Origin of the sequence: Streptomyces sp. NPDC088812, from assembly GCF_044750285.1 — a bacterium.
Lineage (GTDB): Bacteria > Actinomycetota > Actinomycetes > Streptomycetales > Streptomycetaceae > Streptomyces.
In genome coordinates this window covers 359818-417355 of the sequence record NZ_JBIVJP010000002.1, presented here as the reverse complement: position 1 = coordinate 417355, position 57538 = coordinate 359818, and the positions used below count along the sequence as shown (strand labels likewise).

General features: G+C 72.8%; 48 protein-coding genes and 3 pseudogenes (1 of these 51 cut by a window edge). 28 read left to right on the top strand and 23 right to left on the bottom strand.

Annotated elements, in window-relative coordinates; translation table 11 throughout:
• Window positions 1–42 precede the first annotated feature (42 nt).
• Window positions 43–597 (bottom strand): Pycsar system effector family protein, encoded by a 555-nt coding sequence (locus tag ACIP67_RS05645; protein WP_401687808.1) that lies wholly within the window; start codon window positions 595–597, stop codon window positions 43–45.
• 209 nt (window positions 598–806) lie between these two features.
• Here ACIP67_RS05645 and ACIP67_RS05640 point away from each other — a divergent pair, with 209 nt between their 5' ends.
• Window positions 807–1433, top strand: a complete 627-nt coding sequence (locus tag ACIP67_RS05640; protein WP_401687805.1) for a Crp/Fnr family transcriptional regulator — start codon at window positions 807–809, stop codon at window positions 1431–1433.
• A gap of 150 nt (window positions 1434–1583) precedes the next feature.
• Here ACIP67_RS05640 and ACIP67_RS05635 read toward each other — a convergent pair whose 3' ends face one another.
• A complete protein-coding gene (locus tag ACIP67_RS05635; RefSeq protein ID WP_401687802.1) occupies window positions 1584–2186 on the bottom strand; it encodes a hypothetical protein in 603 nt (200 codons plus the stop codon).
• Window positions 2187–2206: 20 nt separating this feature from the next.
• Entirely contained in the window at window positions 2207–2548 is a 342-nt protein-coding gene (locus ACIP67_RS05630) for a hypothetical protein (protein WP_401687799.1), read from the bottom strand.
• Between the two features lie 168 nt (window positions 2549–2716).
• Between ACIP67_RS05630 and ACIP67_RS05625 the strand changes: the two genes are divergently transcribed.
• From ACIP67_RS05625 to ACIP67_RS05605, 5 genes are all read left to right on the top strand, one after another.
• Window positions 2717–4894: a hypothetical protein gene (locus tag ACIP67_RS05625; protein ID WP_401687797.1), complete on the top strand. Its 2178-nt coding sequence runs from the start codon at window positions 2717–2719 to the stop codon at window positions 4892–4894.
• Window positions 4891–6237, top strand: a complete 1347-nt coding sequence (locus ACIP67_RS05620; protein ID WP_401687794.1) for a hypothetical protein — start codon at window positions 4891–4893, stop codon at window positions 6235–6237. The genes ACIP67_RS05625 and ACIP67_RS05620 overlap by 4 nt, the downstream gene beginning before the upstream one ends.
• A 170-nt stretch (window positions 6238–6407) precedes the next feature.
• Window positions 6408–8108: a protein phosphatase 2C domain-containing protein gene (locus ACIP67_RS05615; RefSeq protein WP_401687791.1), complete on the top strand. Its 1701-nt coding sequence runs from the start codon at window positions 6408–6410 to the stop codon at window positions 8106–8108.
• Complete coding sequence (locus tag ACIP67_RS05610; protein WP_401687788.1) at window positions 8108–9640, top strand: hypothetical protein; 1533 nt, start codon at window positions 8108–8110, stop codon at window positions 9638–9640. The genes ACIP67_RS05615 and ACIP67_RS05610 overlap by 1 nt, the downstream gene beginning before the upstream one ends.
• A 33-nt stretch (window positions 9641–9673) precedes the next feature.
• The gene (locus tag ACIP67_RS05605) at window positions 9674–10375 is read left to right on the top strand and encodes a VWA domain-containing protein (protein WP_401687785.1); all 702 of its coding nucleotides are present in this window, start codon (window positions 9674–9676) and stop codon (window positions 10373–10375) included.
• Window positions 10376–10431: 56 nt separating this feature from the next.
• On the opposite strand, the gene ACIP67_RS05600 is transcribed toward ACIP67_RS05605, so the two are convergent.
• On the bottom strand, window positions 10432–11907 hold the full coding sequence (locus tag ACIP67_RS05600) for a SulP family inorganic anion transporter (protein ID WP_401688127.1): 1476 nt from the start codon (window positions 11905–11907) through the stop codon (window positions 10432–10434).
• 389 nt (window positions 11908–12296) lie between these two features.
• Here ACIP67_RS05600 and ACIP67_RS05595 point away from each other — a divergent pair, with 389 nt between their 5' ends.
• Both ACIP67_RS05595 and ACIP67_RS05590 read left to right on the top strand, forming a co-directional pair.
• Entirely contained in the window at window positions 12297–12749 is a 453-nt protein-coding gene (locus ACIP67_RS05595; protein ID WP_401687783.1) for a MerR family transcriptional regulator, read from the top strand.
• Window positions 12750–12751: 2 nt separating this feature from the next.
• Window positions 12752–13147, top strand: a complete 396-nt coding sequence (locus tag ACIP67_RS05590) for a hypothetical protein (RefSeq protein WP_401687781.1) — start codon at window positions 12752–12754, stop codon at window positions 13145–13147.
• A 64-nt stretch (window positions 13148–13211) separates the two neighbouring features.
• On the opposite strand, the gene ACIP67_RS05585 is transcribed toward ACIP67_RS05590, so the two are convergent.
• Window positions 13212–13562, bottom strand: a complete 351-nt coding sequence (locus ACIP67_RS05585) for a MerR family transcriptional regulator (protein WP_401687778.1) — start codon at window positions 13560–13562, stop codon at window positions 13212–13214.
• Between the two features lie 258 nt (window positions 13563–13820).
• On the opposite strand from ACIP67_RS05585, the gene ACIP67_RS05580 reads away from it, so the two are divergent.
• A complete protein-coding gene (locus tag ACIP67_RS05580) occupies window positions 13821–14216 on the top strand; it encodes a hypothetical protein (protein ID WP_401687775.1) in 396 nt (131 codons plus the stop codon).
• A 93-nt stretch (window positions 14217–14309) separates the two neighbouring features.
• On the opposite strand, the gene ACIP67_RS05575 is transcribed toward ACIP67_RS05580, so the two are convergent.
• The 6 genes from ACIP67_RS05575 to ACIP67_RS05550 all read right to left on the bottom strand — a co-directional run bounded on the left by ACIP67_RS05575 (window position 14310) and on the right by ACIP67_RS05550 (window position 20508).
• Window positions 14310–14615, bottom strand: a complete 306-nt coding sequence (locus ACIP67_RS05575; RefSeq protein ID WP_401687773.1) for an SCO5918 family protein — start codon at window positions 14613–14615, stop codon at window positions 14310–14312.
• A gap of 137 nt (window positions 14616–14752) precedes the next feature.
• A complete protein-coding gene (locus ACIP67_RS05570; RefSeq protein ID WP_401687770.1) occupies window positions 14753–16249 on the bottom strand; it encodes a DEAD/DEAH box helicase in 1497 nt (498 codons plus the stop codon).
• Window positions 16250–16484: 235 nt separating this feature from the next.
• Complete coding sequence (locus ACIP67_RS05565) at window positions 16485–16688, bottom strand: cold-shock protein (RefSeq protein WP_401687767.1); 204 nt, start codon at window positions 16686–16688, stop codon at window positions 16485–16487.
• Between the two features lie 411 nt (window positions 16689–17099).
• The gene (locus tag ACIP67_RS05560; protein WP_401687764.1) at window positions 17100–18458 is read right to left on the bottom strand and encodes an MFS transporter; all 1359 of its coding nucleotides are present in this window, start codon (window positions 18456–18458) and stop codon (window positions 17100–17102) included.
• A gap of 80 nt (window positions 18459–18538) precedes the next feature.
• Window positions 18539–19477, bottom strand: coding sequence for an amidohydrolase family protein (locus ACIP67_RS05555; protein WP_401687761.1), 939 nt, complete (start codon window positions 19475–19477; stop codon window positions 18539–18541).
• A 5-nt stretch (window positions 19478–19482) separates the two neighbouring features.
• Entirely contained in the window at window positions 19483–20508 is a 1026-nt protein-coding gene (locus ACIP67_RS05550; RefSeq protein WP_401687758.1) for an amidohydrolase family protein, read from the bottom strand.
• Between the two features lie 165 nt (window positions 20509–20673).
• Between ACIP67_RS05550 and ACIP67_RS05545 the strand changes: the two genes are divergently transcribed.
• The 5 genes from ACIP67_RS05545 to ACIP67_RS05525 all read left to right on the top strand — a co-directional run bounded on the left by ACIP67_RS05545 (window position 20674) and on the right by ACIP67_RS05525 (window position 25401).
• Entirely contained in the window at window positions 20674–21366 is a 693-nt protein-coding gene (locus tag ACIP67_RS05545; protein WP_401687755.1) for a response regulator transcription factor, read from the top strand.
• Window positions 21367–21377: 11 nt separating this feature from the next.
• The gene (locus ACIP67_RS05540; RefSeq protein WP_401687752.1) at window positions 21378–22817 is read left to right on the top strand and encodes a sensor histidine kinase; all 1440 of its coding nucleotides are present in this window, start codon (window positions 21378–21380) and stop codon (window positions 22815–22817) included.
• A gap of 74 nt (window positions 22818–22891) precedes the next feature.
• Window positions 22892–23872 carry a TAXI family TRAP transporter solute-binding subunit gene (locus tag ACIP67_RS05535; RefSeq protein ID WP_401687749.1) on the top strand — a complete coding sequence of 327 codons (981 nt, stop codon included), beginning with the start codon at window positions 22892–22894 and terminating at the stop codon, window positions 23870–23872.
• Between the two features lie 107 nt (window positions 23873–23979).
• Entirely contained in the window at window positions 23980–24450 is a 471-nt protein-coding gene (locus ACIP67_RS05530) for a BlaI/MecI/CopY family transcriptional regulator (protein WP_401687746.1), read from the top strand.
• A gap of 6 nt (window positions 24451–24456) precedes the next feature.
• On the top strand, window positions 24457–25401 hold the full coding sequence (locus ACIP67_RS05525) for a M56 family metallopeptidase (protein WP_401687744.1): 945 nt from the start codon (window positions 24457–24459) through the stop codon (window positions 25399–25401).
• Window positions 25402–25450: 49 nt separating this feature from the next.
• On the opposite strand, the gene ACIP67_RS05520 is transcribed toward ACIP67_RS05525, so the two are convergent.
• From ACIP67_RS05520 to ACIP67_RS05495, 6 genes are all read right to left on the bottom strand, one after another.
• A complete protein-coding gene (locus tag ACIP67_RS05520) occupies window positions 25451–25906 on the bottom strand; it encodes a tellurite resistance TerB family protein (RefSeq protein WP_389519194.1) in 456 nt (151 codons plus the stop codon).
• Window positions 25907–26025: 119 nt separating this feature from the next.
• A complete protein-coding gene (locus ACIP67_RS05515; RefSeq protein WP_401687741.1) occupies window positions 26026–27024 on the bottom strand; it encodes a sporulation protein in 999 nt (332 codons plus the stop codon).
• 174 nt (window positions 27025–27198) lie between these two features.
• Window positions 27199–27519: a hypothetical protein gene (locus ACIP67_RS05510; protein ID WP_401687738.1), complete on the bottom strand. Its 321-nt coding sequence runs from the start codon at window positions 27517–27519 to the stop codon at window positions 27199–27201.
• 286 nt (window positions 27520–27805) lie between these two features.
• Window positions 27806–28057, bottom strand: a complete 252-nt coding sequence (locus ACIP67_RS05505) for a hypothetical protein (RefSeq protein WP_401687735.1) — start codon at window positions 28055–28057, stop codon at window positions 27806–27808.
• 52 nt (window positions 28058–28109) lie between these two features.
• Window positions 28110–28658: a GNAT family N-acetyltransferase gene (locus ACIP67_RS05500; RefSeq protein WP_401687732.1), complete on the bottom strand. Its 549-nt coding sequence runs from the start codon at window positions 28656–28658 to the stop codon at window positions 28110–28112.
• Window positions 28655–29938, bottom strand: a complete 1284-nt coding sequence (locus ACIP67_RS05495; protein WP_401687729.1) for an XRE family transcriptional regulator — start codon at window positions 29936–29938, stop codon at window positions 28655–28657. The genes ACIP67_RS05500 and ACIP67_RS05495 overlap by 4 nt, the downstream gene beginning before the upstream one ends.
• A gap of 241 nt (window positions 29939–30179) precedes the next feature.
• Here ACIP67_RS05495 and ACIP67_RS05490 point away from each other — a divergent pair, with 241 nt between their 5' ends.
• From ACIP67_RS05490 to ACIP67_RS05460, 7 genes are all read left to right on the top strand, one after another.
• Complete coding sequence (locus ACIP67_RS05490; RefSeq protein ID WP_401687726.1) at window positions 30180–30626, top strand: ATP-binding protein; 447 nt, start codon at window positions 30180–30182, stop codon at window positions 30624–30626.
• A 603-nt stretch (window positions 30627–31229) separates the two neighbouring features.
• Window positions 31230–31409: an FxLD family lanthipeptide gene (locus ACIP67_RS05485; protein ID WP_016825826.1), complete on the top strand. Its 180-nt coding sequence runs from the start codon at window positions 31230–31232 to the stop codon at window positions 31407–31409.
• A 216-nt stretch (window positions 31410–31625) separates the two neighbouring features.
• Window positions 31626–34580, top strand: coding sequence for a lantibiotic dehydratase (locus ACIP67_RS05480; RefSeq protein ID WP_401687724.1), 2955 nt, complete (start codon window positions 31626–31628; stop codon window positions 34578–34580).
• Complete coding sequence (locus tag ACIP67_RS05475; protein WP_401687721.1) at window positions 34577–35851, top strand: lanthionine synthetase C family protein; 1275 nt, start codon at window positions 34577–34579, stop codon at window positions 35849–35851. The genes ACIP67_RS05480 and ACIP67_RS05475 overlap by 4 nt, the downstream gene beginning before the upstream one ends.
• Before the next feature lie 21 nt (window positions 35852–35872).
• Window positions 35873–37954, top strand: a complete 2082-nt coding sequence (fxlM, locus tag ACIP67_RS05470; protein ID WP_401687718.1) for a methyltransferase, FxLD system — start codon at window positions 35873–35875, stop codon at window positions 37952–37954.
• A gap of 87 nt (window positions 37955–38041) precedes the next feature.
• A complete protein-coding gene (locus ACIP67_RS05465) occupies window positions 38042–39178 on the top strand; it encodes a hypothetical protein (RefSeq protein ID WP_401687715.1) in 1137 nt (378 codons plus the stop codon).
• A gap of 183 nt (window positions 39179–39361) precedes the next feature.
• Window positions 39362–39544: a hypothetical protein gene (locus ACIP67_RS05460; RefSeq protein ID WP_401687712.1), complete on the top strand. Its 183-nt coding sequence runs from the start codon at window positions 39362–39364 to the stop codon at window positions 39542–39544.
• Between the two features lie 205 nt (window positions 39545–39749).
• Here ACIP67_RS05460 and ACIP67_RS05455 read toward each other — a convergent pair whose 3' ends face one another.
• From ACIP67_RS05455 to ACIP67_RS05445, 3 genes are read right to left on the bottom strand one after another with little or no spacing between them, the layout of a single operon-like run.
• Complete coding sequence (locus ACIP67_RS05455; RefSeq protein WP_401687709.1) at window positions 39750–40673, bottom strand: hypothetical protein; 924 nt, start codon at window positions 40671–40673, stop codon at window positions 39750–39752.
• A gap of 2 nt (window positions 40674–40675) precedes the next feature.
• Window positions 40676–42454 carry a sulfite reductase subunit alpha gene (locus tag ACIP67_RS05450; protein ID WP_401688124.1) on the bottom strand — a complete coding sequence of 593 codons (1779 nt, stop codon included), beginning with the start codon at window positions 42452–42454 and terminating at the stop codon, window positions 40676–40678.
• Between the two features lie 5 nt (window positions 42455–42459).
• The gene (locus ACIP67_RS05445; RefSeq protein ID WP_401687706.1) at window positions 42460–48015 is read right to left on the bottom strand and encodes a glutamate synthase-related protein; all 5556 of its coding nucleotides are present in this window, start codon (window positions 48013–48015) and stop codon (window positions 42460–42462) included.
• A gap of 191 nt (window positions 48016–48206) precedes the next feature.
• Between ACIP67_RS05445 and ACIP67_RS05440 the strand changes: the two are divergent.
• Window positions 48207–48690: pseudogene (locus ACIP67_RS05440) on the top strand (alpha/beta fold hydrolase); the annotation flags it as partial.
• A 34-nt stretch (window positions 48691–48724) separates the two neighbouring features.
• Here ACIP67_RS05440 and ACIP67_RS05435 read toward each other — a convergent pair.
• Window positions 48725–49342 (bottom strand): TetR/AcrR family transcriptional regulator, encoded by a 618-nt coding sequence (locus ACIP67_RS05435; RefSeq protein ID WP_401687704.1) that lies wholly within the window; start codon window positions 49340–49342, stop codon window positions 48725–48727.
• A gap of 128 nt (window positions 49343–49470) precedes the next feature.
• Between ACIP67_RS05435 and ACIP67_RS05430 the strand changes: the two genes are divergently transcribed.
• From ACIP67_RS05430 to ACIP67_RS05420, 3 genes are all read left to right on the top strand, one after another.
• A complete protein-coding gene (locus ACIP67_RS05430; RefSeq protein ID WP_401687701.1) occupies window positions 49471–50241 on the top strand; it encodes an SDR family NAD(P)-dependent oxidoreductase in 771 nt (256 codons plus the stop codon).
• 435 nt (window positions 50242–50676) lie between these two features.
• Window positions 50677–51474 carry a hypothetical protein gene (locus ACIP67_RS05425; protein WP_401687698.1) on the top strand — a complete coding sequence of 266 codons (798 nt, stop codon included), beginning with the start codon at window positions 50677–50679 and terminating at the stop codon, window positions 51472–51474.
• Window positions 51438–53546 (top strand): hypothetical protein, encoded by a 2109-nt coding sequence (locus tag ACIP67_RS05420; RefSeq protein WP_401687695.1) that lies wholly within the window; start codon window positions 51438–51440, stop codon window positions 53544–53546. Before ACIP67_RS05425 ends, ACIP67_RS05420 begins: the two co-directional genes overlap by 37 nt.
• 223 nt (window positions 53547–53769) lie before the next feature.
• On the opposite strand, the gene ACIP67_RS05415 is transcribed toward ACIP67_RS05420, so the two are convergent.
• Complete coding sequence (locus ACIP67_RS05415) at window positions 53770–54654, bottom strand: class I SAM-dependent methyltransferase (protein ID WP_401687692.1); 885 nt, start codon at window positions 54652–54654, stop codon at window positions 53770–53772.
• Window positions 54655–54945: 291 nt separating this feature from the next.
• Here ACIP67_RS05415 and ACIP67_RS05410 point away from each other — a divergent pair, with 291 nt between their 5' ends.
• From ACIP67_RS05410 to ACIP67_RS05400, 3 genes and pseudogenes are all read left to right on the top strand, one after another.
• Window positions 54946–55641 carry a pentapeptide repeat-containing protein gene (locus ACIP67_RS05410; RefSeq protein ID WP_401687689.1) on the top strand — a complete coding sequence of 232 codons (696 nt, stop codon included), beginning with the start codon at window positions 54946–54948 and terminating at the stop codon, window positions 55639–55641.
• 395 nt (window positions 55642–56036) lie between these two features.
• A complete protein-coding gene (locus ACIP67_RS05405) occupies window positions 56037–56468 on the top strand; it encodes an NUDIX domain-containing protein (protein WP_401687686.1) in 432 nt (143 codons plus the stop codon).
• A gap of 115 nt (window positions 56469–56583) precedes the next feature.
• Window positions 56584–56804, top strand: a pseudogene (locus tag ACIP67_RS05400) (transcriptional regulator); the annotation flags it as partial.
• A gap of 256 nt (window positions 56805–57060) precedes the next feature.
• Here ACIP67_RS05400 and ACIP67_RS05395 read toward each other — a convergent pair.
• Window positions 57061–57538, bottom strand: a pseudogene (locus ACIP67_RS05395) (Uma2 family endonuclease); it runs 85 nt beyond the window's last position.

The following is a 57538-nucleotide window of genomic DNA, read 5'->3' as shown; positions in this document are numbered from 1 at the left end:
AGCCTGCGGTGCCGGTGGGGGCCCGCGGTGCCGGTGGGGCCGTCAGCCCGCCGCGGCCGCGGCCAGCGCCGCCGTCACCAGGCCGGCGGCGGCCAGGGCCAGGGACGCCTGGGTGCAGCGGTGCTTGCGCCAGGCGATCTTCGACATGATCACCAGTTGGCGGCTCAGCACGGGGAGGGGGTCCGTCGTGCGCAGGGTCTGCGCGAGCTCGTCGGGGGCCAGGCCGCGCAGGTCCCCGAAGTAGACGAAGCCCGGTCCGGACCGGGGGACCCCCTCGTCCCCCAGGCGGGGCACGACCGCCAGCACGGCCAGCAGGGCGGCGACCGTCAGCAGCCCCATGCCGACGGTCGCCAGCGCCGGGGCGGACAGGCCGTCGAGCCGCGGTGCCCCGCCGGGACCGGAGTGCGACGAGGAACGCAGCACGGCCGTGAGGGCGAGCGCCGCGGATTCGACGGTCAGTGCGAATGCCGCCTTCGTGTCCACCTTTCCCGTCCAGTCGGCGAGCGCCGTGTAAATGCGCCAGGCGGTTTCGACCGTGGACGCCTGTGCGAAAACCGGGGATGCGGTGGACGGCGAGTTTCCCGAAGAATCAGACACGTGTTCCTCCCTGCGTCCCTGCCGGTATGAACGGCCACTTCCACTTGTATCCCGACCGTGCTCATCGGTCTGCGTCATTCGGCGCACGCCAACTCCCTTTTTCCGTAAGCTGACGTCAACGCGGACAGGGTGGGGGAGGCCTTTTCGTGTCACAGGAAAGATCTTTTGCGGGCCGTCGGGCGAGCCATGAACCCTTCACTCCCGACGAATTGCTCCTCTTCCGCGCGGCCGGCCGGGTCCGCGGCTGGGACCGCGGCGAATCACTGATGCGGGCGGGCGGCCCGCCCGACTGCGTGGTGCTCGTGCTGAGCGGCCTCGCCAAGGTCACCGCCGAGTCCGACAACGGCTACACGAGCGTGCTCGCCCTGCGCGGTCCCGGCGAACTCGTCGGCGAACTCTCCTGTCTCGACGGCACCCGGCGCTCCGCGACCGTCACGGCGCTCGAGCCGCTCGAAGGCGTCAAGGTCGGCAGCGACGCGTTCCACCGGCTGCTGCGCAGCCACGCCTCGTTGACCCTGGCCGTGCTGCGCAGCGTCGTGGCGCGGCTGCGGGACTCCGACACCATGCGCACCGAGCAGGGCGCGCGGTCGTCCCGGTCGATGCTCGCCCGGGTCCTCCTGGACACCGCCGTACGGCACGGGGAGCCGGTCGACGATCCGCGCGGCGCGCTCGCGGTCCGCATGAACCAGCAGGAACTCGCGGGCGCCGCGGGCGTCTCCCGCGAGTCGGTGGTGCGCTCGCTGCGTGCCATGCAGGAGGCCGGCCTGGTCACCACCAGCCGCGGCCGGACGTGCGTTCTGGACCTCGCCGAAGTCCGGCGCTGGGCCGAGGAATGACCCGCGCCCGCGCGTGACCGGGGTGACTCCGGTGGCCGCCGTGACCGCTGTTGTGGATGCGGCATTCGATGATCCGGTGCTGTGCGTCATCTGACGCTGTGCGCGCAACGGGCCCCGGATATGCATGACGAGGGCACCGTGGGCCGCCGGTCACGGGGGTGGTGGTCCACGGTGTCGCATCTCTCGCAAGAAGGACGGATCATGAAACCCAAGGCTCAGGTCTACTCCATAGTCGTCGTCGACATCGAGAAATTCGGCCGGCGCGCCAATCCGGTCCAACTCTGGCTCAGGGAACGCCTGTACGAAATCGTCCGGAAGGCGTTCTCGGAATCGGGGATCGATGCCGAGAACGGACCGAAACCGTCCGACCGGGGAGACGGATTCTTCTGGCTGCTGTCCGGAGTCGACCGCACCGAACTCACCGGGCGGTTCGTCGACGTGCTCGACCAGAAGCTGCGCGCGCACGCCCGGACGAGCAACGAGCAGGGCGCACTGCGGCTGCGCGTGGCCCTCCACCAGGGCGATGTGACGGACGACGGGCCCGGCTGGGTCGGCGAGGAGCTGAACACCGCCTGCCGCCTGGTCGACATCGAACCGCTGCGCACGGCGCTGGCGTCCGGGACGCGGGCCGGACTCGCGCTCGCCGTCTCCGGCGAGTGGCACCGGCAGGTCGTCCGCCACGACGACGCGTCCGTCGCGGGCGACACCTTCCGGTGCGTCCCCTTCGACGCCAAGGAGATCCGGGGCGCGCACGCCTGGATCAGGGTCCCCGGCTACGACGCCCCGCCCGGCATCTCCGGAACCCGCACCGCGCCCGACACCCCGCCGCCCCACGGACCGGCACCGGGCGCCGCGCCCGCCGGAGGCGGGAGCGGGGGCACGGCCACCGGTGGCGGCGGCGGGTCCACGGGAGCCGGCGGCGGGTCGACGGCGGCCGGAGGTGCGGCCCCGGCCGGCCAGGGGCCCTTCGCGGGGGCCCACTTCGACCGCGTGAACCAGGTCTTCGGCGGGGACCAGATCGTCCACGGAGGACAGACGTTCTCGTGGGGCCCCGGCCAGGACGAGCCCGCCGCACGTGACAGCGAGGCACGCGACAGCACGGCGCGCGACAGCAAGGCGCGTGACAGCGAGGCACGCCACGGCGAGGCACGTGACAGCGAGGCACGTGACAGCGAGGCACGCCACAGCAAGGCGCGTCACGGCGAGGCACGTGACAGCGAGGCACGCCACAGCACGGCGCGTGACAGCCAGGCGCGTCACGGCGGAGACGGGAACGGTGCCTGATGGCCGACGCCGCACCCCCCGAAGCGCCGAAGCCCGAACCGACACCCTCCCCGCCCGGCACCCCCGACCCGCCGCAGGGCCTGCGCGAGGGCCTCACGGCGCTGCGCGGCACCCGCGGAGCCGCCGGAGAACGGCTCGACGCGGAACGCGACGCCGTCAACGGACTGCGCGTCTCGGCGGCCCAGGTCTTCGGCGGCGACAACTACGTCTTCCAGCTCGGCGGCACCGCCGCGAGCCCCCGCTCCTACCGGCTGACCGCCGAGAACCTGGACGAGACCCGCGAGGCGTTCGTCCCGCCGGACGGCTTCGACACGGTCGTCCGCGAGGTGACGGCCCGTGCCGTCACCGTCCTGCGGGGACCGGCCGGCACCGGCAAGGAGGCCCTGGCACGGGCCGTGCTCCAGCGGGCCGGACACCGCGTCCTGCACCTGCTCGAACCCACGACCGACCTCGCCCTCCTCGACGACAAGGCCCTCACCCCCGGCGTCGGCTACATCCTGCCCGACCTCCCGCAGCGGGGCGCCGACCAGCTGACCGGGTTCGAACTGCACCGGCTCGACGCCCTGCTGCGGCGCGCGGACTGCCGGCTCGTCCTCACCGCCCAGGCCGCCGTGCAGGTCACCGATCCGCGCGTACGGCCCGCCGTGACCGACGCGCCCGGCGCCCCGGACCCGTCCGCGATCGTCGCCCGGCAGCTGGGCTGGCGGCTGGGCGCGGCCGCCGCCGCCCGCGCCCGCCGCGTCCTCGCCCGCCCCGACGTCACCCGGCTGCTCCGCGACCAGCTCGCCGCCGGCGCGGACGCCCGGACCGCGGCCGACCTGGGCCGCGACCTGGCCGAGGCCGCGGCGGCCGGCGGCGACGACGAGATCGTCGCCCGGGTCCGGGCCCGCAAGGACCTCCACGACGAACGCGCGGTCGCCCACTGGCTGCACGACATGGCCGACCTCGCCGAACAGTGCCTCGCCATCGGCATCGCCGTGTTCGGCGGCGAGGCCTACGAGACGGTGGCCACCCTCTCGCGCGACCTGGAGGAACGGCTCCAGGTCGAGGAGAGCCCCGACAACCCCGTACGCCCCCGGGGCACCAAGCTCACCGGGACCCGCACCGCCCGGCTGGACGCCGTCCGTGCCGCGCTGGTGGACTCCGAGGTCGCGACCCGGCACGGCGGCGCCCGCGGCAAGGTCGTCCGCTTCCAGGACCCCGGTACCGCCCGACGGGTCCTCGACCACGTGTGGAGCGAGTACGACGAGATACGCGAGGCCCTGCCCGGCTGGCTGCGCGACGCGGCGGCCCGCGGCCTGCCCACCGTCGGCGTACGCGCCGCGGTCGGCGCCGGGACCCTCGCCCGGCACAGCTTCGAGACCGTACGGGCCCGCATCCTGCGGCCCTGGGCGGCCGACAAGGACGCCGAGCTGCGCGACGCCGCGGCCATCGCGCTCGGCGTCGCCGCCCGGGAGTCGGGCCACGCGCTCGCCGCGTACAACCTGGTCATGGCGTGGAGCGCGGACGACCACTCCCCGGAGCTGCGGGCCACCGCCGCCCGCGCCTGGCGCGTGGTCTTCGAACAGGACGGCGACGAGAACGCCTGGGGCTGGCTGCACCAGCTGGCCGGCACGCAGCACGTGGCCGTGATCGAGGCCCTGTGCCGCAGCCTCACCGAGTACATGGCCCTCGACGGCGGCCGGTACCGCTCCGACGCCCTCGACCTGCTCGACCAGTGGGCGGTCACCGGCCTGCACGACCCGCAGCGCAGGATCTTCGGCGAACTGGCCTTCCTCTACGCCGCGGCCGACCTGGTCGGCCCCCCGCCCCCGTCCCCCGCAGGCCGGCCCACGCCGCCCGGGGCACCGGTCTGGCCGGCGCTGCTCACCGCCACCGCACACGATCCGGTGCAGCGGGCGGACATCGCCGCCCTGTGGCGCCAGACGGTCAACTCGGCGCTCACGTACGGCATGGCCCACGACGTCCTCACCGACTGGGCCCGCCTGGTCGACCACGACCCGCGCGGGCGCGAGGCGCTCGCGGTCCTGCTGGCCGGCGTCGCCGCCGACCGGCGCACCCGGGTGATCCTCCGGCACCTGGCCGACGGCTGGGTCCGCGGCACCGCGGGACGCACCGCACCCCGTTCCGGCCACCGTCTACTCGCCCGTCTCGACGCAGGGAGCGGCACACCGTGACACCACAGGACGCAGCACAGCAACCCCTCTTCACCGGCCCGCTCCCCGTGAGCATGTCGGACCGGGGCGGCCCGGTCCGCCCGGGCCAGGCCCTCCTGTTCAGCAACGAGGAGGGCGATCTGACCGAACTGCCGCGCAAACCCACGGCGTTCGGCTCCCTGCGCTACCGCTTCCGGTACGAGGTGGACCTCTCCGACCACACGGTGAGCTGGTCGGAGCCACTCCAGAGCGGTACCGGTGGATTCGCCTTCCAGGCCGCGTTCGAGGCCCGCTGGAAGGTCTCCGGCCCGGCGGAGGTCGTCCGCCGCGGCATCCGGTCCGTGCGCGACGGGCAGGAGGCGGTGTGCGTGGCCGTGCGGGACCTGCTCTGGCCGCACGCCACGCGGTACGGGATCGAGCGGATGGAGGAGTTCGCCGCGTTCGTGCGCGGCTCACTGTGCAGCCGGCAGCACCGGCTGGCGACCGGCCTCACCGTGGACTCCCTGACCGTGCGGATCTACCTCGACGAGGCCGCGGCCGGGCACCTGCGGGCGCTCAAGCAGCGCGAGTTCGACAAGCAGCTCGCCGTCGCCGGGCACGACGTGGCGATGACCGAGCACTCCCTCGACCAGCGACTCCAGACCAAGCGCCGGGAAGCACTGCTCGCGGCGGCCCGCGGCGAGGGCGGCCTGCTGGTCGAGCTCATCGCCCAGGACCCGTCGAAACTCCACGAGATCATGCGGGAGCTGGGCCAGCGGCACGACGTGGCGGTGGAGCAGAAGGGCCGGATGCTGCGGGACCTCGTCGAGGCGGGACACATCCAGCCCGCCGAGGCCCAGCAGATGTGGTACGAGATGTACAGCCCGGCACCGCTGTTCGGCGGCGGCCCCGCCGCGCTCCCGGCCACGGGACCGGGCGGTCCCCCCGCACAGCTGACACAGGGACCCGGTGCGCTCCCGGCGGGCGCGGCACCGGCCGGGACCGTGACGGGTGGTACGCCGGGTGGCGTGACGGGTGGTGTCACGGGTGGTGTCACGGGTGGCGTGACGGTCGGTGGGGCGGCAGGCCCGGCCGTGGTGGCCGGCACGGTGGTTCCCGCGGCGGGCACCCAGGAACCGCCCAAACCCCGGCGACGCGGGGGATCGCCGGCGTCTCCGGCCGCCGCCGGTGCCGCAGCGCCCGTTCCGCCGGTTCCGCCCGCTTCGCCGCAGACCGCTGCCGCTGCCGCGCCCGTCCCTCCTCCCCCTCCCGCGCCCCGGACACCGGACGCGTCGGGGGACGGCTCGGCCAACGTGGTCGGCGAGACCCGGGTCGGCCCGCGGGGCGGTCGCGGCGGGCGGCGCACGCCGGGGGCCGGATCGTGAGGCCGGGCCAGGGCCAGCACCGGGCCACCGACACACCGCGCACGGCCGGGGACCCCTCCGGCGCCGCCGGCGAGGGCAGGCCGGGTCGCGGTGTCCGGCCGGCCCGCCGTACCCGGCTGACCCTCACGTTGCTCGTGGCGGGAACCGCACTGCTGGCGGGAGGAAGTGCCTTGTTCGGTTGGAAGGGGCTGGGCGTCACCGCGACGGGCGTCGCCGTGGCCGCCGTCGCCAGGGTGCTCCGCCACGCGCTGCGGAACGACCCGGCGGGCGGCGACCCGGCGGGCCGCGACTCGGGGGGCCGCGACTCGGCGGGCGGCCCGCAGGAAGGGCCCGGCGACGGCTACGTCCGCCGTGAGTTCGGGCTGTACGGCAGCGCCGCCGCGCGACCTGAGGGCGACCGGGAGGCGCGTGCGGGGTCCGGGTCCTCCGGGTACGGACCGGAGGGCGGCGGTCGTGCACCGCGTGCGGGAGCGGGCCAGGGTGTCGGTGCCGGTGCCGGTGCCGGTGCGGGTGTCGGTTCCGGATCCGGGGGTGGGAGCGACCGTGGAGCGCGTCCTCCGGCGGGGCGCGCCGCGCGGCCCCCGGCCTCCGGGCCACCGTCCGCGGGGGCCGAGGACTTCCACCCGACGACGCCGGCGACCCCGGCGACCCCGGTGACCCCGGTGACCCCGGCGATCCCGGGCTTCCCGCCCTCCTCATCCTCCTCACCCTCCTCGTCCTCCTCGCCCTCCGGGGCCGGCACCGGACGCCCGGCCCGCGGCACGGCCGTCCCCGCCCGACCCGCCTCCCCGACGACGGGCGACGGGCTCTCCGGACCGAACGGCCACCCGGCCGCCCCCGGGTCCACCGGGTACGGGGAGCGGCCGGAGGGCGCCGGAACCACCGGCCACGCCTCCCCACGGCCGGCACGGCCGGTGGCCGGGATCACCGAGGTCGTCGGCGGACCGGCGCCCGCCCCGGACGGCACCGCCCCCGCCCGGCGGGTGCGGGACACGGGGCTCGCGCTCCCGGTGCCGGACGACCAGGGGCCGCCCGTGCTCGTCCGCGGATCGCGGGCGTCCCGGGAGCCGTGGCGGCTGCCCGCCGAGCCGGGGCCGCACGGGCTGGCGGCGGACGAGGCCGCGCTGGGCGGGCTGACCATCCGCGCCGCCTCGGTCGTCGGCCCCGGGCACCGGGCGCACGGCAGGCCCCGGCAGGACGCGTACCGGATCGGCCGGGACCGCGCGGGCGAACACCTGGTGATCGCCGTGGCGGACGGCATGTCGGACAGCGCCCACTCCGACGTCGGCGCGCAGGTGGCCGTGTCGGCGCTGGTGAACACCGTCCGTACGGCCCTCGACGCGGGGACCTCGCTGGAGCGGCTGGACCACTGCGCCGCCTTCCTCAGCGCCGCCGGACAGATGATCGCGGTGGCGGAGCAGCGCGACTGGGACCCGGACGCGGTGCGGGCCGTCGCGGTCGTCGCCGTCGTGCCGGCCCGGCCGCACGTCAACGGCCGGCGCCGGGTGTGGCTGGCCGCGATCGCCGACGTCAGCGCGTGGCGGCTGAACGGCGACGACTGGGAGCGTCTGATCGGCGAGGAGAAGCACGGCTTCGACGCGTCGGCCGTCGCCCGGTACCTGCCGCACGACCCGCGCGGCGCCGACCACGGCATCGTGGAACTGCCGCCCGCCTGCGTGCTGGCGGTGACGACCGACGGGGTCGCGGACGCGTTCGCCACCGGGCCCCAGGCCCGCCGGTGGTTCGCCGAACGGTGGGCCCGGCCGCCGGCCGTCGGCACCTTCCTCAACCAGGTCGGCTTCGACCAGGTCCAGATGCACGACGACCGCACCGCCGTCGTGGTCTGGTGCGACGACGAGGAGCACCGCTGATGGGCACCTGGTCCGACAGCCCGTTCCCGTCCCGCGAGGAGCTGTCCGGCGCACCGCAGGGGACGGTGATCAGCCGGGACAACGGTGAGTCCCGGCTGGTGTACGAGATCGAGGGCAGCCCCGGCTGGCTCGCCAAGCTCTACAAGCGCCCCGCGGACGCCGTACGCGCCTTTGACCTCCAGCGCCTGGTCTACCTGCCGACCGGCATGTCCCAGACGGACCAGGACCTGGTGGACCGGTGCCTGTCCTGGCCCACCACCCGCCTCTACGACGGCTCCGACCTCGTCGGCGTGGTGATGGCGAAGGCGCCCGACGGCTTCTACGCGCCTCTCAAGGCGCTGTCGGGCTGGAAGGACCCGGCGCCGCTGCCGGTGGACTGGCTGATGCAGGACGCGGACAAGTGCGCCCAGGTCGGGCTGCGCCCGCCGGACCGGGACACACGGCTGCGGGCGGTGGAGGAACTGCTGGCGGTGGGCGACCTGTTCGCCCGGCACGACGTCGTGTACGGGGACTGGTCGTACCGCAACGCGCTGTGGAACCAGCACACGGGCGAGGTCTTCGTCATAGACATGGACTCCTGCGGGATCGGCTCCCGGGAGTGGGTGGAGTCGCCCGGCTGGGCCGACCCGCTGTTCCCCGACCGGTCGCGGCGGCCGACGGTGGCCAGCGACAGCTACAAGCTGGCCGTGCTGACGGTGCGCTGCCTCACCGCCCAGCGCCAGGACCCGCTCGACGCGCTCCGCGCCGTGGAGACCTCGAAGGGGGACGCCTCGCTGACCGGCCTGCTGCGGCGGACGCTCACCGCGGCACGGCCGCAGGACCGGCCGGAGTGCGCGGAACTCCTCGAAGCGGTGCGGCGGATACGCGGTACGACGGCGCCGGGGGGAACGGCCGCCGGGCCGGGGTCCGCGGCGGGCGCGGACAACGTCACCACCTGGGTCAAGGTCGGCCCCGGCGCCGGCACCGCCCGTACCCCGCGTGCCGCCTCCGGCGCGGCGGGGACGAACGGCGCCACGGCGTCGAACGGCGCCACGGCGTCGAACGTGACGGGGTCGGTGAACCTGCGCGACCGCTCGGCGACGACCCGCCCACCGGCCCCCGCCCCGGCACCCTCGCCCTCGCCCTCGTCCTCGTCCCCTTCCCCGTCCTCGACCGGCGGAGGACCGGCCCGGCCCGGGTCCGGTTCCGGCTCGGGGGCAGCGGCGAACGGCCCCGGCACCTCCCGGCCCACCACACCTCGCTCGACCAAGGCAACCCCTCGGTCCACCTCCGGCCGGACCACCTCCGGCCGGTCCACCTCCGGCTCCACCTCCGGCCGGTCCACCTCCGGCTCCGGCTCCGGCCGGACCCCCTCCGGCTCCGGCCGGGCCGCCGCCCGGCGTGCGGCACAGGCGCCCGGTGGAGGCGGTCGCACCGCCCCCGCCGCCCCGGCCGCCCCGGGCCGTCCCTGGCGGTACGCCGTCTCCGCGGTGCTGCTCGGCGCGCTGATCGTCGCACTCTGCGTCGCCCGCTTCGTCCTGGGCTGGTTCTGACACACCCGTGCACAGAAGGAAGAAGAAGAGAACATGACCGGATACACCGAGGAATCGGCGGGTTACAGCACCTTCAAGACCAAGGGCCTGCCGGCCTACCTGGTCCTGGACACCTCCACGTCGATGAAACCGTACGAGCAGCTCCTCAACGAGACGCTGCTGAAGATCTACGACACCCTCTACACCAGCCCTCAGCTGTCGGAGTTCATCCACCTGTCGGTGATCTCGTTCAACACGATGCCGCACGTGGTGACGTCGATGACCGACATCGAGGCGCTGGAGACCCTGCCCACGGTCAGCTGCGGCGGATGGACCAACGTGGGCCCGATGTGCGAGCTGCTGAGGGCCCGGATCACCGAGGACGTCAGCGCACTGGCCGGGGACGGCGTCCAGGTTCTGCGGCCCGTCGTGTTCCTGCTGACCGACGGACTGCCCACCGACAAGCCGTCCGGCGCGTGGAAGCACGACCTGGACGCGCTCCAGGACCGCTCCTGGAAGCCCCGGCCGCACATCATCACGTACGGCTTCGGCGACGCCAGCGAGTCGGTGCTCAGCACGATCGCGACCGCCGCCGCGTACATCGCGGAGGACCCCGGCGGCGACAACGGCGAGGCCCTGTCCCAGGCCATGGGCAGCCTGCTGAACTCGCTGGTGGCGTCGGCCCGCGCGCAGAGCCTCCAGGTGCCGGAGGAGGTGGAGGGCTACCGCACGCTGCCGACCGACTACGTCGCCTGAGAGCGGGCGGGCACCGCCCCCGCGGTGCCCACGCCCCACCCGTCGGCGGCCGCCCCTCAGCCGCCGCCCGTGAGTTCGCCGCTGAGCGTGCTGTGGAGGCGGGCGCTGTGCTCGTTCAGGCCGATGATCTCGACGGTCCTGCCGCGCTGGGCGTACTTGGTCTCGACGGCGTCGAGCGCGGCGACGGAGGAGGCGTCCCAGATGTGCGCGGCGGACAGGTCGATGACGGCCCGGCCGGGGCCGTCGGCGTAGTCGAACCGGCCGACGAGGTCGTTGGACGAGGCGAAGAACAGCTCGCCGGTGACCCGGTGGACGACGGTGGTGCCGTCGGGGTCGGTGACGGTGGTGACCTCGGCCAGGTGGGCGACGCGCCGGGCGAAGACGACCAGGGCGGTCAGGGCGCCGACGACGACGCCGACGGCGAGGTTGTGGGTGGCGACCACGCACACGACGGTCACCACCATGACGGTGATCTCCCCGGCCGGCATCCGCTTCAGCGTCCTCGGCGCGACCGAGTGCCAGTCGAAGGTGGCCACCGACACCATGACCATGACGGCGACGAGCGCGGCCATGGGGATGTCGGAGACGACCGGCCCGAGGACGATGCACAGCACCATCAGGAACGCGCCCGCCAGGAACGTCGACAGCCGGGTGCGGGCGCCGGAGACCCGTACGTTGATCATCGTCTGGCCGATCATGGCGCAGCCGCCCATGCCGCCGAAGAAGCCGGTGACGATGTTGGCGATGCCCTGTCCGACGGACTCGCGGGTCTTGGACGAGCGGGTGTCGGTGATGTCGTCGACCAGCTTGGCCGTCATCAGCGACTCCATCAGACCGACCAGCGCCATGGCGAGCGCGTACGGCGCCACCGTCGTCAGCGTGTCCAGGGTGAACGGCACGTCCGGCAGGCCCGGCGTCGGCAGCGAGGACGGCAGGGCGCCCTTGTCGCCCACGGTCGGCACCGCGATCCCGGCCGCGACCGTGACGGCGGTCAGGATCACGATGGACACCAGGGGCGCCGGGACCACCGTGGTGACCTTCGGGAAGAACACCATCAGCGCCAGCCCGGCCGCGATCAGCGGATAGACGGGCCACGGGACGCCCGTCATCTCCGGGACCTGCGCCATGAAGACGAGGACGGCCAGCGAGTTGACGAAGCCGACCATCACCGAGCGCGGCACGAACCGCAGCAGCTTCGCCACGCCGAGCGCGCCGAGGACGATCTGGAGGACGCCCGCGAGGATCACCGCCGCGACCAGGTGGCCGAAGCCGTGCTCGCGGTTCAGCGGGGCGATGACCAGGGCGACGGCACCGGTGGCAGCCGAGATCATGGCCGGCCGGCCGCCGACGACCGCCAGCGTCACGGCCATCGTGAACGAGGCGGACAGACCGACCGCCGGGTCGACCCCGGCGATGATCGAGAAGGAGATCGCCTCGGGGATCAGCGCCAGGCCGACCACGAGCCCGGCCAGCACCTCGGTGCGCAGCACCTTCGGGTCGGACAGCCAGGCCGGAGGGCGGACGCCGCGCATCCGGGCGGCCGGGGACAGCGGGGAGGAGGACAAGAGGAACGGAACCTGTCGTGCTCGGGCCGCCGTGGCATCACGGCGGGCGCGCGGGAGGGACGGCACGGCCGGACGCCGGAGCGCCAGGCCTGTAGGGGGCGAAGGGTCACGGCGGGCAGGCGGCGGCGCGGGGCACCCTGGGCACGCGCACGCTCTCTCCCGCGGACATCGGTCTTCGCCGGGGGCTTCGTCGGCCCCGACACGGCTGACGGCGACGGGACGGCGTCCCGCGCCAGGGGCACGGGCGGTGGTCGCCGACCCGGCACCCGGCAACCCTACCCTGACGTTAGGGTAGGGATCGGGTCCGGCGGCCGCGCCGGCCGCCGCGGCGGCGAGAGACCAGGAAGGCAGCCCGCGTGAGCAGCGCGCACATGCAGATCGGCGAGGTCGCCGCACGGACCGAGCTGTCCCTGCGCACCATCCGGCACTACGAGGAGACCGGCCTCGTCATCCCCTCCGCCCGTTCCCAGGGCGGCTTCCGCCTCTACACCGAGGCCGACGTGGCCCGTCTGATGGTCGTCCGCCGGATGAAGCCGCTCGGCTTCACCCTCGACGAGATGCGCGCCCTGCTCGCGGCCACCGACCGGCTCGACACCGGCGAGGGGCTGCCGCCCGAGGAGCGCGAGGCACTCCTGGAGCGCGTGCGCGGCTTCGAGCGGGCCGCCCGGCGCAGGGTCGAGGATCTGCGCACCCAGCTCTCCCGGGCGGAGGACTTCGCCGCCACACTGGCCGAGCGCCTCACCGCGCGGGATGCGGACGGGCAGCGAACCTCTCCCCGCCCAGCGGTGAGAGGCCGGAAGGAGCAGTGAACATGATCGAGTGGGCGCCGTTCGGAGTCGGAGCCAGGCCCGTTCCCCATCCCGTCGCCACGCCCGTGGTGTGGTCCGCGGCCTTCGGCGGGGCGCTGCTGCTGGTGGGGCTCGTCAACGCCTTCGTCGGCCAGGACCGGCCCGGGCTCGCCCTGGCGGCGCTGTCCGTGCTGGCCGCCCTGCTGGGCGTCTGCGCGCGCTTCACCGCGGCCCCCGGCACGGCCGTCCTGTGCTGGCTGTTCCTCAACGCCTTCGGCATTCCGCCCACGGGCACGCTCGACTGGGTCGGCCACCGGGACACCTTCTGGCTCGCCTGTCTGCTCGCCGCCGCCCTCACCGGCACCCTCGCCGGGCGGCTGATACACGCCCGCGCCGCCTACCGCCGCGTCGGCGGGTGAGACGGCGACCCGGCGACAGGTGAGGCGACAGGCGGTACGGCGGGCGCCGCGGGGCTGAGCCGGCTCAGCCGGACCGGAGGGCGGGGCCGCCGCCCGCCGCGTCCGCCGCACGGCGGTACTCGGCGTTGATCCGCTGGGCTTCCTCCAGCTGGTCCTCGAGGATGACGATGCGGCAGGCCGCCTCGATCGGGGTGCCCTTGTCGACGAGTTCGCGGGCGCGGGCCGCGATCCGCAGCTGGTAGCGGGAGTACCGGCGGTGCCCGCCCTCGGAGCGCAGCGGAGTGATCAGCCGGGCGTCGCCGAGGGCGCGCAGGAAGCCAGGCGTGGTGCCGAGCATCTCGGCGGCCCGGCCGATCGTGTACGCGGGGTAGTCGTCGTCGTCCAGTCGATCGTGGAGCGGATTGCCTGCTGTCATGTCACCTCGATGTGCAACGCGTCGAGGGACCCGTGCCGTACGGCACCGGGCCCCGGGACGAATTCAACACCATGCGCCGGTTCTGCCGCTGTGCCGGTCTCGGGTGCCCGACTTCGGTGCCGGTCGCCCCGCGCGCCCCGGCCGCACGGGAGCCCCGGCCCTCCGCCGGACCTTCCCCCGGCCCCGTCGGCGGTTCTCCGCAGCCCGTCCCCGCCCGCACGGGGCGGGCCCGACCGGTCCCTGAATAGAATCGATCCCATGCCGAACGCTGATGAGTTGCTCGTCTCCATCGCCGCCGTCGTGGAGTCGGAGCCGAGCAATCAGATGTCGCTGACCGTGGTGGCCGGCGGTGCCGTCCTCACCGGCCGGCTGGCCCCCGAGGCCATGTGGCGGGAGCGGGTGGCGGAGGTCCTGCGCGCCTCGGACCGGCTGGGCCCGTTCTCCGGTGTCTTCACCGGCCGGCGCGAGGAGGGGCGGCCCGACCAAGAGGAGGGGCGGCCCGACCGCGAGGAGGCGCCCACGCACCTGCACTTCCACCTCGCGCGGATTCTCCAGGGCAGCCTCGGGATCCCTGAGACGGGCGGGATGTACCGGGTCGCGATCCGCGACGTCAGCGCCTGGACCGTGGGCGACCTCAGCTACTTCGAGCAGTGAGCCGGTGCCCGTGTGCCGCGAGGGTCCCGCCGGACACGCCGGCAGGACCCTCGCGGTGTCGCGGTGTGCCGAACGGCGGCTACCGCACGTCCCTCACAGTTCCGGGGGCGTGGTGCCGCCGAGCAGCTGCCACGCGGCCGGAACCGGGTCGGGCGCGGGCGCGGGCTCGGGGGCGTGGCAGGTGAAGCCGAGGCGGGTCATGGCCCGGGTGACCTCGTGGCCGGTGAAGTCGCGGCGGTCCTGACGGGTGATGACCTCGCCCACCTGCTTGACGGGGTAGCGGCGGCGGCCGATGGTCACGGACTCACCCGTGACGGGCTCGGGCTTGACGCCCTTCATCGAGGCGAGGACTCCGTCCCGGGTCAGTTCGAAGGGGTACTGGGCGATGACACAGCGCATGGTGCCTCACAGGGAGAGAGGGTGGACGGGCCGGCCGGAGGACTGCTCGGCCGCGGTCCCGCCGGCGACAGGGGTCCTGCCGCCGACGGGACCGCGACCGGCCGCACGGGAGGCGATCGCGTCCCGTGCGGCCGGGCTCATGCCGCCGGGTCGGCGGCGGACGGCCGGCGTGCGCCGCGGCGCGCCGCGGCGCCGGTCGGCCTGCCCTTGCCGGTACGGCCGCGGCGGCTCCGGTTCGAGGAGTTCGAGGAGTTCCCGGCGGAGGGGGTGCGGCGGGCGCGTTCCGCGGCCGGTTCGGTGATGACGACCGGGACGCCGGAGGGGGCCTGGGCGCCGGTGATGCGGCTGAGCTCCGCCTCACCCGGACGTACCTGGGTGATCTGCGGGACGATGCCGGCCGCGGACATCAGCCGGCTGATGCCGCGGCGCTGGTCGGGGGTGACCAGGGTGACGACGCTGCCGGACTCGCCGGCGCGGGCCGTGCGGCCGCCGCGGTGCAGGTAGTCCTTGTGGTCGATGGGCGGATCCACGTTGACGACGAGGTCGAGGTCGTCGACGTGGATGCCGCGCGCCGCGACGTTGGTCGCCACCAGGACGGTCACGTGCCCGTTCTTGAAGCGGTCGAGGGTCTTGGTGCGCTGCGGCTGGGACTTGCCGCCGTGCAGGGCGGCCGCACGGACGCCGCTGCTCAGCAGGTGCTTGGTCAGCCGGTCCACGGCGTGCTTGGTGTCCAGGAACATGATCACCCGGCCGTCGCGGGCCGCGATCTCGGTGGTCGTCCGGTGCTTGTCGGTGTCGTGCACATGGAGCACGTGGTGCTCCATCGTGGTGACGGCGCCCGCGGAGGGGTCGACGGAGTGGACCACCGGGTCCGACAGGTAGCGGCGGACCAGCAGATCGACGTTGCGGTCCAGGGTGGCGGAGAAGAGCAGCCGCTGCCCGTCGGGGCGCACCTGGTCGAGCAGCGCGGTGACCTGCGGCATGAAGCCCATGTCGGCCATCTGGTCGGCCTCGTCCAGGACGGTGACGGCGACGTCGTCCAGCCGGCAGTCGCCGCGGTCGATCAGGTCCTTGAGCCGTCCCGGCGTCGCGACGACGATCTCCGCTCCGGACCGCAGTGCCCCGGCCTGCCGGCCGATCGACATCCCGCCGACGACGGTGGCCGGCCGCAGGCCCAGGGAGCGGGCGTAGGGCGTGAGCGCGTCGGTGACCTGCTGGGCGAGTTCCCGGGTGGGGACGAGGATCAGGGCGAGCGGTCGCCGTGGTTCGGCGCGGCGGCCCTGGGTGCGGGCCATCACCGCGAGGCCGAAGGCGAGGGTCTTGCCCGACCCGGTGCGGCCGCGGCCGAGCACGTCCCGGCCGGCCAGGGAGTTCGGCAGCGTCGCCGCCTGGATGGGGAACGGTACGGTCACGCCTTCCCGGCCGAGCGTGGCCAGCAGCGGCGCGGGCATGTCGAGATCGGCGAACGACTCGGCCGCGGGCAGCGCGGGCGTGATCGTCTTGGGGAGCGCGAACTCGCCCTGGGGCGCGGCCTGTCGGCGCCCGCCGCCCTGGGACCGGCGTCGGTTGCCGGAGCGCTGGGATGCGGAGCCGCCGGAGCGGTCGTACGGACGGGTGGTCCGTGCGCGGTTCATACGGAGCCTTCCTTGACGCGGCGCGTACCAAGGAATTCCCGCAGCAATGGAGTGGCGCAGAGAATCGCGAGAACGTGCCGGAAATGATGGGCAGGGGAAGTGGGAAGTCGCACGGGAAAAGGCGGCTTCCAGTCCGGGGGGAAATTCCCCGGGTTGCCCTGAAACGCAGCGAGCTGGGGCCCGCACCCCAAGGTGCGGGCCCCAGCTGCGAAGTATGACGTCAGGGACGACGACGTCAGGCCGGAGTGATGTTCTCGGCCGTCGGGCCCTTCTGGCCCTGCGCGATGTCGAACGACACCTTCTGGCCTTCCAGGAGCTCGCGGAAGCCCTGGCTGTTGATGTTCGAGTAGTGGGCGAAGACGTCGGGGCCGCCGCCGTCCTGCTCGATGAAGCCGAAGCCCTTTTCCGCGTTGAACCACTTGACGGTGCCGGAAGCCATGAGAATCTCCTCTGGGACGGTGCTCGGAACACGCCCTGTGCGCGCTCCGGTCGCCGCGATGATCACCCCGTCGGAAAAACCTCCAGGCAACCAAAACTGCAACTGGCGTCGACACTAGCATGTCGGCTTCGGCCCTGCCCGCCAGATATTTCCACTCCGCCCGCCGCCGGGGGAATATTCCCGGGGCCCCGTGTCAATTCCTCACTTCACGGCCATAGATATTGATCCGCCCGGACCGCAGTGTCGCCCCCGGGCGTCCCGGGCCGCACTGCCCTGACCTCGTCCGACGGGCCGGGGCGGCAGCCCGGCGGCCACTGTGGGCGGGATGCCGGCGGACCCACCGGACCGGCGACGGCGAGACGAATACCACACCGGTCCGGCCGCCGGTCACGGCCGGCACCCGCCGCCCGTTCAGGCCGGCGCACCCTCCCGCTGCCGGGCCGCCTCGGCGAGGCGGGCCGAGCGGGTGCGGGTGCCGAAGACGGCCAGGGTGATCGCGCCGACCAGCCAGGTGCCGGCGATGAAGCAGAAGACGCTCCGGTAGCCGTGGCCGTTGTAGAGCGCGGCGACGATCAGTGGGCCGGCGGCGTTCGACAGGCGGCCGAAGCCGTAGGAGACGCTGGTGCCCAGGGAGCGGCTGCGGGTGTCGAACAGCTCGGGGGAGTAGGCGTAGGCGAGGGCGGTGTAGCCGCGCTCGAAGAGGTTCACCAGGAAGCCGAACACGATGATGAGGACCGGGTCGAAGGTGAGCCCGTACAGCAGGCCGCAGCCGGCGATCACCGTGCCGAAGGCGACCAGGCACCACTTGCGCTCGAACCGGTCGGTGACCAGGGAGGCCAGGTAGCAGCCGAGCGGCGCGCCGACCGTGGTGAGCGCCACGTAGAAGACGGACTTCTCGACGCTGAAGCCCTCCTTGGCCAGCAGGGTGGGCGCCCAGCTGGAGTAGCCGAAGAAGCCGATGGTCTGCGTCGTCCACAGCACGGTGAGCAGCAGCGTCGGGAGCAGGTACTTCTTCCGCAGGAGCAGCCGCAGCGGCGCCTTCGTCGACGGCGTCTCGGCGACCGGGGGCGCGGGTTCGGGGAGGGGGCCCTTCTCCGCCGCGACGCTCGCCTCGATCTCCCGCAGGACCGCGTCGGCCTCGGCGTGCTCGCCCCTGCTCTCCAGCCAGCGGGGCGATTCCTTGAGGTGCCGGGTGAACAGCACGAGCAGGACGCCCAGGGAGCCCCAGAGGTAGACCAGCCGCCACGACCAGTCGTTGAGCGGGACGACCGCGCTGGCGATGAGGTTGGTGACGGGGGTGCCGCAGATGCCGATGACGATGGCGTACGCCTGGTACTTGCCGCGGATCGCGGACGGGTACATCTCGTTGACGTAGACGACGCCGACGACGGTCATGGCCGACAGGCCGGCCGAGGTCAGCACGCGGAACACGCCGAGCGACACGAGGTCCCAGGCGAACACCGCCGCGAACGAGGAGATGCCGAACGACAGCGTCGTCCACAGCAGCGCCCGCTTGCGGCCCCACCGGTCGGCGATGGACCCGGCGACGATCGCCCCGACGAACATGCCGACGAACGACAGGGAGGTGACGTAGGCGATCTGGTCGACCGTCACACCCCACAGTTTGATCAGTTTCGGCGCGGTGGTGGCGAAGCTGTTGATGTCCGCGAACTCGAAGAAGTAGGCGAAGGCGACGGCGATCAGGGTGACTTTGTGGAACCGGGAGACCGGGAGCCTGTCCAGCCGGTTCAGCGCGTTGGAGTGGTGCATGGGCGGCCCTTGTCGAAGTCGGGGAGAGGGTCTCGGAACGGGGGCTCGGAACGGGGGCTCGGAACGGGGGCCCGGGGGCGTCAGAGGTCCTCGTCGGGCCAGTAGAGGGCCATGGGGTTGGCGACGAGCAGCTTGTGCCGCTGCTCCTCGGTGACCGCCACCTGCGGGACGTGGTCGACGAGGAGTCCGTCGTCGGGCATGTGGCCGGTGAGGTTGGGGTGCGGCCAGTCGGTGCCCCACAGCACCCGGTCGGGGAACTCCTCCACGACGCGGCGGCCGAAGGGGACGACGTCGGTGTAGGGGTGCCGTTCGCCGTCCAGGGCCGCGGGTCCGGTCACGCTGAGGCGTTCGGGGCAGGTGACCTTCACCCAGACGTCGTTGTCCTCGACGAAGCGCAGGAACCGGGTGAACTCCGGCCCGTCCGCCGGCCGGGTCACGTCCGGCCGCCCCATGTGGTCCACCACCAGCGGAACCGGCAACGACCGGAAGAAGCCCTCCAGTTCGGGCAGGTCGGCGCTCTCGAAGTAGAGGACGACGTGCCAGCCCAGCGGGGCGACCTTCCGTGCGATCGTGCGCAGGTCGTCCTCGGGCGAGGTGTCGACCAGGCGCCGTACGAAGTTGAACCGCACGCCGCGCACGCCCGCCGCGTCGAGAGCGCGCAGCTCGTCCGCGCCGATGTCCGGGCGGACGGTCGCGATGCCGCGGGCCCTGCCGCCGGCCGCCCGGACGGCGTCGACCATGGCGCTGTTGTCCGCGCCGTGGCAGGTGGCCTGCACGATGACGTTGCGGGCGACGCCCAGGTGGTCGCGGAGCGCGAACAGGTCGTCCTTGCCGCCGTCGCAGGGCGTGTACTTGCGTTCCGGCGCGAAGGGGAACTCCGCCTGCGGGCCGAAGACGTGGCAGTGGGTGTCGACGGTCCCCGCCGGCAGCCGGAAGGCCGGTGCGGACGGGTTCCGGTACCAGTCCAGCCAGCCGGGGGTCTTGGGGGCGAGGGGAGTCCCGGGGGCGGGAGTGTGCACGCGGCTCACCGGCCCTGGCGCTTCAGCAGGGCGTCCAGGCGGGGGTACACGGTGCGCGCGTTGTGCTCCTGGACCGCCGCCAGGTCGTCCGCGGACAGCTTCGCCGCCTCCGCGTAGCGGCGCGTGTCGTCGAAGTGGTGGCCGGTGCACGGGTCCACGTCGCGGACGGCGCCGATCATCTCCGACGCGAAGAGGATGTTCCGGGCCGGGACGACGTCGTAGAGGAGGTCGGAGCCGGGCTGGTGGTAGACGCAGGTGTCGAAGAAGACGTTGCCGAGGACGTGTTCCTCCAGCGGCGGCTTGCCGAGCGCCATCGCCAGGCCGCGGAACCGGCCCCAGTGGTAGGGGACGGCCCCGCCGCCGTGGGGGATCACGAAGCGCAGGGCCGGGAAGTCGGCGAACAGATCGCCCTGGACCAGCTGCATGAACGCCGTGGTGTCGGCGTTCAGGTAGTGCGCGCCCGTGGTGTGGAAGGCGGGGTTGACGCTGGTGCTGACGTGGATCATCGCCGGGATGTCGTACTCGACCATCTTCTCGTAGAGGGGGTACCAAGAGCGGTCGGTGAGCGGCGGCGCGGTCCAGTGGCCGCCCGAGGGGTCGGGGTTCAGGTTCAGTGCGACGGCGCCGTACTCCTCCACGCAGCGGGTGAGCTCCGGTACGCAGGTGGCGGGGTCGACACCGGGCGACTGCGGGAGCATCGCGGCCGGCACGAACCGCTCCGGGTACAACCGGCTGATCCGGTAGCAGAGTTCGTTGCAGATCGCCGCCCACGCGGCGGACGTGGCGAAGTCCCCGACGTGGTGCGCCATGAACGACGCGCGGGGCGAGAAGACCGTCACGTCGATGCCGCGCTCGTCCATCAGCCGCAGCTGGTTCGGCTCGATGGTCTCGCGCAGCTCGTCGTCGCCGATGCGCAGGTCCGCGCGGGCGGGGGCGGCCGACGGGTCGGTGAGGGAGGCGATCTGCCGGGTGCGCCACGCCTGGAGGGCCGGCGGGGCGGTCGTGTAGTGACCGTGACAGTCGATGATCATGTACGGCGTCCTTCCGGGCTGCTGGGTGCCGTGCAGCCTGGCCCGGCGCCGCACCGCGGACGAGGGGTCCGGACGCAGAACTAACCTCCCCTTAACACTTCGGCGGGTGCGTGGCCGGTGTGGTCTACATTCGGCTGAGGGGGTGGCCGAAAGGAGGTGGCCGGGATGCAGATACTGCTGGCCGAGGACGACGACGGCGTGGCCGCGGCGCTCGTCGAGGTCCTGTACGACCATGGCCACGTCACCCGGCGGGTGCGGTACGGCAGGGAGGTGCTGACCTACCACCGCAGCTCCGACCTGCTCCTCCTCGACCTGGGCCTGCCCGACACCGACGGTCTGGACGTGCTGCGGGCCCTGCGGGCGGTCAGCGACCTGCCGGTGGTGGTGCTCACCGCCCGCGGCGACGAGCGCTCGGTCGTGCGCGGACTGCGGCTCGGGGCCGACGACTACCTCGTCAAGCCGGTGCGCCTCGCCGAGCTCCTCGCCCGCATCGACGCCGTCACCCGCCGCAACGCGGCGCGGGGCGCCTCCTCCGTACGGACGGTCCGGGCCGGTGACGTCGAGGTGGACCTCGACGCGCGCCGGGTCCGGGTCGACGGGGCGGAGGCGGACCTGACCACCAAGGAGTTCGACATCCTCGCCGTGCTGGCCGGGCGCGCGGGCACGGCGGTCAGCCGCGAGCAGCTCCTGGACGAGGTGTGGGGCGCCCCCCGCCACCCCGCGTCCACCTCCCGCTCCCTGGACGTCCACCTCACCCAGCTGCGCGCCAAGCTGCGCCACCCCGAACTGATCACCACGATCCGCGGCTTCGGCTACCGCTTCGGGGACTCCGCGAACCCCGGGCACCCCGGCGACTGAGGAGCTGACGCGTGCGCACCCGGGTCCAGGCCGCGCTCCTGGTGTTCGTCGTGATCGCGGTGGCCGCGTTCGCCGTGCCGCTGCTGCTGGTCACCGCGTCCGACCGCACCCAGCAGCTGGTCCTCGCCCGCAGCGCCGACCTCGACCGTTTCGCGTCCCTCATGGACCAGGCCGCGGCGACCGGGGACACCTCGGCCGTCGTCGCCGAGGCACGGCGCTACACCCGGCTGTACGGGGAACCGCTCGTCGTCACCGACACGCGCCGCCGCCCCGTCGTCCAGACCGGCGGCATGCGGGCCGCCGACACGGCCGTCGCCCGGCTGCTCGACGCGGCCCTGCGCAACCAGGCCGCGCACCCCAGGAGCACGCTGCGCCCCTGGTCGCGGGGGTACCGCATGTTCGCCGAGCCCGCGGGCACCGGGACCCGGGTCTCCGGGGCCGTCGTGCTGCGGGCCTCGGTCGGCAACGCGGCGGAGGACATCACCCGGAGCTGGGCCGCCGTCCTCGCCGGGACCGCCCTGGTCGCCGTGGCCTGCACGGTCCTCGCCCGGGCCGCCACGGGGTGGGTGGTCAGCCCGCTGCGCCGCCTCGACCGGGCCGTCGGCCGGCTCGCCGCGGGGCTGCCGCCCGAACAGACCCGGGCCGGCGGCCCGCCCGAACTGCGCCGGCTCGCGACCGGCTTCAACCGCATGGCCCGTACGGTCACGGCGGCCCTGGAGCAGCAGCGCCGGCTCGTCGCCGACACCTCCCACCAGATGCGCAACCCCATGGCGGCGCTCCGGCTCCGCGTCGACGCCCTGCACACCCACCTGCCCGCGTCCGCCGACCGCACCTACACCGGGGTCACCACCGAGCTCGACCGCCTGGAGACTCTCCTGGACGACCTGCTGGCCCTCGCCGCGGCGGAGCACCGGGCCGGGGAGCTGACGGTGACCGACGGGTCGGGCGCCCGCTGCGACGCCACGGCGGTGGCGGCCGACCGGCACCGCCTGTGGGAGCCGGTCGCCCACCGCTCCGGCGCCCGCCTGGTCCTGCGGGCGGCCGCGGCCCCGGTCCCGGCCGGCTGCACGGACCGCGAACTCGCCCAGGTCGCGGACGTCCTCCTGGACAACGCCATCAAGTACGCGGGTCCGGGCGCCGAGATCTCGCTCCACTGCACCGCCGAGGGCCCGCTCGCGGTCCTCACGGTGACCGACGACGGCCCCGGCCTGAACCCGGAGGAGCTCGCGCTGGCCACCACCCGCTTCTGGCGCTCGGGCCGCCAGCGCCGGGCCGGGACGACCGGGACCGGCCTGGGCCTGGCCATCGCCGAACAACTGCTGGCGGGGCGGGGAGGACGGCTGGAGCTGGAGCCGGCCCGGCCGCGGGGGCTGCGCGCCAGGGCGGTGCTGCCGGTCGCGGCGGCCGCGGGCACCGCGACCGGCACCGACCCGCACGGTGGCGCGCCATGACCCGCCCCCGCCCCCGTCCCCAAGCCCGTCCCCAAGCCCGTCCCCAAGCCCGTCCCCAAGCCCGTCCCCAGCCTGTGGACCGCCGCACCGTCCTCCACGCCGCCCTCGGCACGGCGGCCGCCGCGGTCCTCGGCGGGGTGCTCACGGCCGACACCTCCCGGCAGCGTCCTGGTCCGAGGGGCGTCCTGCGCTTCGCGACCGGTGAGCCCACGGCGTTCTACGAGGCGTTCGGCCGCCTCCTCGCCACCGAACTCAAGGCGGCACACCCCCGGCTGAGCTGCCGTGTCCGCACCACCGCGGGCAGCGTCACCAACATCGAACTGCTCCGCGACCGCCGCGCCGACCTCGCACTCGTCCTCACCGACACCGCGCGGGCGGCCCGCGGCACCACGCTCTTCCCGCACCCGGTGCCCCTGCGCGCGATCGGCAGGGTGTACGAGACCTACCTCCAGTTCGTCGTCCGTGCCGACTCGCCCGTGCGCGCGGTGTCCGACCTGGCCGGGCACACCGTCTCGCTCGGCGCGGCCGGATCGGGCGCGGCCGTGCTCGGCGAGCGGATCCTGCACGCCGCGGGCCTCACACCCGGCACCGACGTGCCGGTGCTCCACCTCCCGCTGGCCGACGCGGCGGACGCGATGCGGGCGGGCTCGGTCGACGCCCTGCTCGTCGCGGGCGGCGTACCGCTGCCCGTCCTGTCCGACCTCGACGACCGCCCCGGCCTGCGCTTCCTGCCGCTGGCCGGCCTGCTGCCCCGGCTCGGCGGCGCCGACGGCCTGGCCGGCTCCGGCCTGGAGGAGGTGACCCTGCCGCAGAGCGCGTACCGGACGGCGGGCGGAGTCGCCACCATCGGCGTGTCCAACCTGCTGGTGAGCCGCCCCGACCTGCCCCGCGCCGTCGCCGAGGCGCTCACCCGGCTCCTCGTCCTGCGGGCGTCCGCCCTCGTCCCCGACAACGCCGTCGGCACCCAGTTCCTCGACGTCGGCAGCCTGATCGGCACGGGCGCCGTCCCGCTGCACCCGGGCGCGGCCGCGGCGTACCGCGCCCTGCACGGCTGAGCCCGGGGCGGGGTGCGGAGGGCCGGGTGCCGGACGCCGGGTGCCGGGCGCCGGTGGCCCTACGATGGACCGCTCGTGAACGCGGGGCCGGCGGAGAGGAGACGGACGTGACGGATCACCGGCAGCGTGCCCGGCGGCGCGGACAGGGCGAGCTGGAGTCGCTCGTCCTGTCCGCGCTGCGGGAGGCGGACGGTCCGGCGACCGCGGGCTGGGTGCAGGAGCGGCTGGGCGGCGACCTCGCCTATACGACGGTGATCACCATCCTGACCCGGCTGCTGGCCAAGGGCGCCGTCACGCGGGAGCGGGCCGGCCGGTCCTTCGCCTGGACGCCCGCCTCGGACCAGGCGGGCCTGGCCGCGCACCGGATGCGCAAGGTGCTGGACGCCGAGAGCGACCGGGAGGCGGTGCTGGCCAGCTTCGTCACCGGCCTCGGCCCGCAGGACGAGCGGCTGCTGCGCGAACTGCTGGGCCGGCCCGCGGACGACGGAAGCGGACACGGCGAGGGAAGCGGACACGGCGAGGGAAGCGGACACGGCGAGGGAAGCGAATACGGCGAGGGAAGCGAAGGAGACGGCTGAAGCCTCATGGGGGTGTTCGTCTTTCTGCCGCTGGTCCTGCCGCTGAGCGCCTGGCCGATCGCGCGCCTGGCCGAGCAGCGGCTGCATCCGCGGACCGCGACGAGGCTGCTGACCGGGGTGGCCGCGGTCATGGCCGTGTGCAGTTCGGTGTGCCTGGGGCTGGTGATGGTGGTCGGCACCGCACAGCTGCCCGGCAACCCGCTGCCCGACGGCTGGTCGGACCCCGAGGTGCGGGCGGCCGTCCCCTACGACGAGGTCGTCGGCAAGGCGGCCATCCCCGCGCTGTGCGCGGTGGTGGTGGCCTGCGGCCGGACCCTGTGGCGGCACGGCCGGGTGCGCCGCCGGGCGCACCGCGCGCTCGCCGGAATGCCGGGCACACGGGTGGCGGTCCTGCCGGACGACGTTCCGTACGCGTACGCGCTGCCGGGCCGCCGCCGCGACCGGATCGTGGTGACCACCGGTCTGCTGGACCGCCTCGAACCGGCCGAGCGGCGCGCCCTGTTCGCCCATGAGCGGGCCCACCTCACCGCCCGGCACCACCGGTTCCTGCTCGCCGTCCGGCTGGCCGCGCGGGCCAACCCGTTCCTGCGGCCGCTGTGCACGGCGGTGGCCTACACGGCGGAGCGGTGGGCGGACGAGGAGGCGGCCGAGGCCGTCGGCAGCCGCCGTACGGTGGCGTGCGCGATCGGCAAGGCGGCCCTCGTCTCCCGCGGGACCCCCGTGGCCACGCTCGCTGGTTTCGCGGCGCCCGGGCCGGCGCCGGGACCCGTGCCGCGCAGGGTGGCGGCCCTGCTCGGCCCGGCGCCCGCGGTGCGCAGCTGGCCGCCGGTGTTCACCTCGGTCGGCCTGGCGGCCTGGGGCGCGGCGGCGGGAACGGCCGCCTCCGCGATGTCCTCCGCGAACTCCGCCGTGACGATGGTCCTCATCCTGCGCGCGGCGACGCCCTTCTGAACCGGGCCGGTGCGCAGGCCGTTCGCGGGCCGGGGGCGCCGCGCGGCGGTCAGAGGTCGAACTCGTGCGGCGGCAGGTCGAGGGCGAAGCACGCCTCGCGGACCACGGCCTGCTCGGTCTTGTCGAAGTCGCCGTCGGCGCCGCCGATGACGACGCCGATCTGGATGACGGCGCGTGCCTCGGCGGGCTTCTTCCTGGCCTTGGCGACCTCCTGCAACACGCTGACCTTGCCGAAGTCGAAGTCGGCGGTGAGCTTGTCCAGGTTGTCGTCGAAACGGCGCTGGAGGTCCATGGCGTCGAAGTTCTGCAACACCTCGTTGGTGGCGATCAGCTGGGCCACGCGCCGGCGTTCGGACGGATCGATGGTGCCGTCCGCCGCCGCGACCAGCGCGCACATCGCCATGGCGGCGTCCCGGAAGGCGCCGCTCTTGAGGTCGTTCTTCTTCGCCACGAGCTGCGTCTGCATCTGAGTGGCGGAATCCTTGATGCGGTCCCAGAGGGCCATGAGAACTCCGTACGGTCGGTCGGGGGCCCGTCCTGCCCGGGCGGCAGCCGGCGTCCCGGTTAATTTCTACAGCAATGTAGAAACGAGTGTGCCGCCCGGTGAGTTCCCGCCCGCGCGCCTCAGTCCTCTTCTCCCCCCTCTCCCTCGTCGTCGCCCTCGAAGAAGTCCCCCACCTCGTCGATCACTTCGGCCGCCACCATGCCGCCGACGACACCGACCGCGAGCCCGGCCGCGCCCGCGGCGACGGCGGTGCCCATACCGGGCCCCGAGCGGTGGCCGTCGTGGCCGTGATCGCCGTACCCGTGGCCGGAGTGACCCTCGTGTCCGTAGGAGGCGTGGGAGTCGTACGCCGCCCGGTGCTCGACCAGGTGGCGGATCCAGCCGTCGACCTCGGTGTTCCAGTCGCGGGAGTCGTGGTGCCCCACGGTGAACCGGGTGAGCGCGTCGTGGCCGGAGGAGAAGAGGCCGCCGCGCTTGTCCGCCTCCAGGACGACCTCCACGCCGGCCGGACCGGCCAGGAAGGTCAGCTCGATCTCGTTGACCTGGTGTGCGTACTGCGGCGCCGGGGTCAGCTCGATCTCCTGGTAGAAGGGCAGCTGCTGGCCGGTGCCGCCGATGCGCCCGTACTCCAGGTCGGCGGAGCGGAAGCCGAAGCCGAGCTGCCCGAGCGCTTCGAGGACCGCCTCCTGCACGGGCAGCGGGGCGACGTCCAGCTGGTCCAGGTCGCCCTTGTCCCTGGCGCCGGCCACGGCCAGTTCGGTCCGTACGCCGAGGACGATGCCCAGGCCCTGCCCGTACAGCTCGGTGACGGGCGTCTCCCACGGCAGCGCCATGGTGAAGGGGACGCTGCGCTCCTCGCCCGCCGCGAGGCGGAACCCGCCGCCGACGGTGAACCGCTCGAAGGCGACCACGCCCTCGCTCTCCCCGTCCTCGTGCTCGGCCTCGACCCGTGCGACCAGCTCCAGGGTGATGTGCTCGACGTCGAAGTCGGCGTCGCCGCCCTCGAGCCGGACCTGGCCGGTCAGTGCGCCGCCGGGGCGGGCGGTTCCGGGGTCGAGGACCGTGTCGACCGTGGGGCCGCCGAGGCCGAGCGATCCGAGCAGTCGTTTGAACACCATCGTGGCGTCCACTCCTTCACGTGCGGGTGACCTACTGGTTCTACAGGCACGTAGAAGCATAGGGGGTGCGTCACCCGCCGCCGGAGCGGTGCCGGGCGCAACCCCCTGTCACACAGGGCTCGTTCACGCAGGGCCCGTTCGCGCCGGCGCCCGCCCCGAGTCGTCGCGCGCCGGTCAGCCGTGACCTGCGAGGAGCCCGTGCATCGTGGCCGCCGTCCGCTCCGGGGTGTCCCGCTCGTCGACACGGACCTCGACGTACCGGGTGCCGCTCGCCGCGTGGCGGTCGCGGACGGCGGTGACGCTCTGGGGGGTGCACGGGACGATCACCACGACCCCGTTGCGCGCCAGCACCTCGGCCAGCAGGCCCGTGCGCCGGGTGTCGGCGCCCAGGTCGTCGTACCGGTCGAGCACCTCGACCCGGCGCCATTCGGCCGTGAGCCGTTCGGCCAGCGCGTAGGCGGCCGCGAGCCGGTCGGCCGTCGAGGGGCCCGTCACCCAGACCGTCGCGCCGGGACAGGTACATCGGCACCTCCCGTCGTGCCTGCCGTTCAGCACGGGCGCCCCCCGGCGCGAGTCACCTGACGCACCGTCGGACTGCCCAAGACCATCGCTGGCGCCTCCCTGCGAACCGTGCGGAACCCGACGCTCCCGGTGAGAGCTGGACCATGATGCGGTGCGTTCCTGGTCGTGCCATGGGGAGAAGATGAGAATTCCGTGACTCTTCTCCTGGCGCGGTCCGGACGGCTCGCGCGGTCCGGACGGCCCGTGACGGCCGGTTCGGCTACGGCCGCTCCGTCGCCGTCCCGCGCGTGGTGAAGGGCAGCACCAGTCGCGACGGGTGGGCCGCGTCGCGGTAGATCTTGTGGGTCACGGGGCGGCTGACCGGCAGGTGGAAGGCGTCCGGCGGCAGCAGCGTGTTGTGCTCGTCGGCGAGCGGCTCGGTGTTGGACAGCTCCGCGACGAGCTTGTGGCCCGGCAGGAACGTCGCCGCGAACGGGTAGACGCGCAGCACGTACTCCTGCCGCTGACTCACCGAGACCGGCCTGACTGTTCAGCCCGCCTGCACATCCAGCGACATGACCAGTTCAACCGCAGTAGTGGCTGGATCGGACCATCACGGTAAGGACCGGCGAGGCCGGCGACGGCTGGCTCCGCCCGATGTCCTCGTAACCCCACGACCTGTAGAGCGCGTGGACCTTTCCGCCGCCGGCGGCCGGATTGACCATGAGCGTGACGAACGGCTCGTCGCGCGTGGCGATGAGGGCGTCATGAATGCGGCGGGCGATGCCGGTTTTCCGCCAGGCTGAGCGGACGCCGATTTCCTTCAAGGCCACGGCCGGGCACTCGGTGTACTTCTCCGCCGGTGTCGGATCGGTGCGCTGCCAGTACCGGTCGCCGTGCTCGATGGTGTTGCCGTAGGCGTAGCCGACCGGATGTCCGTCCGCGTACGCCAGGACGGCAGTGAACCCCGGCTCGGTGCCGTGCCGGTCCAGACGCTCGCCGAACGCGGTGACGGCGTAGTTCGGCAGGTGGAGGAGTGGGGCGCGTACGTCGGCGTACACGTCGAGAAGGTCGCCGCGGACGGTGTCGAGGGTGGTGAAGGTGCGCAGTTCGATGGCGGGCGCCGTGGTCATGCGGCCACCCTCCAGGCGGCGGTGTGCTCGGTCCAGGCCTGCACGGTTGAGCTGCTCGGCGCCGTGGCGCGCAGTGCGGCCCCGAACTCCTGCAGCATGCGCGTGACCCGGGGGTGCTGGGTGGCTGCTTCGGCGGGGACCTCCATCGCGGTGGCTGTGGCGGCGTCGGGGGCGCCCTGGGCGAGCTGGGCGTGAGCGAGCCGGGTGGTGGTGATGGCCCGGGAACGAATCATGTGGGGCCGGAGGGTGGACAGGCAGCGGTGGGCGTGGTACTCGGCGGTCGAGTAGTCACCGAGGGCCAAGTGCGCGGAGAGGGCCAGGGAGTCCAGCTCGGCTTGGTCGTAGAAGGCGAACATCCACACCGGCCGGTAGTCGGCGGGGTCGGCGCGCAGCATGGCGTCTTGGGCCTGCTCGAAGGCCCGGCGGGTGCCGGTAGGGTCCTGTGCCGCGCCGTGGATGGCGCCCTGGCGGGCCAGACCGAGGGAGGCGAACAGGGGGTCTCGGCGGGTGAGGTGCAGGTTGCGTGCGACGTCGTTGGCAGCGAACGCGTCGGCGGGTCGGCCCATGTGCCGGTACATCGTGCCCGCGTGACTCCAGATGCGGAACTTGATCGCCTGGTCGCCGGACATCTCGGCGAGGGCCTGGGCCTCGCGCATGTGCGCCTTGGCGACGTCGTAGCGCCGGCCGTCGATGGCCGCCCACATCGCGGAGGAGCGGAAGGCGGCTGCTGAAGCGTAGAGGCTGCTTCGTACCCGCTGGGTGGCGCTGCCGGCGTTCTGGAGGTTGAGTGCCTCGTCGGCGAGGGCGGCGGCCCGTTGTTCGATGCCGAGTTGGCCGCCGTGGCGGTGGTCGCTGGCGATGATCTCGGTGAAGCGCTTGTTGAGGCGGTTGACGTCGCTCATGCCGATACGGCGCGGTGATGCGGTGCCGGGTGCGGCTGCTGCGGCGGCAGCCGCCGCGATGCTGCCGACGAGGGTGCGGCGCTTCATGTCGGGGTCCTCCTGCTGCGGTGGGGCCGGGGTGGACGAAGGCCGGCTCCGTGGCACGAACCCTAAAGCGACGGCGGGTAGACCTGTGACGTCCTCAAGTGCCGTGCGGGCAGCCGACTTCGGCCACGTGACCCGGCCCGCTTTCCATGCCCGGACCGACGATCCGTCGAGGCCACCAGGGCGTCCGGTCAACCGTTCAATGGCCCTGTTCACGGCCTCGGCGAAGCTGTTGGAGCTGTAGCCGTGTTCGGTCATCCATGCCTCAAGAACGGTGTTGCGGGGGATGTCCATGCGGGCACGGTAGCCCGCACGATCCTCACCCGCCAGGTAAAGGAGAAGTCAAAACACCCTAAGTCGGTCCGTCGACTGAGCACCTGAACGTCCTAACCAAGGTGCTGGCAGAGGCAGTTGTCTGGGTGCTGGTCGCCCGCCGCGCCCCACCGTGCGGGTGGCTGTTGACGGCCCGGCCTGCCCCTGAGGTTCCCCCGCGGGGGCGGGCCGGGCGCCGAGACGACACGAAGGCTCCACCCCGATGACGAGTCTGAGAAAGACAGTTGAGGCCCTCTCCGCCGGCCACCCCACGTACAGCCAGACCTTCCCGTGCGAGCCGTCCACGGCCGAGCTCGGCCGCGAGCTCGTTCGGGGCGTCCTCGGTGTGTGGCACCTCGACGGCCTCGCCGACCGTGCCGCGCTGATCATCACGGAGCTCATCGCGAACGCCTCCAGGCACACTCCGTGTCCCGAGATTCGCCTCACGGTTGGGCGGCCGAGTGCGACTCGACTGCGTGTCGGGGTCGTGGACCGGGAACCATCGCGTCTTCCCACACTCAGCCAGGCGGCTGACGACGACGAATCGGGCCGCGGGCTGCTCCTCGTCGACGCTGTCGCCGACCGCTGGGGCTACGACCTGCACGGCTCGGACAGACGTCCCTGGGGCAAAACGGTATGGGCGGAACTCCGTACCGAGGACGGCAGGTGAGCGTCCCGGCCACGGCACCCTCGCCCCTTCCGGATGTGGCCCGACTCCGGCCCCGCCGGCAGGTGGCCATGGACTGCGCCCTCTGCAACTGGCCACTGGGAGCGGGCGGTGGACGGCTGTGCGAGATACGCCACCGGGGCCTGCCGTTCCGGCTCTGGGCCTTCGCTCTCGACTGCCAGGCCACCAGATCGACGATCCGACCAGCTGAGAGGGGGACGTCCTTCCATGGAGTAGCCGTGGATCACCGGTGATTGCTGGCTCGGCTGCGCGCGTACCGGCGTCCTGGTGATCTGGCTCGGCCCGGTGCAGTGGGACGGTCAGCACGCCCCCTTCTGCACGTGCGAGCCGTGCCTCGATCGCCTCAAGGCCCAGGCGCTCGCCTACTTCATGGAGCATCGACCGACATCCGCTTGATCAGACTCCCGGCACACGACTTCCCGGCGTGAGGCAGGCAGCCCGCGAGGACTCCCTACGCGGAGCACGTCCCCTCATGCCGGGCGGACAGGAACCGTTCGGGGCGCAGCCGTCCGGCAACGCTCCCGTGGCGGCACCTGGTGGGCACTCCAGCCCAGTAACACCACGACTATCAAGAGGAGTTGCAGCATGACGCGCAGCACCGTAGTTCCCAGCCGCACTGAAGTACGCCCGCAGATCCCGGGGGCATCGGACGGCTTCGACCTGGACGTCTCCCTCGTCGAGATCGCCGACCCGGCGGGCCTGGTCAACCTGACCGACGACAACTGCGGGTCCACCTGCGGCGCCTGTACCACCAACGTCGCCTGACCCGGTCCCCAGATCACCCCGGTCTGGTGCCGCCGCGTCTCCTCGCGGCGGCACCAGCCGCCCGGCCCTCATCTACGGAGGTACTTGGTGGTTGCTCTGCCCGCAGCATTCCGCGCCGGTTCCACTGCCCTCGTGCGCGCCGTGGCCCGGCCCTCGCTGCCGTTTCCTCCATGCCCTGACCTCGATGACCGCTCGCACAGTGGTGCGTCTGCTCGTGTGGCGTGGCTACGCGCGGTCTGGGCGGACAAGGACGTTGTCAAGGCACTACAGCACTCCAGCCCGGTCCTGGCCGCGCAGGTGGGCGCGCTGTGTACGGCCGAGCACCCCGCCCTCCGTGATGTGCGGCGCGCGGCGCTGTCCGTGGCCCGCTACCTGCTGCGGGCCCAGCACCGGGCAACGCCCTTCGGCCTGTTCGCCGGCGTGGCCACCGCGGCGTTCGGCCCGCAGGCGCGGGCCGACTGGGGCGAGGAGCACGTGGCCGTCGGCCGCGCGGGGGCAGAGTGGATGGCGGTCCTGGTCGCACGGTTGGAGTCCTGCCCGGACCTCCTCGAACGGCTGCCCGTCGTCGCCAACAACACCGTGACGTACCGGGGAGACCGGCTCATCGTGCCGTTCCAGCCCGACGTCCAGGACGACCGGATTCGTGCGGTCGAGGCGTCTCTGGCCCTGACCGGACCGGTGCGCGCGGTGCTCGCCGCGACCCGACTGCCGATCCGGTTCGGCACCCTCGCGGACAAGCTCCAGGCGGAGTTCCCCGAGGCCGCTCCCGAGCGGGTGCGTCAACTGCTGGCGGAGTTGATCCGGCGGCGGGTACTGATCACGGGCCTGCACGCTCCGAGCACCGAGACCGATGCCCTCGGGTATCTGGTGGGCCAACTCGACGCGATCGACGCCGGGAGCATCGCCCCGGTCGCGGAGACCTTACGCGCACTGCACGCAGTGCGGGCGGGCTTGGAGGAGTGCGCCACGCACGGTGGCCGGGACAGCGTCGCGGCGCGGATGCGAGACCTCGTACCCGGCCTGCGTCGCCACCCCGTCGCGCTCGACGTCCGCCTGGACGCGCAGATCGTTCTGCCGGAAGCGGTCGCCCGAGAGATCGAGCGCGCCGCTCTCATCCTGACCCGCTTGAGCATCCGCCCGTATGGGACCGCCGCGTGGAAGGAGTACCACCAGCGGTTCTACGAGCGGTACGGCATCGGCACGATGGTGCCGCTCACGGAGGTCGTCGCGGACAGCGGCACCGGCTACCCCGACGGCTACCCAGGCGCTCCGGCCAGCGCACGCAGGCCCCGCGTCTCCGCCCGGGACGACGCCCTCGTACGCCTGGCTCAGGCCGCCGCGCTCGACGGCCATGCCGAAGTGATCCTCACAGACGAACAGATCGAGGCTCTGGACGTGGGTCCGGACGAGCCTCGGCTGCCGCCGCACTTGGAGATCGGGGTGCGTATCCACGCGGTCAGTCTGGAGGAGTTGCAGCGTGGGCACTTCCGGTTGGAGATCGTGAGTGTGTCCCGTGGTGTCGGCGTCTCCACAGGCCGATTCCTCAGCGTGCTGGCCCCCTCCGACCGGGAGGTACTGGTCGCAGAGCTTGCCGACCTCCCGGCCGCAGACGGCAACACCATGCCCGCGCAGCTCTCTTTCCCGCCCCTGATCCCCGAGAGCGCCCACGTCACCCGCTCCCCACAGGTTCTACCCACTGTGATCAGCCTTCAGGAGCACCGCGCCCCGCAGGACACTGTCCTCGCCCCGGAGGACTTGGCTGTGGGGTGCGACGGCCGCCGCATGTACCTCGCTGTCCCCGAGCGAGGCCACCGCGTGGAGGCCGTCGGAATGCACGCGCTGAACCTCCACAGCCACACCCCGCCACTGGTGCGGTTCCTCACCGAACTGTCTCGCGCCCAGTGCGCGCAGGTCACCGTGTTCGACTGGGGCGCCGCGGCGGCGATGCCGTTTCTTCCACGTCTGCGGTACGGCCGCACCGTGCTGGCCCCGGCACGCTGGCGGCTGGAAGCGTCCGAACTGCCCGGCTCTGTCCTCCCTCAGGCAGAGTGGGATGCCGCGCTCAGCGACTGGCATGCCCGGCGGAGGCTGCCGCGCCGCATCCATCTCGTCGAGGACGACCGGCGCCTCTTCCTCGACCTCGACGAGGCCAGCCACCGTGCGCTCCTGCGCATACACCTCGACCATTCGTGCCTGGCCGTGATCGTCGAGGCCCCGGAACCGGAGGCGTACGGCTGGTGCGGCGGGCGAGCCCACGAGGTCGTGGTGCCCCTCAAAGCAACCAGGCCGTCGGCATGGCCGCCACTGCCAGCCCCCAGCCGGGCCCGTGCCCTGTCTGCGGCCCAAATGCAGACGCCTGCCTCTTCCTCGGTTCTTCTGGCCGCCCTGTACGGCGACCCCCGCCGCCAAGACGTCTTGCTCCCCCGGCACTTGCCCGGCCTCCTCGAACAGCTCGGTAACCCGCCGTGGTGGTTCATCCGCTTCCGCGACCCGGACCAACACCTCCGCGTACGCATCGCCCTCCCCGACCCGCAAGCCTTCGCCGACACGGCCCGAACGGTGAGCGCCTGGGCCGACGAGCTACGAAGCGTCGGCCTGCTGGCCGACCTGCGCTATCCCACCTCCTACCGCGAGATGGGCCGCTGGGGCTCCGGCACCGCATGGGAAGCGGCTGAGGAGGTCTTCAGGGCGGACTCGCGCGCCATCTTGGCCCAGCTCAGGCAGCCGCAGCGTCCCGGACCGCGCAGGCTGGTGGCAGCCCACACCGTTGCCATCGCGTCCGCGTTCCTTGGCAGCACCGAGGCCGGGATGCGGTGGCTGATCGACCACATCCCGCCGACAGCTCCCGTGCCCGTTCCACGCCCACAGTTCACCGAGGCCGTACGGCTCGCCGACCCGAGCGACGACTGGTCGGCCTTGCGCAGTGTCCCGGGCGGAGACGCCATCGTGTCCGGATGGGCCGACCGGGAAGCGGCACTCGCCGCGTACCGGCCGCACCTGCCCGGCCCGGACACCCAGGGCATCGCCGTCGACGACGTCCTGACATCCCTGCTGCACGTCCACTTCGTGCGCCACGTCGCCGTGAACTTCCCGGAGGAAGAGGCGTGCCTCTACCTGGCGCGCGCCGCCGCCCTGGCCTGGACCGCCCGTACCAAGGGGAGGGCCTCGTGACCACCCACCACGCGCTCGCCCTGGTCGACGCCATCGCCGTCCGGCTCGCCGACCCCGACGCGGCGCTCCTCAGTCCGAGGATGCTGTCCTCGGACCGGCAGCATCTTGCTTACGGCCCTTCCGGAATCGCGCTCCTGCACATCGAGCTGGCCGCGAACGGCCTCGGCCCGTGGCACCGCGCCCACGACTGGTTCGCCGCCGCCTCCCGGCAGCCGCTCACCAGCGGCCCAGACAGCTACCCCTTCTACGGAGTGCCTGCCTTCGCCCACGCCCTGTCCTGTGCCGCCGACCATCTGTCCGGCTCCTACCAGCGCGCCCTCGACGCGATGGATGCCCAGATCGCAGTCGACGTCGGACGCCGTCTCGACACCGCACACCGCCGCATCGACGCCGGACGCCTGCCGCAGCTCGCCGAGTTCGACGCCATCCGGGGCCTCACCGGATACGGCGCCTACCTACTGCGCCGAAACCCCGGCAGCTCCACGACGCTCGCCGTCCTCGACTACTGCGTACGCCTCACCGAACCGATCACCCACCACGGCGAGACCCTTCCGGGCTGGTGGGCGGAGACCGGGCCCTCGGGAAGCCCGGACGACCGGTTCCCCGGCGGGCACGCCAATACCGGTATGGCGCACGGCATCGGCGGCGTGCTCGCGCTCCTGGCCCTCGCAGCTCGGAACGGCTCCGTCACCGCTGGGCACCATGCAGCACTGCGCACCATTCTGACCTGGTTGGACTGCTGGAAGGAGAAGGCCGACGGCGGACCGGTCTGGCCGTACTGGGTCACTCAGGGCGAGCTGCGGAGCGGGCGTCTCGCCCCCTCTGCGCCCCGGCGGCCGTCCTGGTGCTACGGCACCGCCAGCCTCGCCCGCGCCCAGCAACTTGCCGCGCTTGCCCTCGGCGATACCAGCCGACAGGTCGACGCGGAGAACGCACTCGTGGCCGCCCTCACCGATCCTGAGCAGCTGAAGGCCACGACGTACAGCGGCCTCTGCCACGGGTTCGCCGGCCTCGCCCACGCTGTCGCGCGTACGGCTGACGACGCTCACCCTTCGACCGCGGGAAGACTCCGCGCCGCGATCCCGGCCCTCCTGGCTGCGGTCACCCCTCCGGACACCGGCCCCGACCTCATGGCCACGGCGCTCGTCCAGGACGAGGAAAGCGGCCCCGGCCTCCTCGACGGCGCCGCTGGCATAGCCCTGGCTCTCCTCGCACCCAGCACCGCCGCACCACCCCGGACCGCCTGGGACGCATGCCTCCTCATCTCTTGATTAGCCGACCGAAGGACCTCAATGCCTCCCGACCGCTGGCAGCAGCACAACATCACCTTCGTCGACCGCGAGATGGCCCGGCGCACCATCGCCGAACGCCTCGGCCCCACCCTGATCGAGGCCGAGGCCGACGGACAGCTCACCGGCTGGTGGTTCATGAACAAGCAGCCCTGGCCGCTGCGTTACCTCGCCGACAAGCCCTCACCAGCCATTGAGTCGCTCCTGAGCGATCTCATCGGCGACGGCGTGGCCGTTTCGTGCCTGCCCTGCGTCTACGAGCCCGAGACCGACACCTTCGGCGGTCCGGAGGCCATGCACACAGCCCACGAACTGTTCCACAGCGATTCCCGCCACCTGCTCACCTACGAGACGAGTTCGAGGCACCTGGGACGCCGGGAGACCGCCGTCCTGCTGGCGAGCATCATGATGCGCGGTGCTGGTCTCGATTGGTTCGAACAGGGCGACGTATGGGCGAAGGTCGCGGCCCTTCGACCGGCCACCGCTCCACAATCACCCGAACGAACCGCCGAACTGGCGCCGGCCATGCGCAAGCTCATAACCGCCGACGCCCACAGCCTCTGCCTCCGGCGTGGCCCACTCCACGCTCACGAGGAATGGGTGACCGCCTTCGAACGGGCCGGTGCCACGCTCGCCGACCTCGCAGCCCGCGGTGCCCTCACCCGCGGCCTGCGAGCCGTCATCGCCCACCACGTGATCTTCCACGCCAACCGCGCCGGTCTCCTCCGGGACGACCAAAGCGCCCTGTCCCGCATCGCACGAGAGGTAGTCATGGGAACGAGTGACCACACCGCGTCGCCCACCGAGGCAACGGCCGACATCGATAGCGTCAGCGCGGTGAACACCGACACGATCACCACCCCCACGGCGGACGCCCAGCGCCTCCGCAACGCCCTGGTCGACCAGCTCCGCGCGGACGGACACGCCCGCACGCCCGCCGTCGAGACCGCGCTGCGGACTGTACCCCGCCACGTGTTCGTGCCCGACGCGTCACTCGAAGACGCCTACGCCAACGCACCGGTACACATCAAGTACGACACCGACGGCACGTCCATCTCCTGCGCCTCACAGCCGGGCGTCGTCGCCCTCATGCTGGACCAGCTCGAAGCCCAGCCCGGCGAGCGCATCCTCGAACTCGGCGCCGGCACCGGCTACAACGCCGGCCTGCTCGCCCACCTGGTCGGCGAGAACGGACACGTGACCACCCTCGACGTCGACGACGACCTCGTGGAAGGCGCCCGTGCGCACCTCGCCGCGGCCGGGATCACTAGCGTAGAGGCCGTGACCCGCGACGGGGCACTCGGCTACGCCGAAGCAGCGCCGTACGACCGGATCATCGCCACCGTCGGCGCGCACGGCGTACCACACGCCTGGCTGCAGCAGCTCGCCCCCGGCGGCCGACTCCTCGTCCCCCAGCGCCTCAAGGGCACCGTCTCCCGATCCATCGCCTACGAGCAGCGCGACGGCCGGTGGGTGTCCCTCGGCAGCGAGATGAACACCTTCATGCCCCTTCGACGGGGCATCGCCGACGACGACCGCCGAGTGATTCCGCTCAGCACGGACGGCACCGTACGACTCCAGGCCCCCGCCGGACTCAACATCGACGCCGACGCCCTCGCAGGCGTACTCGACCAGCCGCGCACCGAGGAATGGACCGGCATGACGGTCCGCGCCATGGAGTCGCCGGAGTGGATGGAACTGTTCGTCACCTGCTGCTTCCCCTCTGGTCTGATCCGGATGCTGTTCCCCCAGAGCGCCAAGGGCACGCTGCTCACCGAGGACCCCTACCCCTCGTCGACCGCTGTCGTCGACAAGGGTGCCGTCACCTACCTCGCCCGGCGCCTTTCGGAAGAGAAGACCCCCGAGGGTGGCAAACTCTGGGAGTTCGGTGTCGTCGGCCACGGCCCCGGCAGCGATGAGCTGACCGCGAGGGTCGCCGACGCCATCCGCACCTGGGACCGCGACTACCGCGACCGTGAGGCCACGTTCGAAATCCAGCCTCTCGACGCCCCCGAGATCGAGCAGCGCCCCGGTCTCTTCGCCCTCGACACCCCGCTGAACCGCATCGTCGTCGACTGGCGGTGACGCCCCACAGGTAGCGGACGGTGCCCGCGGCAGGCAGTCGGCGGGCACCCTCGCCCCACCAGCCCTCACCTACACACGGGGGGACACATGGATCCACACGGACCCACGGCCCAGCGCTTCCCGCTCGTCGCCCGATTCCGGCCCGCCTGCCTGCCCCTGCCCGAGCGTGTGCGCAGTCTCGTCGACCTGGCCGACACCGCGGTGAACAAGACCGACCAAGGGCTTGCATCGGCCGTCTACAACCAGGCCGCGCTCATCGCCTCCGACCTCGGCCTCCCCGCCCTCGCCCGCGAGATGTGCCACCAGCACGCCGCCGCCTACCTCCACGCCTGCCCCCTCCTCGGCATGAGCGCGATCCGAGGGTTGGAACCGGTCGTCAACCTGGCCCGCCTCCAGATCCGCGCCGGCAGCGCGGATGAGGGGCGTCGGCGATTGCTTGACCTGTACAAGACCGTCGAGGCGGGCACAGCCGCCCAATTTGAGGGCGTCAACGTACCTGCGGTCCTGACGGCGACCGGCGAAGACCGTCAGGAGGTTCGCGCATGGCTGTGGCGCGTCCTCCTCGCAGACGGCACGCGCACCCTCACCACCGAGGGGCGCTGGGCCGAGGCGCTGGTGCACATCGAAGCCCACCATGGCGCCGGAAAGCGGATGCTCGACGGTCGACAGGTCGCCGTACTCGCCGCCCTCGCCGCGGGTGACACCGCGTGGGCAGCTGTCCTCCTTGCCGACACGATGCCCGGCGATCCGTGGGAGCAAGACGTCACGGCATGCCTGACCGTTCTATGCCGCCGCGACGCCGGGCAGCCGATCGACGGCCACCTGGCGGACCTGGTGACGGCCTACCTCGGACGGAAGACCGAACCCGGGATGACCGTCTTCGACACCCGGCTCGGACTTACCGTCTTCGACGCGATCGGTTCCGTCGGGGCGCTCGCCGCGCACCGCATCGTCGAGGACCTCCACCGCAGGACGACGGACGCCGAAGACGGCTACGCGGCCCGCGAGAACTTGGCTCATCCACTGTTCACTGCGATCGCCACGGACCGGCAAGTGCAGGACTGTCGCGCGCTGGTGCACGCCTGCGCCCTGGGCGCTGGGATCCTCCCGGACGAACTGCGAGGGGAGCTGGCGTCGGCTTTGCGCGCCAGCGACAGCGTGATCCGGGCCAGCCTCGCGCGGCCATGTGGCCCCGGACGTACACCCCCGTTGGAGAGAGCCTGATGAAAGGAGCGAAGCTGGAAACTCGTCGTGCGGCTGCGGGGCGCAGGACGTGCTCCCAGGCTGCCCGTGCAGTCGCTGTCTGCGCCGCCGTGCTTGCGCTGGCTGCGGGGCTGAGGCGGGATCCTCCACACCTACATCGCCACCTTCCTCGACCAGCACGCCCTGGGCGGCTCCCGCGACCTCGTGCTGCTGGTCTTCGGCATCGCCTCCGTGGTGAGCATCCTCGTCACCGGAGCCCTGGTCGACCGCCGGCTGCGCACGCTGACCGTCGTCAGCGGCGTCCTGGCCCTGATGACGCCCGTCCTGCTCGTCGTCCTCGGCGCCCGCACCCACGCCTTCCCCGCCGCACGCCCGGGCACGGAATGACGACCCGCTGACCCCCCGCCCGCGCGAACCCCGCAACCCCGGCCCGGCACCCGTTCCCCGCGGGCCGGACCGGGCCGGGCCCGGCCTTGCCGCCGGCGACGAAGTGACGCGGGCCCGTGGGTGGGACGGCGGAACCGTCACCGGCTCACGTGCCGGGCTCGGCTCCGCGTGCCTACGGGGCGCCGTACGCCGGACACACGGCCGGCTAGGCGTCCGGCAGTGACGCCGTCAGGTGCTCCCACGCCGCGTGCACGTCCTCGCCGACGATCCCGAACTGTGTGATGACCGCGACGCAGCGGCCGTCCTCGTCGTCGAGTTCGATCGCCGACGTCGGGCCGTGCGCCGCCGTGGAGCGGACGAGGTGGCACGCCCGGACGCCCGCGAGATCGATCTCCACCGAGCTCTCCGCGACCGCCGCGAACACCCGCCCGCCGACGGTCCGGTCGGTGACGTGCACCCGGCCGCCGCACGCCTGGAGGGCCGCCGGGGCGAACACCGCGACGCCGATCGGCAGCCCGACGGAGCAGACGTGGTCGAGCACCGCGGGCACGACGCCGGCCTCGATCGTCCGGTGCTCGCCGCGGTACCGGTGGAACGCCCGGCGCCGGGCGGTGCCGCCGTCCGCGAGGACCGCGTCGAGCTGGGCGAGCTGGTCGCCGTTCTCCCAGGCCGGCACCTCGGGCGCCGCGGGCGGTACGGCGGCCGACGCCCCGGCGTCGACCGTGCGGGCGAGTCCGGCCAGCAGCCGGTCCCCCTCGGACAGCAGCCGCCCCTGGTGCGCGGTCCGGCCGGCCGCGTCGAACAGGTGCAGGGCGACCGAGCCGGTGCCCTCGTCCCGCGCGACCACGGCCGAGGCGATCCCGGCGCCGTCGACGCGCAGCGCGATCGAGCCCGGGGTGACGGCGAACGCGTCGCCGCGAAGACTCGGGACGGCGTAACCGCCGGCCTGGTCGATCCGTGCGACCGGACCTCCGGTGACCGCCTGGACGTGCTGGAAGAGCGTCAGGCAGCGCGCCAGCTCCGGCATCCGCGCGTCGATCAGCCGCACGCTGCCGTTGCGCCGGCCGCAGCACCTCTCGAACGCGCACCGGCCGTCGGCGCCCCGCGGCCCGGGATCGTGGTCCGTCATGCTCAGTACACGTCCCGCACGTAGCGCTTCGCCCGGCGCAGGCCCGCGAGGTACTCGGCGGCGTCGTCGTCCCCGCGTCCGCGCTGCTCGGCGATGACGCCCATCAGGGCCGCCTCGACGTCCTTGGCCATGCGGGAGGCGTCGCCGCAGACGTAGACGTGCGCGCCGTCCTCCAGCCACGCGTACAGCTCGCGCGACCGCTCCCGCATCCGGGTCTGCACGTAGACCTTCTCGGCCTGGTCGCGCGAGAACGCCAGGTCGAGTTCGGTGAGCACACCGCGCTCGCGCAGCTCGGTCAGCTCGTCCTCGTAGACGAAGTCGGTGGCGCGGTGCTGGTCGCCGAAGAACAGCCAGTTGCGCCCGGCGGCGCCCCGCGCGGCCCGCTCGTGCAGGAAGCCGCGGAACGGCGCGATGCCCGTGCCGGGGCCGATCATGACCATCGGGGCGTCGTCGTCCGCCGGGACGCCGAAGGAGGCGTTCGGCTGGAGGTGGACGCCCACGGTCGCGCCCTCGCCGACGCGGTCCGCGAGGTAGGTCGACGCGACGCCCTCGTACCGGCGGTGCGGGGTGCCGTACCGGACGGACGCGACGGTGAGGTGGATGCGGTCCGGGTGGGCGAGCGGACTCGACGAGATCGAGTACTGCCGTGCCTGGAGCGGCCGCAGGAACGGCAGCAGCTCGTCGAGGCCGGGTGCGGCCGCCCCGGCGTCACGGAGCAGGTCGAACACGTCCCGGCCCCAGAGCCAGGAGTCGAGGTCGGACCGGTCGCCGTGCGCGACGACCGAGGCGAGGTCGCTCGACGGCGCCCGCTCGACGAGGTCGGCGACCAGCTCCTTCGACGGGGTGCGGATCTCGCGTTCGGTGCGCAGCACCTCGGCGAGCGGCCGCCCGTCGACCTCCTCGTCACCGCTCGCGCCGAGCTGTTCCAGGAGCGCGCCGACGAGCGTGTCGTCGTTCACCGGTACGACGGCGAGCGCGTCGCCGGCCTCGTAGGTGATGCCGCTGTCGCCCAGGTCGAACTCGTAGTGGCGGATCTCCTTGGCGCTGCCCGGAGCGGACAGCAGCCGGTTCACCGCGAGCCGGGACCGGTACGGGTTGCGCCGGTTCCAGGCGGAGCGGGGCCGGGCGGACGCCTTCGCGGCCGTACCCGCAGCCGTACCCGTGCCCGCCCCCGTGCCCGTACCCGTGCCCGGCCCCGTCGCGCCGGTCTCCGCGGCGACCCGGTCCAGGACCGCCGCCGTCCACACCGCCGCGGGCTCCTCGAAGTCCACGTCGCAGTCGACGCGGTCGTGCACCCGGCCGGCGCCGAGCTGCTCCAGGCGGGTGTCGATGAGCTTCGCGGCCTGGCAGAAGTCGTCGTAGCCGCGGTCGCCGAGCCCGAGGACCGCGTAGCGCAGACCCTCCAGCCGCGGTGCCGTGCCGGCCTGGAGCGCCTCCCAGAACAGCCCGGCGTTGTCGGGCATCTCGCCCTCGCCGTACGTCGAGGTGACGACGAGCACATGGGACATCGCGGCGAGCCGCTCGGGCGTGACGGCGTCGAGCGCGGTGGCGGCCGCGCCGAGGCCGCGGGCGCGGGCCCCGGCGACGAGCTCGTCGGCGAGGAACTCGGCGTTGCCGGTCTGCGTGCCGAACAGCACGTCGATCGTCGCGGCGGGCACGTCGCCCGCCGCGCCGTCCTGGCGTCCGGCGGCCGCGATGCCGGCGATGAACCCGGCGAGCCAGGCCTCCTGCTCGGCGGAGAACGGCGCGTCGGCCGGGATGAGGGACCCGGTCGGGGGCATCAGGGTCACGCGGTCACCGTCTCGGTCGGGGCCTGCGGGGCACGGCGTCCGGCGATGTCGGCGAGTGCCGCGGTCGCGAGCAGCTCGTCGAACCGGGCGGCCCGTACGCGGCCGGCGTTCTTCGTGTTCTGGTGGACGATCCAGCCGTAGGTGCCGGGGGCGTCCACGCTGAGGTTGTTGCGCTGCCGGAGCGCCTGCTTGTAGTCGTCGAGGCGCTTGACCGCGATGAGCGTGGCGAGCTCGCCGTCGTCGAACCGCTCCAGCGTGCCGCGCAGGTATTTCACGACGCGCTGCCTGACGAAGAAGTCCTCGGTGAGGACGAGGTTGCGGACGGCCTCGGCGACCCGCGGGTCGCCCGGACCGCTCGCCCCGGGCACCCGCTGGAGCGCGACGTCCTGCGCGACGCCGAGCACCGTGTACGACGACAGCAGCGAGAACATGTCGTCGCCGCCCTCGTCGCCGAAGGCCGGGGCACGGCCGCCGAGCACGGTGCGGCGGTCGCGGTAGTCGACCTTGAACGCGCGGAGCTTGTCCGTGGCGATCGAGGTCGCCAGCTCGTCGAGGAGCTGGCCGCGGGTCGCGGCGGCGAGGATCTCCCCGGCGTCCTGGTACAGCAGCAGCGCCCGGGGCATCCCGCAGTACACGTGCTGCCGCTCGCCCTCCCAGTCCTCCAGCAGCCGGGCCGCGAGCGGCGATCCGGTCGCCTCCAGGTGCCAGGTCAGGAGCAGCCGTACGGCCTCCTCGTGGAAGGCGCCGTGCCCGGTGTCGGTCACCGGGAACACCAGCAGCGAGTCGGCGCTCACCCGGCCGGGCAGTTCGCCCGACGGGTCGTACTGGTAGAGGAACCCGCCGCTCATGCCGTTGCCGAGGCCCTTGCCGAAGCCGCCGAGGTTGAGCACGGTGCCGCCGGTCATGTACTCGCAGCCGAAGTCGCCGACGCCCTCGACGACCGCGGTCGCGCCGGAGTTGCGCACGGCGAACCGGTCACCGGCCTCGCCCTGCACGAACGTCCGGCCGCCGGTCGCGCCGAACAGCGCGAAGTTCCCGACGAGCACGTTGCCGCCGCGCTCCGCGCTGCCGCCGCCCGGGGCGCGCACGACGATCCGGCCGCCGCTCTGGCTCTTGCCGACGCCGTCGTTGGCGGTGCCGGTGTGTTCGAGGGTGATGCCGTCGTTGCAGAACACGCCGTACGACTGGCCGGCGGACCCGGTGGTGCGGATGCGGACGGCGCCGTCGACGAGGCGGCGGCGGCCGCGGTCGTCGGTGGTGACGGCGGGCGCGTCCACGAGACCGTCCGGTCCGTGGTTGAGGAGCCGTTCGACGTCGATGCCGAGCTGTCCGCCGACGGACTTGTCGCTGTTGCCGAGGCGGATGCCCTCGACGAGCAGGGACGGCTCGCGCCGGTCGAGGAGCGCGGCGCGGACGCGCTCGACGAGGGCGTCGTCGGTGGTGAAGTCCTTCTCCAGGTACTCCGGGTCCTCGACGACCTTCTCGGGCACGCGGGCGAGCAGCCGGCGCACGTCGAGCCGTCCGACGCTCGCGGGGTGGTCGAGCAGCTGGAGCAGGTCCGTGCGGCCCCGGGCCTCGCGCAGCGACCGCAGGCCGAGGCGGGCCAGGATCTGCCGGACGTCGTGCGCGATGTTCAGCAGGTACTGCGCCAGCGCGCGCGGGTCGCCCTCGAAGGCCTCGGCGTTCGTGGTGAGCCCGGCGGGGCACTTCACGTTGCAGTTCTTCGCCATGACGCAGCCCAGCATCATCAGCGCGGTCGTGCCGAACTCGAAGCTGTCGCCGCCGAGCAGCGCCGACGTGACGACGTCGCCGCCGGTCTGGTGCGCGCCGGAACAGCGCAGGACGACCTTCTGCCGCAGCCCGTTGGCGAGGAGCGCCTGGTGCACCTCGGCGACGCCGATCTCCGCCGACCGCCCCGCGTACTTCAGGCTCGTGACGGCCGCGGCGCCCGTGCCGCCGGTGTTCCCGGCGACGTTGATGACGTCCGCGCCGGCCTTGGCGACGCCGACCGCGATGGTGCCGATGCCCTCCGAGGACACCAGCTTCACGACCACCCGCACCCGTGCGGCCTTGCAGTCGTGGATGAGCTGCGCGAGGTCCTCGATGGAGTACGTGTCGTGGTGCGGCGGCGGTGAGATCAGCTCGATGCCCGGGGTGCCGCCGCGCGCGGCCGCGATGTCGACGGTGACCTTCGGCGCGGGCAGCTGGCCGCCCTCGCCCGGCTTCGCCCCCTGCCCGATCTTGATCTCCAGCTCCTCCAGCATCGGATCGGCGAGGTAACCCGCCCAGATGCCGAACCGGCCGGACGCGAACTGCTTGATCCGGGAGCCGCGGACGGTGCCGTACCGGGAGTGGTGCTCGCCGCCCTCACCGCTGTTCGACAGCGCGCCGACCATGTTCGCGCCGTGCGCGACGGCCTCGTGCGCGGTCGCCACGAGCGCGCCGTGGCTCATCGCGCCGGAGGCGAGCGCGCGGGTGATCTCGTGCGCGGGCTGCACCTCGTCGAGCGGCACGCTGTCGGGCGCGCCGTCGAGGAGGGTGAGCAGCCGTGCGGCGGAACCGGTGGCGGTGACGACGACGCCGTCGGCCCCCGCGTCGAGCGGGGTGACCTCGCCGGGGTGGGCGAGGGCGAGCCCTTCGGCGAGGGCGGCGTGGCGCCGGGCGTCGTCGTCGGATCCGGTGGGTCCGGCGGGGGTGAGGCGCAGCCGGACCGTCACCGCGCCGCCGTCGGGCCGGTCCGTGACGGTCGCGACGACCCCGCGGGCCGTGACGCTCGCGTTCCCGGTCGTGGAGAACCGGCCCAGCTCACGGGCGAAGTCCTCCGGCGTGCGCAGCCCGGTGAGGTCCGCGGGCAGCGCGAGCACGTCCCGCAGCGCGGACGGGCGGCGGGACCGCTCCTCGTGCGTCGTCCGCAGGAAGGCGCGGTACCCGGGCGTGATCCGGAACGCGTTGATCTCGGCGTCGCTGAGCGCGTCGTACCCGGTGTTGCGGTACGCGGCGTCGGTGATGCCGAACGCGTCGTCGAGCCCGCCGAGCGTGAGCAGCCGGAGCGCTTCCGGGTCGCCGGGCCGTTCGAACTGCGGCCGCTCCTCGACCATGTCGCCGAAGCCGCGCACGGCCGAGACGCCGAACGAGTGCCCGGCGCCGTCCGACCGCTCCTTGAACAGGCCGAGCAGCGGGATCTGCTGCTCCGTCGCCACGGTGCGGGCCCGCTCGTGCCACTCCGTCGCGGCCTGTGCGATGCGGGCGAACCCGACACCGCCGACCGGGGCCTCCATGTGCGGGAAGATCCGCGCGAACACGTCGTCGCGGGTGTCGAGGTAGTTCGGTTCGAAGAACTCGCCGCCGATGTAGCTCTCGGCGGTGCACAGCCCGACGCGGCCCATGGTCTTGGCGAGGGACTTCTCGGCCGCCTTGCGGAACCTGGCCAGCGCCCGGTCGGTCTCGGTGATCTCGCCCGCGGGGGCCGGCGCGCTCGGGTGCTTCTCCTCGGCGCGCAGCCGTGCGCTGAGGCTGTAGACCGCCGAGGCGCCGAAGCCGAGCGCGGTCGCGACGTGGTGCGAGGAGGACAGCTGCCCGCTCTCCGCCACGATCGAGGCGCGCAGCCGCAGCCCGGTCTCGATGAGGCGCTGGTTCACCGCCGCGACGGCGAGGATCACCGGCAGCGGCGCGCGCGTCGAGGAGATCGCCCGGTCGGTGAGGAGCGCGATGCCGCCCCGCTCGGCGGCGAACCGCTCCACGTCGTCGCAGAGCACGTGCAGGGCCGACCGCAGCGCGTCGGCGTTCGCCTGCTCGTCGCCCGGCACCGGGTCGTAGAGCATGGCGAACCGCTCCAGCGGCACGATCCGCTGGTCGCGCAGCCGGACCATGTCGAGGTGCCCGAGCACGGGCGACGACACGACGAGCTGCCGGCCGCTGGTGTGGTGGGTGCCGTCGGGCTTCGGGCCGAGCGCGACCCGCATGCTCATGCCGTCGGCCTCGCGGATGCTGTCCAGCGGCGGGTTGGTCACCTGGGCGAAGCGCTGCGAGAAGTACTTCGCCATGCCGCCCTCGGTGTCGCTGAGCGCGTTGATGGCGTTGCCGTAGCCCATCGCCGAGATCCGCTCCGACCCGTCGGCGAGCATCGGGTCGAGCATGAACCGGAAGCTCTCCTGGTTCAGCGAGTACGCCACGTACCGGCCGGCGAGGGTGAGGTCGCCGTCGTAGCCGAGCGTCGTCGTGCCGCGGTAGTAGTCGGGGGCGGGCAGGTCGTCGAGGTTCACCCGGGCCGCGCCGAGCAGCTCGCTGTACGGCCGGCGCGCGGCGAGGGCGTCGAGCACCTCGCGGGTGCGCATCCGGCGGCCGGTGCGGTGGTCGACGACGAGCATGCCGCCGGCCTCGATCCGGCCCCGGTGCACGACCTCGTCGTCGGGGAACGCGACCTGGCCGGCCTCCGACGCCACCATGAGGTACTCGGCGGTCTCGACGGTGCGCAGCGGGCGCAGGCCGAGCCGGTCGAGCCGGGCGCCGACGATGTCCCCGTCGCTGAAGATCACGGCCGCCGGGCCGTCGTTCTTCTCCTCGTACAGCGAGAAGTACTCCAGCATGTCCCGGACGCCGGCGGGCAGGGTGCGGTCGTTCTCCCACGCGGGCGGCATGAGCGACACGACCGCCTCGACGATGTCCAGGCCGTCGTCGAACACCCGGCTCTGGAGGGTCTGGTCGAGCCGGGAGGAGTCGGACTGCCCCGGCGGGCGCACGATGCTGCGCGTCCGGGCCCGCGCGAGGGCCTCGTCGGAGAGCCGGTTCTTGCGGTCGGTGTTCAGCTCGCCGTTGTGCGCCATGAGGCGGAAGGGCTGCGCCATGGTCGGGTGCGGCTCGGTGTTCGTGGAGAACCGGGTGTGGAAGTACAGCGACCGCACGGAGTGCCGCGGATCGCCGAGGTCGCGGAAGTACGGGATGACCTCGCCGGAGTTGAGCCGTCCCTTGAGCACCTGCGTGCGCGCGCTCAGCGAGAGCGGGTACAGCCCGGCGTACGCGTCGTCGGCGTAGGCGACGGCCTCGACCGCGAGCAGGGCACGGTTGGCCGCCGCGTCGACGTCGGGGGGCTCCCACCCCTCGGGGGCCCGGAACACCCACTGCACGATGGGCAGCTGGTACTGCTCGGCGACGGGCCGGGCGACGGTGTGGTCCACGGGGACGTCGCGGACCAGCAGCACGTCGAAGCCCTGCTCGGCGATGCTCCGCCCGACGAGGTCCACCGCGCCGTCGCGGCGGCCGGCGTCGGTGGGCACGAAGCAGTTCGCGACGCCGAAGTGCCCGGCGCGCAGGTCCTCGCCGGTGAGCGCGCCGAAGAACTCCACCGACAGGTCGACGCTCACGCCCGCGCCGTCGCCGACGCCCTCGGACGATGCGCCGCCCCGGTGCGGGATGGCGCGGAGCGCTTCGTCGCCCTTGCGGATGACGTCGTGGCTCGGTGTCCCGTCGAGGCGGGTGATGAAGCCGACGCCGCAGTCGCTGTGGTCGAGGGCGGGGTCGTACAGACCGAAGGCCGAGGAGGGTGCAAGGTTCAAGTGCGGGTCCTGTGCGCGGGTGCCGGCTGGGGATACCTCCCAGGCCCTTGAGGCACTGGGGGAGGACGGCCAGGCTGCGTCGGTGGAGCGCTCGCCGCGGGCGGACCGGTGTGACGGCCGAGGCCCTGAGTGGTGCGATTGTTGACAGTAAGCCTTGCCTAACTTCCGCCGCAAGGGTGTGCCCTGCACGTATGCGTCACATCGCCGTCGCCGCCGCGCGCCCGCCGGCCCCCGGGGCGGGGACCGGAAGGCGCGGGCTGGGCACGGGAGCGGCGGCCCTGTCGCTGACCGCCCCCGGGAGCGCGTCCGCCGCGTCGGCCGCCCCCCGAGGCCGTCCCCACGGTCACCCCCGGCGCGCGCGCCGGCTTCCCGCGGCTGCGGCGGATCAGGGCCGGGCTGCTGGACGTCGGCTACGCCGAACCGGGCCCCGCCCACGGCCCCGCGGTCATCTGCCTGCACGGCTGGCCGTACGACATCCACAGCTACGTCGACGTCGCCCCGCTGCCGGCCGAGCAGGGTTACCGGGTGATCGTCCCGTACCTGCGCGGCCACGGCACCACGCGCTTCCTCTCCGGCCGGACGTTCCGCAACGCCCAGCAGTCGGCCATCGCCCTCGACGTCATCGCCCCGATGGACGCCCTGGAGATCGAGAGGGCCGTGCCGGCCGGCTTCGACCGGGACCGTCAGGTCCGCACGGCCCCCGGGACCGTCAGGTCGTCCGCGCCGGCCCGCCCGCCGCCGCGCGCAGATGCTCGATCCCGGTGTCGAGTGCCGCCCTGAGATGGGTGGAGTCCCCCGTGGACATCATGATGGCCACGCCTCCCTGGATGCCCGCCAGCAGCGCGGCGGCCGTCCGGTCCACGTCGAGGGCCGGCGACACCAGGCCGTTCGTCTGGAGGGCGCGCACACCGCGCGCGAGCTGCCGCTGCCATTGGCGCATCAGCTCCGTCACGATCGCCCGCGCTCCGGGACGGGACCGCCCGACCTGGAGGAACAGCGACCCCAACGGGCAGTGGTCGCCCTGCCGTTCGTACCGTTCCACCACCACGTCCCGCCACTCCTGCCAGGACTCCCACGAGTCCAGACGCCCCAGGTGCGGCTGCTGGTCCGCCAGGACGCGGTCGGCCTCGAACCGGGCCACCGCCAGCAGCAGTTCGTCCTTGCCGTCGGGGAAGTAGTGGAAGAGCTGGCTCTTGCTCGTACCGGTGCGGGCGCGGATGTCGTCGAGGGTCGTGAAGGCGACCCCCTGTTCGCGCAGCACCTCGGCAGCCCCCTCGACGATGCGGGCCCGCGTGGCGCGGCCCTTCGCGGTCGGCGCGTCCGGCATCCGGCCTCCTCCCTCTCCGTCGGATCAACGACCCCACGCTACCGGCACGGGCCCCCGGTCTGGACTTGCCGGTCCATTTTCTCCGGCGCACAGTGGTCCGCACACCGCCGGACAAGGGAGAGCGCGCCATGGGTGCACGACTGCGGAACAAGACGGCGCTGGTCACGGGCTCGACCAGCAACATCGGGCGGGCGATCGCCGAAGCGTTCGCCGCCGAGGGAGCCCACGTCATCGTGTCCGGGCGCACCCCGGAGCGAGGAGCACAGGTCGTCGAAGGGATCCGGGCGTCCGGAGGCCGGGCCGACTTCCTGGCGGCGGACCTCGACGGCAGCGCGGAGGCTTCCCAGGACCTGGCCGACCGGGCCCGGGAGACCTTGGGCGGGCGGATCGACATCCTGGTGAACAACGCCGGCGTCTACCCGGCCCCCGCCACCACCGACACCGACGAGGCGACGTTCGACAGGGTCTACGGAGTGAACGTGAAGGCCCCGTTCTTCCTCACCGCCGCCGTCGTCCCCGCCATGGTGGAGTCCGGTGGCGGTGCGATCGTCAACCTCGGCTCGTGGATCGCCCGCCTGGGCGTCCCCACCGGCGCGCTCTACAGCTCCACCAAGGGGGCCATGGAGACGCTCACACGGGCGTGGGCCGCGGAGTTCGGCCCGAGGGGAGTGCGGGTGAACGCCGTCTCACCGGGGGTGATCCTGCCCCCGGCCCCGGAGGGCGGCGAGCCCCACCCCGGCGAGATCATGATGAAGGGCACCCCGGCCGGTGACGTCGGCACGCCGGGCGCCATCGCGCAGGCCGTGGTCTGGCTGGCCGGCGACGAAGCGGCCTTCGTGCACGGAACCGTCGTGGACGTCGACGGCGGCAGGACGGGGGTCGCCGTCATCGCCGCGTAGCGCACGCCTTCACACCGGACCGGACGAGAAGCCGAGGGGCCCGGGTCTCCGGACCCGGACCTCGGGAACGACGGATCGGGCACGACGGATCGGGCACGACGGATCGGGCACGACGGATCGGGCACGACGGATCGGGCGACGGATCGGGCGACGGACATCGAAAACCGTCCGGCGCACGCGCCCGACATGGCGGGCAGCACTTACGCTGCTGGCTCCAACCAGTCGTCTCGGTCCAGGAGTTCAGTTGTCCTCGGCACCCCCGCCCCAGCGCAACAGCCCGAACCCGACGCCCGACCCGGGAACGGTCCCCGCGCCGGCCCCTCCGCGACCGTCCCGTGTGCGCAGGGCCCAGGCCTGGTTCGCGGTCTGAGCGAAGCCGGAAAAATAGGTCTCATCGGGGCGGTCATCACCACCGTCGGCGGCGGTCTCTTCGGGGTGATCATCGCCCTCATCCCCGTACTGGCCGGCGGATCGGGCGGCGAGCCGGAGCCGACGCCATCGGTCCTGCCCTCCGACACGACGTCCCCGTCGAGCGAGGCACCGGCGACTCCCACGTCCGCTGCTTCCTCTGCTTCCCCGACCGGGGCCACGCCCACCGAGGCCGCGTCGACGGCGCCGGCCACGTACAAGCTCGTCTACGAGAACCAGCCCATGAGCCTGGGCATCTCGAGCGAGCACCGCTCCACGCTCGACTTCGACACCCCCGAGGCCCGGAGTTACGGCTACGACGAGTGGGACGAGCTGAAGGCGGACGCCCAGGGGACCGGCGCCACCCTGGCACCGGACCTCTCGTACCACGACTACTACTACGGCTACCTCCAGCTCGGCGACGGCCGTAGCGCCGCCCAGCTGAGTCCCACGGAGGCGCCGGCCACCGCCGGGGAATGCGCCCGCGCGGCCCGGACCGGCGGCTTCAGCGAGACGTACATGACCGAATGGAAGCTCCCGGCGAAGACCGTGTTCTGCGTCGTGACCGACCAGGGCAACATCGTCCGCGCCGAGATCACCGGCTTCGTCGAATTGACGACCCCGACAAGGAGACCAACGACGCCCCCGAACAGATCAAGTTCACCGTCACGATGTGGGAGCCCGCGGGGTAGGCGATCCCGGCCGGGCGGCCGGCCCTCACCGAACCGGACGTCGGCCGAGGGCCGTTCGCCGGAACCGATGTCAGACCCGTACGCCATGATCGCCCCATGGAGCGTTCGAGCGCGGTACGGGGAGACGGGATGACGGCAGACGGGCCGCTGACGGCAGGCGGGCCGCTGACGGCAGGCGGGCTACTGACGGCAGGCGGGCTGCTGACGGCGCGGGCCGGGACGGTGGCGCTGGACGACCACCAGGTGGGGGCCGCGCTGGACGGGCTCGTGGACGGCTCGGGGTACTGGAGCGGCAAGGGGGCGCTGGCCGGTATCGAGCGGACGGGGCGCTATCTGGCCGGGACGTGGGCACCGGCCGAGCCGGACGAGGGTCCGGGACGCGCCGGGGAAGGGTCCTGGGCGCGGTTCATCGGGCGTATCGGTGCCGTGGCGCTGCGTGCCGCCGTGGAGCCCACCCGCGACGAGCGGCGCCGGCGTCTGCTCGCGCTGCTGGAGATCTGGGCCGACAGCCCCTTCGCCGATCCTCGGGCCCGGATACGCACCGGTCTCGTGCGGGTGGCCGAGGGCGGCCCCGCGGCCGTCCGGGACGAGCGAGGGGCGGCCGTCGTGGTCGGCTGGGCCGCCGACGGGCTGCGGAAGTTCGTCGACCTGCGGACGGGGGAGGCGGATCCGCCGAGCCTGGGGACGATCGAGGAGGTGACCGACGTCCCGCGGGGATGGGGCGGTGCCGAGCAGGTGCGCCGGCTGGTGGACCTCGTCCGGGAGCGCGGGCCGGTGCCGTGGGACCTCGACGCGGTGGGCGTGCTGAGGGACGGCACGGGGATGGGCCGGGCGGCGGCGTCCTTCGCGCTGGCGGGGGTGCTCGCCGGAGGGCGTCTTCCCCGCCTCGACACCAGGGAACGGGAGATCCACCGGCTCAAGGTGGCCGAGATCGAGGACGGCGTCCGCGAGCCCGGCCGGACGAGCTCGCTGGACCGCCTCGCGCTGGTGGCGGACGTGCTGCCCGAGGATCCCGCCGACCTGTGGGACCCGCAGGGCATGCGCACGGTGGCGGAGCGGATCGCGCGGGCGTGGCGGGAGCGGCACGGCCGGCGGACCGTGGTCCCGGAGCGCACCTTCAGCGCGGTCATCGACCTGCATCCGTTCCGGCTGTCGGCGGGCCGCTTCTGCGCGGCGTTCACCGACCCCACGTCCGTACGCGGTCTCCACTCGAACCTCGACACCTGGATCCGCAACAGCGACTTCCAACCCTTCGCGACCGCCGAGGGCTGGGACCTCGTCGACTTCGAGGACACCCTGCGTACCGTCGTCCCCAACCTCTTCTGGGTCGGCGCGGAGCTCCCCGCCGGCGACCCGGTCCGCGCCGGCGCGCCCGGCCTCGTACGGGCGCTGCGGGAGCGGTTGAACCACCCGGGCCTGCTGCTGCACGCCGGTCGTCTCAGCGGCTTGGTGGGGCGCACGGTCGCCGATGTGCACGACCGGTTCGGCTCGCGCCCCTACGTCGGCCCGGAGCCGCTGGACGTCGCGAGCGTCGACGACGGGCTGACCGTGGTCGTGGAGGGCGCCGTCGACCGCAGAGGCGAGCGGTTCCAGCCCGCGCTGTACTTCCGCCCGGCGTTCTACGGCGACGACGAGCGCTCCCGCACGCTGCTGGCGGCCCGGGCGGACTCCCGGTACGACCCGGAGATCGAGCTGGTCGAGTGGCTGCGCGGCCCGGCCTGCGCACGCATCGTCGAGCGGATCGAGGCCACTTCGGCGCCCTCGGGGTCGTACGAGACGAATCCGGCGCACTCCGCGCCCGACGTGCTGCGACAGGTCGTCGGCAGGCTCGGCATCGACGAGGACGCGGCAGCGCTCCACCTCCAGTTGCTGACCCTGCGAGCGCCGACCGACCGCAACGTCCGCCTGTGGAACGGCTGGAAGGCCGCCCGGCACCACAAGGCCGCCGCCGTGCTGGTCGAGCGCGGCCTGGCCGTCGAGGACAAGCGCCCCCGTGCGGGCCGTCAGCTCTTCCTCCCGGGCGAATGGATCCCGGCCGGGAAGCCCTACCAGCCCATGGAGGCGTGGAAGGCGGAACTGCTCGGAGTGGAACGCTCGTACAACGGCCGGCTGGAGAACCCCCTTCCCCTCCCCACCCGCACCCTGCCCGAACTGTTCGCCCACGCGTGGAGCCTGGTCGAGAGCGGACGGGGGCCCTCGGCGTAAGGACTCCTGCGGTCAGGCGGTGCTCACAACCGCCCTTCTGCTTGACGAGGTGGTCGGCGAGCTCGCTCAGGTTCCAGGTGGAGAACGCGGTGATGTCCAGTCGGCGGGGGACGTCCGGGCGGTCAGTCAGATGTGCTCGCGTACCTGCCCGTCGTGGGGGAGCGGCCTGTCGGCCCACGGCCACCAGATCGATCAGCGGCCCGGCCTGCCGGGCCGGGACCGCCTAACGGGTGGGGACGCTCGCACGGGCGAGGACGGACAACTCGAACGGGCGGAGCGCGTCGGTACGTTCCCACTCCGCAGGGCCGATCGTCTCGCGTTGCCGGGCGTACTCGATCGGCTGGAGCCGATGCTCCAGGAGGAGGGCGTCCATCTGCTCGATGCTGAGGAACGTCTGCCAGGGCTCGCCCTGCTCGGCCGCCGCTGCCATGACCAGCTCCGCGTACGACTGACCTGCCTCGTCGCGGAGTGCGGCCGGGAGGAGGTGCTCCACGACGAGCTCTGTGCCGGGTGCGAAGCCGCTGATAACGGCCAGGGTCTGCCTGATCGCCTCCGAGGTCAGGTACATCGTGACCCCGAGCCAGCTGACCAGCGCGGGTCGGCCCGGGTCGAAGCCGGCCCGCACGAGGTGATCGGTGAGTGACCGGGCGGACTCCTTCTCGAAGTCGACCGGGACGAAGAAGGCGGACGGTGGCACCGTCGTCCCGGTCTCGGCCAGCAGCGCGCGCTTCCAGTGCTGCGTCGTCGGCTTGTCCACCTCGAACACCCGCACGCCGTCGGCCAGTTCCGACCGGTAGGCGAAGGAGTCCAGCCCCGCGCCGAGGATCACGTACTGGTCGACGCCCCGGCCGGCCGACTCGGCCAGCCGGTCCTCGGTGTAGCGGCTGCGGGTGACGGCCGTCGTCCGCGCGCCGGACAGGACCGGGTGCCCACCATAGGACCGGTGGTAGCCGAGGAGTTCTTCAGCACGCTCACCCAGGAAGGTCTGCGCCAGGGTGTCGGCGAAGATCCAGGGAGTCTCGTCGACGAGGAGGTGTGCCGCGCGCGCTGCGGCCGACATGAGGGCGGTCTGGCTGGGTTGTCCCTTGTTCATCACGACGCCGGACATTAGCCCAATAATTTGACAGAATATCACAAAATGAAAACTTTCGAAAGGGCCTCCGAGTTCATTTTCGGTAACGAATACGACCCTTGCGCCCCTGTGAACAACCTGCGGGTCGGCTCCGAGAAGCGACGCCCCCCTGCGTGCGGAGCCACTGATCCGGGCCGGGCCTGTTGGTGGCCGAGTGGGCGGGCTTGCTGCACTCCGCTGCCGTCCCTTCATCCGATTGGCTCGTTGCGGGAGGGCGGTGCGCGGTGATGGATCAAGGTGCCTGGCCGTCTCGTCGAAGGGAGAGTCATGGGTGGCGTAGGCCCGGCGCAATTGGCCGCTGTACTGGCTCTGATCGGCGTCGGAGTCGTGCTCGCGGTCTACGGGTGGCGCATGGCTAAAGGGCCAGAGGGGACGACCGCGCGAGTGGAGGTGCTTTCCGGTATCGGAGGCGGCTTGATCACAGGATTCGCCGTTGGACTGAGTGTGCTGTTTTTGGAACGTGGGTTCGTGGCTGCACAGGAACGGGCAGTCTGGCGCGCCAACGTCGAGATTGCCGAGAGTATTCCCGGATTTACTCCAGGGAGGCGGTCGCTGAAGGGGATGCATTTCACCGCCAAGAAGTTGAAGGGGTCCGATTTTTCTGGTCTCGATCTGCGAGGTATGAGCTTCCGTGACGCTGAACTGCTGGGTGCGGACTTCGACGGCGCTGACTTACGTGGAGCGGACTTCACGGGCGCCAACCTCGAGACGGCCAGCTTTCGAAGAGCCGACCTCTCCGATGCCCTGCTGCTCAGCGCCAACCTCGGCCGTGCGGAGATGAGGAGCGTCAAGGCAATGAATCGTACGCAGGCGAACAAGCTGACATGTTGGCCTCCCAAATTATTCCAAGAGCGGACAGATCTCGAAGACCAGGTCAGAGCGATGGATTGGTTCGACGAAAATGGCGAGACCGTGAAAAGCAAGGGAAGCGAAGGGCCGTGCCCGAACTGGACCACTGACTGATGTTCTCAAGAGGCTCTTCGACGGGCGGGCCGGCTGTGGGAAGTCGTCGTTCATCAGGAACCAGACGCTTCGATAGATCAGCACCCACGACCGGCTCATGCCGCACGAACATCAAGTCACGTGAGACGACCTCTAAGCCTTGGCACGGTCATCACTCCAGAGCCAGTCCGGGATCCGTTTGTACCTCAGCCGACGACGGTCAGCCACGATGGCGGGTGCGCCGACCGATCACGCACGCGTGTGTCTCGCTGCACCCCCATCGGCCTCAGCCACCGTGTCGGGGTTTGTCGTCGACCAGGCCGAGCTGTGATTGTCGGCCGCGATGACGACTTCGGTGTCCTCAGCCTGCCCGGTTTGGGCCTCCTCGCCGGGCCGGGCGCACTATCGTCACGTGCATGAGGGTCCGTCACAATGTTCGCGCGGTCCTGTTGGATGACGATCAACTCGTGTTCCTGCGTCGAAGATGGCCGGGCTGCTTGCCTTACTACACGACGGTCGGTGGAGGCGTCGAACCCTACGACGCCGACCTTGAAGCGGCCCTGCGCCGCGAAGTCATGGAAGAGCTCGGCGCCACCATCGGCGTTGCCACCGAATTCCTGACCTTGACCGAGCCTGGCAAGGTAACCGTCGTGCGGCACTACTTCCGCGCCGAGGTGCTGGACATGGATCTGAACCGTCGTGGTGGTCCCGAGCCGGACGATGCCGATACCGGCGACTTCTCGCCGGTCCGGGTCGCACTGGAGGCGTTTGCCGTGTCGGCGCTCGACCTGCAACCACCTGAACTCGTCGGCTACCTGCGCGAGCATGCCAAGACGTGGGGTGCCTGAGGGACAGCGCCTAAGCCCCAGAGTCGACCGCCCTCGCGACGACGTACCTCTTCTCTTACATCATGCGGCTGCACGGTGTGGGCGGCACGGACGCCGGCCGGGCTGGAGCGGGACGGAGCGCCGGGCCGCCTTGTGGGTGGAGACCGCTCGTGCCTACAGCCGGCAAAAGCGCCTCTCCGATGCCTACCGCGCCCTGCGTATCGCCGAAAGTTGTGCCGCCCAGGACGTCCGCCGCCCGGCGTACGCGACCTGGTCGCCGACCTGGCCGCCCGCGACCACCGCCGTGCCCTGCCGGAACTGCACCACTTCGGCCGCCGACTCGGAGCCCCCGCGTGACCGAGCCGACCACTGAGGGCAAGAAGCCCTTCCTGTATGTCGTCGTCTGCGCGTGCGGCGTCGCCGGTGACGTCGGCGGCTGATCACCGCTCTGACCTGGTCCTTCTCCATGGAGCGGGTGACGAGGGCACGCGATGGGCACGTCATCGCCGAGTGGTCCGACCAGAGGTGTGGAGGCGTCCACGCAGGCTCTACGCCTCCGTGTTCTGGTAACCCGAGGAGCCGCCACAACCCCTCTGCCTGCTCTGCGACCGGTTCAGACCGGGCCGAGGTCGATCTCCGCCGCGAAAGGGGCGGTGATCTTCAGGACACCGGTGAACACGTCCCCGTCGCGGTAGGTCTTCGTCGCGGGGTCGAGGAGGTACGTATACACCAGCGGTGCGCCCGTCGCGGCCTGCTCGATCCGCCAGTAGAAGCCGATCCCGGCCTTGGCGTACTGGTCGGCCTTCACGATCCGGTCGGTGGTCTCCGAGCCCGGCGACACCACCTCGGCCACCAGCAGTACGTGCTCGGGACGGGTGGGTGTGATGTCGATCGCGTCCGCGCGGTAGACGACGACATCGGGGCGGCGGTTGGTGAGCGGGACGTCCTGCAGGCGGACGTCGAAGCCCGTGTCGGCGTTCCAGTCGGGGCCCGCTGCGGCGTCCAGGGCGTTCGCGAGGATGCGGGCCGATTGTGCCGCTTGAATGCGCTGGGGCTCACGACGACCATTCCGTCCACGATCTCGATGCCGG

Bases quoted from the DNA above. Each gene is read 5' to 3' on its own strand.
- ACIP67_RS05625 (WP_401687797.1), top strand. From the start codon at position 2,717: ATGGCCGACGCCGCACCCCCCGAAGCGCCGAAGCCCGAACCGACACCC.
- ACIP67_RS05610 (WP_401687788.1), top strand. From the start codon at position 8,108: ATGGGCACCTGGTCCGACAGCCCGTTCCCGTCCCGCGAGGAGCTGTCC.
- ACIP67_RS05605 (WP_401687785.1), top strand. From the start codon at position 9,674: ATGACCGGATACACCGAGGAATCGGCGGGTTACAGCACCTTCAAGACC.
- ACIP67_RS05600 (WP_401688127.1), bottom strand. From the start codon at position 11,907: ATGCGCGGCGTCCGCCCTCCGGCCTGGCTGTCCGACCCGAAGGTGCTG.
- ACIP67_RS05590 (WP_401687781.1), top strand. From the start codon at position 12,752: ATGATCGAGTGGGCGCCGTTCGGAGTCGGAGCCAGGCCCGTTCCCCAT.
- ACIP67_RS05585 (WP_401687778.1), bottom strand. From the start codon at position 13,562: ATGACAGCAGGCAATCCGCTCCACGATCGACTGGACGACGACGACTAC.
- ACIP67_RS05580 (WP_401687775.1), top strand. From the start codon at position 13,821: ATGCCGAACGCTGATGAGTTGCTCGTCTCCATCGCCGCCGTCGTGGAG.
- ACIP67_RS05575 (WP_401687773.1), bottom strand. From the start codon at position 14,615: ATGCGCTGTGTCATCGCCCAGTACCCCTTCGAACTGACCCGGGACGGA.
- ACIP67_RS05570 (WP_401687770.1), bottom strand. From the start codon at position 16,249: ATGAACCGCGCACGGACCACCCGTCCGTACGACCGCTCCGGCGGCTCC.
- ACIP67_RS05565 (WP_401687767.1), bottom strand. From the start codon at position 16,688: ATGGCTTCCGGCACCGTCAAGTGGTTCAACGCGGAAAAGGGCTTCGGC.
- ACIP67_RS05560 (WP_401687764.1), bottom strand. From the start codon at position 18,458: ATGCACCACTCCAACGCGCTGAACCGGCTGGACAGGCTCCCGGTCTCC.
- ACIP67_RS05550 (WP_401687758.1), bottom strand. From the start codon at position 20,508: ATGATCATCGACTGTCACGGTCACTACACGACCGCCCCGCCGGCCCTC.
- ACIP67_RS05545 (WP_401687755.1), top strand. From the start codon at position 20,674: ATGCAGATACTGCTGGCCGAGGACGACGACGGCGTGGCCGCGGCGCTC.
- ACIP67_RS05525 (WP_401687744.1), top strand. From the start codon at position 24,457: ATGGGGGTGTTCGTCTTTCTGCCGCTGGTCCTGCCGCTGAGCGCCTGG.
- ACIP67_RS05520 (WP_389519194.1), bottom strand. From the start codon at position 25,906: ATGGCCCTCTGGGACCGCATCAAGGATTCCGCCACTCAGATGCAGACG.
- ACIP67_RS05515 (WP_401687741.1), bottom strand. From the start codon at position 27,024: ATGGTGTTCAAACGACTGCTCGGATCGCTCGGCCTCGGCGGCCCCACG.
- ACIP67_RS05500 (WP_401687732.1), bottom strand. From the start codon at position 28,658: ATGACCACGGCGCCCGCCATCGAACTGCGCACCTTCACCACCCTCGAC.
- ACIP67_RS05495 (WP_401687729.1), bottom strand. From the start codon at position 29,938: ATGGACATCCCCCGCAACACCGTTCTTGAGGCATGGATGACCGAACAC.
- ACIP67_RS05490 (WP_401687726.1), top strand. From the start codon at position 30,180: ATGACGAGTCTGAGAAAGACAGTTGAGGCCCTCTCCGCCGGCCACCCC.
- ACIP67_RS05485 (WP_016825826.1), top strand. From the start codon at position 31,230: ATGACGCGCAGCACCGTAGTTCCCAGCCGCACTGAAGTACGCCCGCAG.
- fxlM (WP_401687718.1), top strand. From the start codon at position 35,873: ATGCCTCCCGACCGCTGGCAGCAGCACAACATCACCTTCGTCGACCGC.
- ACIP67_RS05465 (WP_401687715.1), top strand. From the start codon at position 38,042: ATGGATCCACACGGACCCACGGCCCAGCGCTTCCCGCTCGTCGCCCGA.
- ACIP67_RS05455 (WP_401687709.1), bottom strand. From the start codon at position 40,673: ATGACGGACCACGATCCCGGGCCGCGGGGCGCCGACGGCCGGTGCGCG.
- ACIP67_RS05450 (WP_401688124.1), bottom strand. From the start codon at position 42,454: ATGCCCCCGACCGGGTCCCTCATCCCGGCCGACGCGCCGTTCTCCGCC.
- ACIP67_RS05435 (WP_401687704.1), bottom strand. From the start codon at position 49,342: ATGCCGGACGCGCCGACCGCGAAGGGCCGCGCCACGCGGGCCCGCATC.
- ACIP67_RS05430 (WP_401687701.1), top strand. From the start codon at position 49,471: ATGGGTGCACGACTGCGGAACAAGACGGCGCTGGTCACGGGCTCGACC.
- ACIP67_RS05420 (WP_401687695.1), top strand. From the start codon at position 51,438: ATGGAGCGTTCGAGCGCGGTACGGGGAGACGGGATGACGGCAGACGGG.
- ACIP67_RS05415 (WP_401687692.1), bottom strand. From the start codon at position 54,654: ATGTCCGGCGTCGTGATGAACAAGGGACAACCCAGCCAGACCGCCCTC.
- ACIP67_RS05410 (WP_401687689.1), top strand. From the start codon at position 54,946: ATGGGTGGCGTAGGCCCGGCGCAATTGGCCGCTGTACTGGCTCTGATC.
- ACIP67_RS05405 (WP_401687686.1), top strand. From the start codon at position 56,037: ATGAGGGTCCGTCACAATGTTCGCGCGGTCCTGTTGGATGACGATCAA.